This is a genomic window from Burkholderia pseudomultivorans (assembly GCF_902499075.1).
Lineage (GTDB): Bacteria > Pseudomonadota > Gammaproteobacteria > Burkholderiales > Burkholderiaceae > Burkholderia > Burkholderia pseudomultivorans.
On record NZ_CABVPP010000060.1, the window covers coordinates 1 to 42,176 of the forward strand.

Annotated in this window: 42 protein-coding genes and 2 pseudogenes; 18 read left to right on the forward strand and 26 right to left on the reverse strand. The window is 68.0% G+C overall.

The features are described from left to right. The 5 genes and pseudogenes from BST28156_RS28370 to BST28156_RS28390 form a co-directional block, all read left to right on the forward strand. Positions 1–216, forward strand: a pseudogene (locus tag BST28156_RS28370) (glutamine--fructose-6-phosphate transaminase (isomerizing)); the annotation flags it as partial. 245 nt (positions 217–461) lie between these two features. Then, positions 462–782, forward strand: coding sequence for a helix-turn-helix domain-containing protein (locus BST28156_RS28375; RefSeq protein WP_060246572.1), 321 nt, complete (start codon positions 462–464; stop codon positions 780–782). 59 nt (positions 783–841) lie between these two features. Beyond that, entirely contained in the window at positions 842–1,306 is a 465-nt protein-coding gene (locus tag BST28156_RS28380) for a hypothetical protein (RefSeq protein WP_174903977.1), read from the forward strand. Further along, positions 1,306–1,524, forward strand: coding sequence for a DUF6566 family protein (locus BST28156_RS28385; RefSeq protein WP_060246568.1), 219 nt, complete (start codon positions 1,306–1,308; stop codon positions 1,522–1,524). The genes BST28156_RS28380 and BST28156_RS28385 overlap by 1 nt, the downstream gene beginning before the upstream one ends. A 157-nt stretch (positions 1,525–1,681) precedes the next feature. Further along, on the forward strand, positions 1,682–1,882 hold the full coding sequence (locus BST28156_RS28390; RefSeq protein WP_060246565.1) for a heavy-metal-associated domain-containing protein: 201 nt from the start codon (positions 1,682–1,684) through the stop codon (positions 1,880–1,882). Positions 1,883–1,967: 85 nt separating this feature from the next. On the opposite strand, the gene BST28156_RS28395 is transcribed toward BST28156_RS28390, so the two are convergent. After that, positions 1,968–3,458 carry an aldehyde dehydrogenase gene (locus BST28156_RS28395; RefSeq protein WP_174903978.1) on the reverse strand — a complete coding sequence of 497 codons (1,491 nt, stop codon included), beginning with the start codon at positions 3,456–3,458 and terminating at the stop codon, positions 1,968–1,970. An 84-nt stretch (positions 3,459–3,542) separates the two neighbouring features. Continuing rightward, complete coding sequence (locus BST28156_RS28400; protein WP_060246930.1) at positions 3,543–4,094, reverse strand: cupin domain-containing protein; 552 nt, start codon at positions 4,092–4,094, stop codon at positions 3,543–3,545. A gap of 455 nt (positions 4,095–4,549) precedes the next feature. On the opposite strand from BST28156_RS28400, the gene BST28156_RS28405 reads away from it, so the two are divergent. The 11 genes from BST28156_RS28405 to BST28156_RS28455 all read left to right on the forward strand — a co-directional run bounded on the left by BST28156_RS28405 (position 4,550) and on the right by BST28156_RS28455 (position 17,409). Next, the gene (locus BST28156_RS28405) at positions 4,550–4,729 is read left to right on the forward strand and encodes a hypothetical protein (protein ID WP_080292952.1); all 180 of its coding nucleotides are present in this window, start codon (positions 4,550–4,552) and stop codon (positions 4,727–4,729) included. Between the two features lie 282 nt (positions 4,730–5,011). Next, a complete protein-coding gene (locus BST28156_RS28410; RefSeq protein WP_174903979.1) occupies positions 5,012–5,797 on the forward strand; it encodes a gamma-glutamyl-gamma-aminobutyrate hydrolase family protein in 786 nt (261 codons plus the stop codon). 28 nt (positions 5,798–5,825) lie between these two features. Next, positions 5,826–7,163 carry a glutamine synthetase family protein gene (locus BST28156_RS28415; RefSeq protein ID WP_040128408.1) on the forward strand — a complete coding sequence of 446 codons (1,338 nt, stop codon included), beginning with the start codon at positions 5,826–5,828 and terminating at the stop codon, positions 7,161–7,163. Positions 7,164–7,192: 29 nt separating this feature from the next. Continuing rightward, entirely contained in the window at positions 7,193–8,623 is a 1,431-nt protein-coding gene (locus BST28156_RS28420; RefSeq protein WP_040128409.1) for an aspartate aminotransferase family protein, read from the forward strand. 61 nt (positions 8,624–8,684) lie between these two features. Then, positions 8,685–9,800, forward strand: a complete 1,116-nt coding sequence (locus tag BST28156_RS28425; protein WP_059481503.1) for a polyamine ABC transporter substrate-binding protein — start codon at positions 8,685–8,687, stop codon at positions 9,798–9,800. 189 nt (positions 9,801–9,989) lie between these two features. Further along, positions 9,990–11,144 carry an ABC transporter ATP-binding protein gene (locus BST28156_RS28430; RefSeq protein ID WP_174903980.1) on the forward strand — a complete coding sequence of 385 codons (1,155 nt, stop codon included), beginning with the start codon at positions 9,990–9,992 and terminating at the stop codon, positions 11,142–11,144. A 10-nt stretch (positions 11,145–11,154) separates the two neighbouring features. Next, the gene (locus BST28156_RS28435) at positions 11,155–12,147 is read left to right on the forward strand and encodes an ABC transporter permease subunit (protein ID WP_040128413.1); all 993 of its coding nucleotides are present in this window, start codon (positions 11,155–11,157) and stop codon (positions 12,145–12,147) included. Beyond that, the gene (locus BST28156_RS28440) at positions 12,144–12,989 is read left to right on the forward strand and encodes an ABC transporter permease subunit (protein WP_040128415.1); all 846 of its coding nucleotides are present in this window, start codon (positions 12,144–12,146) and stop codon (positions 12,987–12,989) included. The genes BST28156_RS28435 and BST28156_RS28440 overlap by 4 nt, the downstream gene beginning before the upstream one ends. A gap of 102 nt (positions 12,990–13,091) precedes the next feature. After that, complete coding sequence (locus BST28156_RS28445; RefSeq protein ID WP_174903981.1) at positions 13,092–14,669, forward strand: DUF3138 family protein; 1,578 nt, start codon at positions 13,092–13,094, stop codon at positions 14,667–14,669. A 111-nt stretch (positions 14,670–14,780) separates the two neighbouring features. Next, positions 14,781–16,085, forward strand: coding sequence for an NAD(P)/FAD-dependent oxidoreductase (locus tag BST28156_RS28450; protein ID WP_174903982.1), 1,305 nt, complete (start codon positions 14,781–14,783; stop codon positions 16,083–16,085). A 22-nt stretch (positions 16,086–16,107) separates the two neighbouring features. After that, entirely contained in the window at positions 16,108–17,409 is a 1,302-nt protein-coding gene (locus BST28156_RS28455; protein ID WP_174903983.1) for an NAD(P)/FAD-dependent oxidoreductase, read from the forward strand. 123 nt (positions 17,410–17,532) lie between these two features. On the opposite strand, the gene BST28156_RS28460 is transcribed toward BST28156_RS28455, so the two are convergent. From BST28156_RS28460 to BST28156_RS28510, 11 genes are all read right to left on the reverse strand, one after another. After that, complete coding sequence (locus BST28156_RS28460) at positions 17,533–18,198, reverse strand: DUF799 domain-containing protein (protein ID WP_009693641.1); 666 nt, start codon at positions 18,196–18,198, stop codon at positions 17,533–17,535. Between the two features lie 10 nt (positions 18,199–18,208). Continuing rightward, positions 18,209–18,652 (reverse strand): DUF4810 domain-containing protein, encoded by a 444-nt coding sequence (locus BST28156_RS28465; RefSeq protein ID WP_174903984.1) that lies wholly within the window; start codon positions 18,650–18,652, stop codon positions 18,209–18,211. A 69-nt stretch (positions 18,653–18,721) separates the two neighbouring features. Next, on the reverse strand, positions 18,722–19,399 hold the full coding sequence (locus BST28156_RS28470) for a CsgG/HfaB family protein (RefSeq protein ID WP_059481687.1): 678 nt from the start codon (positions 19,397–19,399) through the stop codon (positions 18,722–18,724). Next, positions 19,396–19,674 (reverse strand): hypothetical protein, encoded by a 279-nt coding sequence (locus BST28156_RS28475; protein WP_174903985.1) that lies wholly within the window; start codon positions 19,672–19,674, stop codon positions 19,396–19,398. Before BST28156_RS28475 ends, BST28156_RS28470 begins: the two co-directional genes overlap by 4 nt. Before the next feature lie 242 nt (positions 19,675–19,916). After that, positions 19,917–21,272 carry a glutathione-disulfide reductase gene (gene gor, locus BST28156_RS28480; protein ID WP_174903986.1) on the reverse strand — a complete coding sequence of 452 codons (1,356 nt, stop codon included), beginning with the start codon at positions 21,270–21,272 and terminating at the stop codon, positions 19,917–19,919. A gap of 234 nt (positions 21,273–21,506) precedes the next feature. Then, positions 21,507–21,734 carry a hypothetical protein gene (locus BST28156_RS28485; RefSeq protein WP_060244085.1) on the reverse strand — a complete coding sequence of 76 codons (228 nt, stop codon included), beginning with the start codon at positions 21,732–21,734 and terminating at the stop codon, positions 21,507–21,509. A 303-nt stretch (positions 21,735–22,037) separates the two neighbouring features. Continuing rightward, positions 22,038–23,180, reverse strand: a complete 1,143-nt coding sequence (locus BST28156_RS28490) for a porin (protein ID WP_174903987.1) — start codon at positions 23,178–23,180, stop codon at positions 22,038–22,040. Positions 23,181–23,451: 271 nt separating this feature from the next. Continuing rightward, positions 23,452–24,573, reverse strand: a complete 1,122-nt coding sequence (locus tag BST28156_RS28495) for a porin (RefSeq protein ID WP_174903988.1) — start codon at positions 24,571–24,573, stop codon at positions 23,452–23,454. 317 nt (positions 24,574–24,890) lie between these two features. Continuing rightward, positions 24,891–25,592 carry a YoaK family protein gene (locus BST28156_RS28500; RefSeq protein ID WP_060244091.1) on the reverse strand — a complete coding sequence of 234 codons (702 nt, stop codon included), beginning with the start codon at positions 25,590–25,592 and terminating at the stop codon, positions 24,891–24,893. A 243-nt stretch (positions 25,593–25,835) separates the two neighbouring features. Continuing rightward, positions 25,836–26,363, reverse strand: coding sequence for a chromate transporter (locus BST28156_RS28505; RefSeq protein WP_060244094.1), 528 nt, complete (start codon positions 26,361–26,363; stop codon positions 25,836–25,838). Beyond that, the gene (locus tag BST28156_RS28510; RefSeq protein WP_060244096.1) at positions 26,360–26,947 is read right to left on the reverse strand and encodes a chromate transporter; all 588 of its coding nucleotides are present in this window, start codon (positions 26,945–26,947) and stop codon (positions 26,360–26,362) included. Before BST28156_RS28510 ends, BST28156_RS28505 begins: the two co-directional genes overlap by 4 nt. A gap of 95 nt (positions 26,948–27,042) precedes the next feature. On the opposite strand from BST28156_RS28510, the gene BST28156_RS28515 reads away from it, so the two are divergent. After that, positions 27,043–27,927, forward strand: a complete 885-nt coding sequence (locus BST28156_RS28515) for a transcriptional regulator GcvA (RefSeq protein ID WP_060244098.1) — start codon at positions 27,043–27,045, stop codon at positions 27,925–27,927. A 67-nt stretch (positions 27,928–27,994) separates the two neighbouring features. Here the strand turns inward: BST28156_RS28515 and BST28156_RS28520 are convergent, their stop codons facing one another. The 13 genes from BST28156_RS28520 to flgB form a co-directional block, all read right to left on the reverse strand. Further along, positions 27,995–29,302: a solute carrier family 23 protein gene (locus BST28156_RS28520; RefSeq protein WP_060244100.1), complete on the reverse strand. Its 1,308-nt coding sequence runs from the start codon at positions 29,300–29,302 to the stop codon at positions 27,995–27,997. Positions 29,303–29,620: 318 nt separating this feature from the next. After that, complete coding sequence (gene flgL, locus BST28156_RS28525) at positions 29,621–30,856, reverse strand: flagellar hook-associated protein FlgL (RefSeq protein ID WP_060244102.1); 1,236 nt, start codon at positions 30,854–30,856, stop codon at positions 29,621–29,623. 17 nt (positions 30,857–30,873) lie between these two features. After that, entirely contained in the window at positions 30,874–32,853 is a 1,980-nt protein-coding gene (gene flgK, locus BST28156_RS28530; RefSeq protein ID WP_174903989.1) for a flagellar hook-associated protein FlgK, read from the reverse strand. 170 nt (positions 32,854–33,023) lie between these two features. Beyond that, positions 33,024–33,779 carry a flagellar brake protein gene (locus BST28156_RS28535; RefSeq protein ID WP_174903990.1) on the reverse strand — a complete coding sequence of 252 codons (756 nt, stop codon included), beginning with the start codon at positions 33,777–33,779 and terminating at the stop codon, positions 33,024–33,026. Positions 33,780–33,994: 215 nt separating this feature from the next. Next, positions 33,995–34,987 carry a flagellar assembly peptidoglycan hydrolase FlgJ gene (gene flgJ, locus BST28156_RS28540; protein ID WP_060244109.1) on the reverse strand — a complete coding sequence of 331 codons (993 nt, stop codon included), beginning with the start codon at positions 34,985–34,987 and terminating at the stop codon, positions 33,995–33,997. Beyond that, on the reverse strand, positions 34,988–36,160 hold the full coding sequence (locus BST28156_RS28545) for a flagellar basal body P-ring protein FlgI (RefSeq protein WP_254596435.1): 1,173 nt from the start codon (positions 36,158–36,160) through the stop codon (positions 34,988–34,990). Positions 36,161–36,165: 5 nt separating this feature from the next. Continuing rightward, positions 36,166–36,855, reverse strand: coding sequence for a flagellar basal body L-ring protein FlgH (gene flgH / locus BST28156_RS28550; protein ID WP_060244111.1), 690 nt, complete (start codon positions 36,853–36,855; stop codon positions 36,166–36,168). Positions 36,856–36,875: 20 nt separating this feature from the next. Next, positions 36,876–37,664, reverse strand: a complete 789-nt coding sequence (flgG, locus tag BST28156_RS28555; RefSeq protein WP_174903991.1) for a flagellar basal-body rod protein FlgG — start codon at positions 37,662–37,664, stop codon at positions 36,876–36,878. A gap of 36 nt (positions 37,665–37,700) precedes the next feature. Then, on the reverse strand, positions 37,701–38,459 hold the full coding sequence (gene flgF / locus BST28156_RS28560) for a flagellar basal-body rod protein FlgF (RefSeq protein ID WP_009687711.1): 759 nt from the start codon (positions 38,457–38,459) through the stop codon (positions 37,701–37,703). A 20-nt stretch (positions 38,460–38,479) separates the two neighbouring features. Next, a complete protein-coding gene (flgE, locus tag BST28156_RS28565; protein WP_060244113.1) occupies positions 38,480–39,721 on the reverse strand; it encodes a flagellar hook protein FlgE in 1,242 nt (413 codons plus the stop codon). 27 nt (positions 39,722–39,748) lie between these two features. Next, complete coding sequence (gene flgD, locus BST28156_RS28570; protein WP_060244115.1) at positions 39,749–40,501, reverse strand: flagellar hook assembly protein FlgD; 753 nt, start codon at positions 40,499–40,501, stop codon at positions 39,749–39,751. A 76-nt stretch (positions 40,502–40,577) separates the two neighbouring features. Then, positions 40,578–41,003 (reverse strand): flagellar basal body rod protein FlgC, encoded by a 426-nt coding sequence (flgC, locus tag BST28156_RS28575; RefSeq protein ID WP_009687707.1) that lies wholly within the window; start codon positions 41,001–41,003, stop codon positions 40,578–40,580. A gap of 38 nt (positions 41,004–41,041) precedes the next feature. Beyond that, positions 41,042–41,530: a flagellar basal body rod protein FlgB gene (flgB, locus tag BST28156_RS28580; protein WP_174903992.1), complete on the reverse strand. Its 489-nt coding sequence runs from the start codon at positions 41,528–41,530 to the stop codon at positions 41,042–41,044. Between the two features lie 205 nt (positions 41,531–41,735). On the opposite strand from flgB, the pseudogene BST28156_RS28585 reads away from it, so the two are divergent. Continuing rightward, positions 41,736–42,176, forward strand: a pseudogene (locus BST28156_RS28585) (flagellar basal body P-ring formation chaperone FlgA); the annotation flags it as partial.

Consider the following 42,176-nt stretch of genomic DNA (forward strand, 5'->3'; position numbering starts at 1 on the left):
GCGCGCGGCGGCGAACTGTACGTGTTCGCCGACGCGGACACGCAGATCGTCAACGACGACGGCCTGCACGTGATCCGGATGCCCGAGCATTACGGACAGTTGTCGCCGATCCTGCACGTGGTGCCGCTGCAGCTGCTCGCGTATCACACGGCATGCGCGCGCGGCACCGATGTCGACAAGCCGCGCAACCTCGCGAAGTCGGTGACGGTGGAATAAGGCAACACCGGGTCGGGAGGGCCCTGCAGGGTCGTCGCGTCGGCGCGCGGCCGGCTGCTTGTGGCCGTTTGGCCAGGTCGAAATATATACCACGTAGTGGTACATAATTCTGTGCTAACTCGACCGGCCCGACATCGACGAACGCGAACTGCGCGCCTTCGGAAAGCTTGCGGTCGATCTCGGGCATCGCACCAACGACGACCTCGCAACGCTGATCGCACTAAACGAGCTTGTGGAGATTTGCAATGGCCAAGAGTCGGTTCAAGAGCGACGCAACGGAGGCGATCCACAGCGCCGCGTGCGGTCTTTATCGCGCCAATCTGATCGACAAGAAGACGATGCGCGAATACGACACGCTCTGCATCGAAGCCGCCCCGCAGTTCGCCCCGGAAGCAATTGCCCGCATCCGCAAGTCGGTCAACGTGAGCCAGAGCGTGTTTGCGCTCTACCTGAACACGACGACGTCGACGATCCGTCAATGGGAACAGGGCGACAAGCGGCCGAGCGGCATCGCTGCGCGCATGCTGCAGATCGTCGAGAAGCACGGGCTTGAGGTGTTCTCCTGAGTACGCCTTTACACCTCGCAGGCCGCCTTGCGCGCCGAAAAGAATCTGACGGAGAGACAATGCTGAGACTGTTTGGATGCGGAGTACTGGCGCTGACGTTCGCGTCGACGGGCTGGGCGGCCGAGCACTACGTCGAGGTCTGGAACCCGCCCGAGGCGCGGCTGCCTGCTGCTCGTACGCCTGCCCATACGCCGTCCGCACACACCGGCGCCGACGCGCATGCCGCCAAGGGCGCGGAGAAGCACGCAAGCGCGCAGCCGAAAGCGATCATGAAGCCGCCGCACAAGCGCCGTGTCGCGCAAGCGCTGAAAGCCGAGCCCCATCGGCCGCCCGCCGCGGCTGAACCGCCGGCCGCGCCGCGCCCCGTCGCGCAGCCCACGCCGGGCCGCCTCACGGTGATGCAGCCGGCTGCGCCCGATGCGCCGCACGCGCACGACTTTTCCGACATCCCGCGGCAATACACGCCGGACGGCAACGTGCTGCGTGTCGGCACGCGCAACCGCCCCGCCGAGGTGACGCGATAATGGAAGCACAGACCTATCACGGCTACCAGATCTGGGGCCACGCGATCCTGCAGCAGGACGAGATCCTGCAGCCCGAGCGCTACGCGGCGAGCGGCACGATCACGCAGAACAACAAGCTGGTCGAGGCGTCGGGCGTGCTCGACGTGTTCGACACCGAGGACGAAGCGCGCGAAGCGGGGCTCGAATGGGCCCGCGCATGGATCGACAACCATCGCTGACTCCGGCCCGCCCCTCTACGACGGGCCCGCGCATCCTTCCCCTTTCCGGCGCGCCGCCGCGCGATACCGCGCCCTCACCGCCTCCAGCCGCTTGACCTTCCCACGATGGCAAGCTTCATGCTTCACCGGTCGTCAACCCACCACTCAGGAGAACACGATGGAATTCGAAGTCCAGGACATGACCTGCGGCGGCTGCGCGAATGCGATCACGCGTGCCGTGACGGCCGCGGATCCGGCCGCGAAGCTCGACATCGACGTCGCGGCGAAGATCGTCAAGGTCGAATCGGCACAGGGCGCCGAGCGCGTGCAGGCGATCATCGAAGCCGCGGGCTTCCATCCCGCGCTGCGCGCGGCATGACGCACGCGGCGGCCGTGCGCGTCCCGACGCGCCGGCCCCGTACCACCACGGGCGCAGTGCCGGCCGGCGCTGCGCCCGATTTCCGTCAGCGCAACCGCACGAGCGTCGACTTCAGCTCCGTGTACTTCTCGAGCGCATGCAGCGACTTGTCGCGGCCGTTGCCCGACTGCTTGTAGCCGCCGAACGGGAAGTTCATGTCGCCGCCCTCGTCGTAGCAGTTCACCCACACCGTGCCCGCCCGCAGCCGGCGCGACACCTCGTGCGCGGTCGTCAGGTTCGACGTCCACACGGCCGCGGCCAGCCCGTAGTCGGTGTCGTTCGCGATCCGCACGGCCTCGTCGATATCGTCGAACACGATCAGCGACAGCACCGGCCCGAAAATCTCCTCGCGCGCGATCTTCGCGTCGGGCTTCACCTCGAACACCGTCGGCTCGACGTAGAAGCCGCCCGTGTCTTCCTTCACGCGCGCGCCGCCGGTGACCAGCGTGCCCTCCTTGCGGCCCGCGTCGATATAGCCGAGCACACGTTCGAGCTGGATGCCGTCGACGATCGCGCCCATCGACACCGACGGATCGAGCGGATTGCCGGGCACGTATGCGCGCGCGGCCGCGACCAGCTTCTCGACGAACGCGTCCTTGATGTCGCGATGCACGAGCAGCCGCGAGCCGGCCGTGCACATCTCGCCCATGTTGTAGAAAATCGCGCCGGCCGCGGCCTGCGCGGCGCGGTCGAGGTCCGGGCAGTCGGGCAGCACGATGTTCGGCGACTTGCCGCCGAGTTCGAGCCACGCGCGCTTCAGGTTCGACTGCGCCGCGTACTGCATGATCAGCTTGCCGACCGCGGTCGAGCCCGTGAACGCGATGCAGTCGACGTCGTGATGCAGCGCGAGCAGCTTGCCCGGCTCGCCCGCGCCCGGCACCACGTTGAACACGCCGGCCGGGATGCCGGCCTCGAACGCGAGCTGCGCGACGCGGATCGCGGTCAGCGGCGACTTCTCCGACGGCTTCAGCACGACGCTGTTGCCGGCCGCGAGCGCCGGGCCGAACTTCCACGCGGCCATCAGCAGCGGGAAATTCCACGGCACCACGGCCGCGACGACGCCGACCGGCTCGCGCGTGACGAGCCCGACCAGGTGATGATCGGCCGGCGCGACTTCGCCGCCGACCTTGTCGATCGCTTCCGCGAACCATTCGACGCAGTACGCGGCGCCCGGCACGTCGACCGTCGTCGTGTCGCCGATCGGCTTGCCCGCGTCGAGCGTCTCGAGCAGCGACAGCTCGTCGAGATGCTCGCGCATCAGCGCGGCCCAGCGCAGCAGCACGGCCTTGCGTGCGCGCGGATTCAGGCCGGCCCAGACGCCCGCGTCGAACGCGCGGCGCGCGGCCGCGACGGCCGCGTTCACGTCGGCCTCGCCGCAGTCGGCCACCTTCGTCAGCACGCGGCCGTCGATCGGGCTCACGCAGTCGAACGTCCGGCCGCCGTGCGCGTCGCGCAACGCGCCGTCGATGAATGCACGCCCTTCGATCGCGAGCGACGCCGCCTTGTCCTGCCAGTCAGCCAAAGTCAACTTGTTCATTCAGGATGCCTCAATGTGATGGCATTCGCGGTTCGACGTGCGGCGCACGCAATGCGCGGCCGCCGCGAATGCGGTGACGCGCGGTCAGAAGGTCGCCGGCGAATTGGCCGAGACGACCTCGCAGATCTGTTCCGCGCTGGGATTGCGAAAACGGTGCGGCAAACGGCTTTCGAAGTAGTAGCCGTCCCCGGGGTCGAGCAGCCATGTCGCGCCGTCGACGGTCAGCTCCAGGCGGCCCGACACGACGACGCCGCCCTCGTGCCCCGCATGCGCCAGCATCTCCGGCCCCGTATCGGCCAGCGGCTGGTAGACCTCGCGCATGATGCACATGTTGCGGTCCTTCACGCCCGCGCCGACGAGGTGAAACGCGAGCGCGTCGTTGCCGAGGTTCGGCATCTCGTCGCGGCGGGACACGACCGTGCGCGATTCGACGAGCTCGAACGTGAAGAACTCCGCAAGACTCATCGGAATGCATTCGAGCAGTTTCTTCAGCGAGCCGACCGACGGGCTCACGCGGCCCTGCTCGATCAGCGAGATCGTGCCGTTGGTCACGCCGGCCCGCTTCGCGAGTTCGCGCTGCGATAGCGCATGCTTGTTGCGCACGAAACGCAGGCGCTCGGCGACTTCGGTGGACATCGATTCGGTTTCGGACACGATAGGCGCGATGAAAAAGTGAAACGACGCGGTGGACTGCCGTTGAATATTCTAATCACTTTATGCCGCGTATTAACGGGGAAAACCCTGAAAGGCGTTCGAAATAATGAACACCGTGTCGAGTATTCCTTTTATGAATCTTTTATTCGCACTGCTCGGGAAAGCCCTGATGCAGGACCGTTAAAAAACATTTGACGCCGTTTTTGGCTCGTATATGCTGGCTCTCAGGTCAGCGTCACCGGCACGTCATGTGCAGCAAAATGCGATATTGCAACGCAAAAATTGATGCCCGTCGATGTAAGCGATGCTGAACCGGCGCCTCGATTATTTTAAACGCCCCGCGCGTTGGAACGATCAGGTGTTCAATACTTTCAACGAACCAGTCGAGTGTAATCGTGAGAGTCCGTGGCCCTCTGGTGAGGTGGGATCGAGGCGATGTGCGAAGTCTGCGCAGCGCGGTCCCGCCTTCCGACGGCAGTTGCGGCTGGCATAGTCCTCGCCTGCATCTGTCGATCTACACCATCCTGTCTCGTCGTTCGGTCCGGCGTCACAACGCCGTTTCCGCACGCGCATTCGTCGCCGTTCATACCGACGAAGTCGCGTCGCTGCTGCCGTAGCGCCTCTTTTCTCTTCACGTCGTTCGTTTCGCCTGCATCCCGTTAGCCGCGTCGATTGCGCGGTGACGGCACGCGTTCGCGCATGCGTTGCAGCGTCGCGCGTCGCAACGAAACGAACGACGGCTTGATCGTCGCGCGCAGCGCGGATCGCCACACCATCCCGTTGCGCTCATTCATCAGCGGCCTTGCGGCTTTCGCGAGGCTGCGGGGCCGTGTCGCGCCTGCGTTTCGGCAACTGCCGCGATTCGCACACGACGGCCCTTCGGATAACTGATGGACGTCATGGAAAGGAAACCCCTCGTCGGCATCACCGCCGACCACACGCAAATCGGCGCACACGCGTCGCATACGGTCGGCGACAAATACGTCGCCGCGATCGTCGACGGCGCCCACGCGCTGGCGATGGTGCTGCCCGCGCTCGGCGCTCGCCAGTCGACGGACGACGTGCTCGATGCGGTCGACGGCCTGCTGTTTACCGGCAGCTACTCGAACGTCGAGCCGCACCTGTACGGCGGCGAGCCGAGCGCACCCGGCACGAAGCACGACCCGGCGCGCGACGCGACGACGCTGCCGCTGCTGCGCGCGGCAATCGCCGCGGGCGTGCCGGTGCTGGCGGTCTGCCGCGGCTTCCAGGAGCTGAACGTCGTGTGCGGCGGCACGCTGCATCAGCGCGTGCATGAAGTGCCCGGCCTCGCCGATCACCGCGAGGACGACGACGCGCCGATGGACACGCAATACGGCCCCGCGCACGTCGTGCGCCTGACGCCGGGCGGCATGCTGCACGCGCTCGCCGGCGGCCGCGACGAAGTGCACGTGAACTCGCTGCACAAGCAGGGCATCGCGCAACTCGGCTCCGGCCTCGCGATCGAGGCCGTCGCGCCGGACGGCCTGATCGAGGCCGTGAGCGTCGTCGACGCACCGGCCTTCGCGCTCGCCGTGCAATGGCATCCGGAATGGCGGCATGCGCAGGACCCGCTGTCGAGCGCGATCTTCCGCGCCTTCGGCGACGCCTGCCGTGCGCGCCGCGCAGCCCGCACGCGCGCCACGGCCGCCGCCGCGCTCGCCTGAGCGCGCCGCCCCACCAACGAGAACAAACATGCAAGACATCGAAGAATTCCTGAAGCAGCACCGGATCACCGAGATCGAAGCGATCATTCCCGACATGGCCGGCATCGCGCGCGGCAAGATCACGCCGCGCAACAAGTTCACGTCCGGCGAGTCGATGCGGCTGCCGCAGGCCGTGATGGTGCAGACCGTCACCGGCGAGTATCCGGAAGACGGTTCGCTGACCGGCGTCACCGATCCCGACATGGTGTGCGTGCCCGACGTGTCGACGATCCGCCTGATTCCGTGGGCGGTCGACCCGACCGCGCAGGTGATCCACGACTGCGTGCACTTCGACGGTTCGCCGGTCGAGATCTCGCCGCGCTACGTGCTGCGCCGCGTGCTCGACCTGTACAAGGCCAAGGGCTGGAAGCCGGTGGTCGCACCGGAACTCGAGTTCTACCTGGTCGACATGAACAAGGACCCGGACCTGCCGCTGCGCCCGCCGGTCGGCCGCACGGGCCGCCCCGAAACGGGTCGGCAGTCGTACTCGATCGAGGCCGTCAACGAGTTCGATCCGCTGTTCGAGGACATCTACGAATACTGCGAGACGCAGGATCTCGACATCGACACGCTGATCCACGAAGTCGGCGCCGCGCAGATGGAGATCAACTTCATGCACGGCGACGCGCTGTCGCTGGCCGACCAGGTGTTCCTGTTCAAGCGCACGGTGCGCGAGGCCGCGCTGCGCCACAACATGTACGCGACCTTCATGGCCAAGCCGATGGAAGGCGAGCCGGGCTCGGCGATGCACGTGCACCAGAGCATCGTCGATGAGGAGACGGGACAGAACCTGTTCACGTCGCAGGAAACCGGCGGCGCGACGTCGATGTTCTACAACTATCTCGCGGGGCTGCAGAAGTACACGCCGGCGCTGATGCCGATCTTCGCGCCGTACATCAACTCGTACCGCCGGCTGTCGCGCTTCATGGCCGCGCCGATCAACGTGCAGTGGGGCTACGACAACCGCACGGTCGGCTTCCGGATCCCGCACTCGGGGCCGTCCGCGCGCCGTATCGAGAACCGCATCCCGGGCGTCGACTGCAACCCGTACCTCGCGCTCGCCGCGACGCTCGCGGCCGGCTATCTCGGCATGACGCAGCGCCTCGAGCCGACCGAGCCGCTCGTCAGCGACGGCTACTCGCTGCCGTACCAGCTGCCGCGCAACCTCGAGGAAGGGCTCACGCTGATGGCCGCCTGCGAGCCGCTCGGCGAAATCCTCGGCCACAAGTTCCTGAAGGCGTATTTCGCGCTGAAGGAAACCGAATACGAAGCGTTCTTCCGCGTGATCAGCTCGTGGGAACGCCGCCATCTGCTGCTGCACGTGTAAGCGCGCAGCGACCGCCATACGGAGGAAACATGACGTACCGCAACGAATCTGCCTGGATCCAGCCCGCCGCGCCCGCGGCCCGCGCCACGCAAGCCGCGCGCTCGACCGCCGAATACCGCGCGCTCGACGCCGCGCACCACATCCACCCGTTCTCGGACATGGGCGCGCTGAACCGCGCGGGCAGCCGCGTGATCGTGAAGGCCGACGGCGTCTACCTGTGGGACTCGGAAGGCAACAAGATCATCGACGGGATGGCCGGCCTCTGGTGCGTGAACGTCGGCTACGGCCGCAAGGAACTCGCCGACGCCGCGTACCGCCAGCTGCAGGAGCTGCCGTTCTACAACACGTTCTTCAAGACCACGCACCCGCCGGTGATCGAGCTGTCCGCGATGCTCGCGGAAGTCACGCCGGCCGGCTTCAACCATTTCTTCTACTGCAACAGCGGCTCGGAAGGCAACGACACGGTGCTGCGCGTCGTGCACCAGTACTGGCGCGTGCAGGGCAAGCCGCAGAAGAAATACGTGATCTCGCGCCGCAACGGCTATCACGGCTCGACGATCGCCGGCGGCACGCTCGGCGGGATGGGCTACATGCACGAGCAGATGCCGTCGAAGGTCGAGAACATCGTGCATATCGACCAGCCGTATTTCTTCGGCGAGGCGCAGCCGGGCGAGACGCCCGAGGCGTTCGGCCTCGCGCGTGCGCAGCAGCTCGAGGCGAAGATTCTCGAACTCGGCGCGGAGAACGTCGCGGCGTTCATCGGCGAGCCGTTCCAGGGCGCGGGCGGCGTGATCTTCCCGCCGTCGACGTACTGGCCGGAGATCGAGCGGATCTGCCGCAAGTACGACATCCTGCTGGTCGCCGACGAAGTGATCGGCGGGTTCGGGCGCACCGGCGAATGGTTCGCGCACCAGCACTTCGGCTTCGAGCCGGACCTGATCACGATGGCCAAGGGCCTGACGTCGGGCTATATCCCGATGGGCGCGGTCGGCATCCACGAACGCATCGCGCGGCCGATCATCGACAACGGCGAATTCAACCACGGCCTCACGTACTCGGGGCATCCGGTGGCGGCCGCGGTCGCGGTCGCGAACCTGAAGCTGCTGCGCGACGGCGGCATCGTCGAGCAGGTGAAGACCGACACGGGCCCGTACTTCCAGGCGCTGATGCGCGAAACCTTCGCGCGTCATCCGATCGTCGGCGAGGTGCACGGTCACGGCCTCGTCGCGAGCCTGCAGCTCGCCGAGGCGCCGGCCGAGCGTCGCCGCTTCGCGAACGGCGGCGACGTCGGCACGATCTGCCGCGACTTCTGCTTCAACGGCAACCTGATCATGCGCGCGACCGGCGACCGGATGCTGCTGTCGCCGCCGCTCGTGATCTCGCGCCAGGAAATCGATGAACTCGTGTCGAAGGCGAAGAAAGCCGTCGATGCGACCGCCCAGCAACTGGGTCTTTCGTAACGGCTTTGCCTACAGGCGTGCGGCGGGCGCCGCACGCCGCCATAACCAGGGGAACTCCACCATGCGTGCTCGCTATCTTCGCCAAGCCTGTTCCGCCGCCGCGCTCGCCGCGGTGGCCGCGTTCACGTCAGTCGCCAGCCCGACGGCGCACGCCGACGAGCTGAACGTCTACAACTGGTCCGACTACATCGCGCCGGACACGATTCCGAACTTCCAGAAGCAGACCGGGATCCACGTCAAGTACGACAACTACGACAGCGACGACACGCTCCAGGCGAAGCTGCTGGCCGGCAGCTCGGGCTACGACATCGTCGTGCCGACGTCGAACTACATGGCCAAGCAGATCCAGGCCGGCGTGTACCAGAAGCTCGACAAGTCGAAGCTGCCGAACCTCGCGAACCTCGATCCGCTGCTGATGAAGATGATTGCCGATGCGGATCCGGGCAACCAGTACGGCGTCCCCTGGGCCTACGGCACCGACGGTATCGGCTACAACGTGCAGGCCGTGAAGAAGGTGCTCGGCGACAAGGCGCCGGTCGACAGCTGGGCGCTGGTGTTCGACCCGGCCAACATGGAAAAGCTGAAGAGCTGCGGCGTGTCGATCCTCGACCAGGCCGTCGACGTGTTCGCGGCCACGCTGCAATACATGGGCAAGAACCCGAACAGCACGAATCCGGCCGACTACCAGGCTGCCTTCGAAGTCCTGAAGAAAGTCCGCCCGTACATCACGCAGTTCAACTCGTCCGGCTACATCAACGACCTCGCGAACAACGACGTGTGCGTCGTGCTCGGGTGGTCGGGCGACGTCGGCATCGCGCATCGTCGCGCGTCCGAAGCGAAGCGCTCGTACGACATCAAGTTCGCGAACCCGAAGGAAGGCGGGCTGCTGTGGTTCGACGTGATGGTGATCCCGAAGGATGCGCCGCACCCCGAGAACGCGCTGAAGTGGATCAACTACGTGTCCGATCCGAAGGTCAATGCGGCGATCACCAACACGGTGTTCTACCCGACCGCGAACAAGGCCGCGCACCAGTTCGTCACGCCGGCCGTCGCGCAGGACCCGACCGTCTATCCGCCCGAGGACGTGCTGAAGAAGATGGTGCTGATGAAGCCGATGCCGGCCGACATCCTGCGTCTGCAGAACCGTCTGTGGGCGCAGCTGAAGACCGGCCACTGATCGCGATGCATTCCGGCGGCGCAGGCCCGGCGGTACGCCTGCCCGCCTGAGATTCGCGGACGACCGTCCGCCCGCGCGCGCCGCGCGCAACTGTTCCATCCGGCATGCGCCGTATCCCGCGAGTCGCGCTGCGCGCCTCGCGCGGGGACGCTCACGCCTGCAATCCGTGAAGAACGAATGGTGACTCCCATGCAATCGATACCCTCTTCCGCTGCTGCACGCCAGGCCCAACCGGCTGCCGTGGCCCGTTCGAAGAACGACACCTTCGTGCGCATCGAAAACGTCGTGAAGAAATTCGGCGACAGCACGGCCGTCGACAACGTGAACCTGACGATCGCGAAGAACGAGCTGTTCGCGCTGCTCGGCAGCTCGGGCTGCGGCAAGTCGACGCTGCTGCGCATGCTCGCCGGGCTGGAGACGGCGACCTCCGGCAAGATCTACGTCGACGGCGAGGACCTCGCGTCGCTGCCGCCGTACCGCCGCCCGGTGAACATGATGTTCCAGTCGTACGCGCTGTTCCCGCACATGACGGTCGAGTCGAACGTCGCGTTCGGCCTGAAGCAGGAAGGCACGCCGAAGAACGAGATCAAGGAGCGCGTGGCCGACGCGCTCGCACTCGTGCAGATGAGCAAGTACGCGCAGCGCAAGCCGCACCAGCTGTCCGGCGGCCAGCAGCAGCGCGTCGCGCTCGCGCGCTCGCTGGTCAAGCGCCCGAAGCTGCTGCTGCTCGACGAGCCGATGTCCGCGCTCGACAAGAAGATCCGCCAGAAGACCCAGCTCGAACTCGTCAACATCATCGAGAAGGTCGACGTCACCTGCGTGATGGTCACGCACGACCAGGAAGAGGCGATGACGATGGCCAGCCGCCTCGCGGTGATGAGCGAGGGCAAGATCGTGCAGATCGGCGCGCCGGGCGAAGTGTACGAATTCCCGAACAGCCGCTTCTCGGCCGAGTTCATCGGCTCGACCAACCTGTTCGAGGGGCGCGTGGTCGAGGACGAGCCCGACCACATCTTCGTCGAGAGCGACGACCTCGAGGCGCGCATGCACGTGAGCCACGGCATCACCGGCCCGCTCGGCATGCCGGTCGGCATCTCGGTGCGCCCGGAGCGCGTGCACGTGTCGCGCGAGAAGCCGGCCTCGCCGCACAACTGGGCGCGCGGCGTCGTCACCGACATCGCCTACATGGGCGCGTACTCGCTCTACCACGTGCGGCTGCCGAGCGGCAAGACGGTCGTGTCGAACCTGTCGAGCTCGCACCTGCTGCACGACGGCGCGCCCGCATGGAACGACGACGTGTTCGTGTCGTGGTCGCCGTCCAGCGGCGTCGTGCTGACGCAGTGAGGGCCACGCGATGAGAACTTCCGCTTCCCCCTCGTCCGCGCCGGTGTCGTCCGGCGCCGCCGCCGCGAGCGCGGCCTCGACTGCCGCGCGCGGCAATCGCTTCCCGCTGCTGTCGCGCTTGCTGCCGTCGGGCCGCAGCGTGGTGATCGGCGTGCCGTTCCTGTGGCTCGCGATCTTCTTCGCGCTGCCGTTCGTGCTGGTGCTGAAGATCAGCTTCGCCGACCAGGTGATGGGCATCCCGCCGTACACGTCGCTCGTCGAGATCAAGGACGGCGTCGTGCACTTCGCGCTGCAGCTGTCGCACTACGCGTTCCTGCTGCAGGACGACCTGTACGTCGCGACCTACCTCAGCTCGCTGAAGATGGCCGCCGTGTCGACGGTGCTGTGCCTGCTGATCGGCTATCCGATGGCGTACTACATCGCGCGCTCGGAGCCGGGCACGCGCAACGTGCTGATGATGGCCGTGATGCTGCCGTTCTGGACCTCGTTCCTGATCCGCGTGTACGCCTGGATCGGCATCCTGAAGGACGACGGCCTGCTGAACCATGCGCTGATCGCGCTGGGCATCATCCACACGCCGCTGCGGCTCTATCACAGCGATGCGGGCGTCTACATCGGGATGGTCTATTCGTACCTGCCGTTCATGGTGATGCCGCTGTACGCGCACCTCGTGAAGATGGACCTCACGCTGCTGGAGGCCGCGTACGACCTCGGCGCGAAGCCGTGGGTCGCGTTCACGCGCATCACGCTGCCGCTGTCGAAGAACGGGATCATCGCGGGCAGCCTGCTGGTGTTCATTCCGGCGGTCGGCGAGTACGTGATTCCGGAGCTGCTGGGCGGCGCGGACACGCTGATGATCGGGCGCGTGATGTGGGATGAATTCTTCAACAACATGGACTGGCCGATGGCGTCGGCCGTGACGGTCGCGATGGTGGTGCTGCTGCTGGTGCCGATGGCGCTGTTCCAGTACTACCAGGTCAAGGAACTGGAGGACGCGAAATGATCAAGCCGAGCAAACCGCTGTCGACGGGCGTTCTCGCCTTCGGGTTCCTGTTCCTGTACATCCCGATCATCAGCCTGGTCGTGTACTCGTTCAACGAGTCGAAGCTGGTGACGGTGTGGTCGGGCTTCTCGCTGAAGTGGTACGCGGCGCTGTGGCAGGACGACGAGCTGCTGAGCGCCGCGTGGCTGTCGCTGAAGATCGGCCTGCTGACGGCGACCGCCTCGGTCGTGATCGGCACGTGGGCGGGCTTCGTGCTGGCGCGCTTCGGGCGCTTCAAGGGCTTCACGCTGTACACGGGGATGATCAACGCGCCGCTGGTGATTCCGGAGGTGATCCAGGGGATCTCGCTGCTGCTGCTGTTCGTCGCGCTGGAGCAGATGTTCGGCTGGCCGAAGGGGCGCGGGATGGTGACGATCTGGATCGGCCACGTGATGCTGTGCGTGTCGTACGTGGCGATCATCGTGCAGTCGCGCGTGAAGGAGATGAACAAGTCGCTGGAGGAGGCGGCGCTGGACCTGGGCGCGACGCCGCTGAAGGTGTTCTTCGTGGTGACGCTGCCGCTGATCTCGCAGGCGCTGCTGTCGGGGTGGCTGCTGTCGTTCACGCTGTCGATCGACGACCTGGTGCTGTCGGCGTTCCTGTCGGGGCCGGGTTCGACGACGCTGCCGCTGGTGGTGTTCTCGCGCGTGCGGCTGGGGCTGAACCCGGAGATGAACGCGCTGGCGACGCTGTTCATCACGGCGGTGACGATCGGCGTGATCGTCGTGAACCAGATGATGATCGCGCGCGAGCGGCGTCGCATGGCGGACATGAAGGCGGCATTCGCGGTGGCCGCCGCCTGACCTTCCGCTTCCCTTTGCTCCGATAACAAACCCTGCGCGCCGCTTCGCGCGGCGCGCGATTCGACCACGCATTGACAAGGCGCACGACAAGGAGAATCCGCAATGAAGAAGAAACTGATCTGCCTGCTGGTGGCCGGCGCGTTGCCGGGCATCGCGCTGGCCGACTCGACATCCGCCGAGATCAAGGCGCTGCAGGCGCAGGTCGCCGCGCTGCAGAAGCAGATGAAGGCCATGCAAGCACAGCTCGCCGCGCGGCCGGCCGGCGCGCCGGTCGCGCAAGCCGGCGCGAAGGCCGGCGCCGCACCGGTCGCGGTCGCGGCCGATCCGGGCTCGCCCGACTACGGCAAGGCGCCCGCCGTGCTGAGCAACGACGACGTCAGCGAAATGAAGCAGCAGATCGCCAACCAGCAGCTGAAGGTCGATTCGCTGACGGATGCGGCCAACACGGGCCCGCTCGCCGGGCTGTCGGTGACGGGCTACCTCGACCCGACCTACATCTACAACCGCGCGGCCGGCACCTCGTCGTTCCTGTTCGCGAACCACGAGAACGCGTACAACTACTTCAACAGCACGTTCGGCGACCTCTACCTCGACATCAAGAAGACCTTCGGCGTCGGCCCGATGGCGCCGTCGGCCGAGATCACGCTGATGCCGAACCGCGGCAACGGCATCACGCTGCTGCAGAACTCGCGCGGCTCGATCACCGACAACCTGCTGAACACGGCGGTCATCAACGTGCCGATCACCGCCGAGACGACGCTCGTCGCCGGCTTGATCCCGAGCTTCGGCGGCTACGAGGTGCAGCAGTCGAACCAGATGCTCACGCTCACGCACAACCTGCTGTACGACTTCTCCGATCCGGGCAGCTACGTCGGCGCGGGCGCGAACTACACGAAGGGCAACTGGGCGTGGAAGTTCTTCGTCGGCAACGAGCAGTACCGCACCTACGGCTCGGTCACGCAGACGGGCACCAACGCGCTCGGCGATCCGATCACGACCAGCAACAAGGTGCCGACCTTCACCGGCCGCGTGGACTACACGTGGTCGAGCGCGCTCGACATCGGCGGGTCGTTCAACATCGGCCGGCAGACGCTGCCGAGTGCGATCGACCCGGCCACCGGCAACGTATCGTACGGCGTCGGCGGCGCCGCGCCGAACGCCTACGGCACGTTCTTCTTCGCGGAAGCCGATGCGACCTACACGCTCGCCGACGTGCAGTACAACGCCGAACTCGACTACGGCCAGCAGCAGCATGCGGCCTACAACGGCGGGCTCGCGCAGTGGTACGGCCTGTCGCTGCTCGCGCACCGCAAGTTCAACGCGCCGGTGGTCGGCCGCATGGGCGTGACGCTGCGCTACGATGCGCTCGTGAACCGCAAGAACGGCGGCGGCGGCGGCGGCATCGCGCTGAACGGCAACGGGATGGATCCGTACAACGGCTTCGGCGTCGATGCGGACTGCCTCGCGACGTCGAAGGCGAACGGCGGCCTGGGCTTCGACTGCAAGGGCGCGATCCGTCAGGACGTCGCGCTCGACCTGCTGTTCTATCCGACCCAGCAGATCACCGTGAAGGTCGAATACCGCCACGACTGGGCGAACAACAAGGTGTTCCTGCGCAACGACGGTTCGTACGGCAAGTCCAACGACCTGCTCGCGACGCAGTTCATCTATTCGTTCTGATGCGGTCCGCGCGGGACGCCGTGCCGCGCGCACGGCGTCCCGCGCCGTTTCTACCGGCCCGGCGGCGATGCGTCGCGCATCGCCGCCGGCCGCAACGAGGGAGTCGGTTTCATGACGCAGTCTTTCACCCGCCGTGCCGATGCGCTCGCGCGCGACTCGTACTACGAAGCGACGGCCGTGCGGCCGGCCGCGGACGATCCGGTGCTCGACGACACGCTCGACGTCGACGTCTGCGTGATCGGCGCCGGCTTCGCGGGCCTGTCGACGGCGCTCGACTGCCGCGCGCGCGGGTTGTCGGTCGCCGTGATCGACGCGCATCGTCCCGGCTGGGGCGCGTCGGGACGCAACGGCGGCCAGGCGATCACCGGCTTCGCGAAGGACGAGGAGATCGAGCGCCAGCTCGGCGCGTCCGGCGCACGCGCCGCGTGGTCGCTGTCGCTCGACGGCGTCGCGCTGATCGCCGAGCGCATCGCGCGCTACGGGATCGACTGCGACTTCACGCGCGGCTACCTGACGGTCGCGACGAAGACGCGCCGCATCGACGACCTGCATGCGTGGATGGACGCCGCGACCACGCGCTGGGGCCATCCGTCGCTGTCGTGGCTCGAAACCGGCGAGATTCGTGCGCGCATCGCGTCGACGCGCTATCTCGCGGGCGTCTACGATCCGCTGTCGGGCCACCTGCATCCGCTCAAGTACTGTCTCGGGCTCGCCGACGCCGCGCGCCGCGAAGGCATCGCGCTGTATGCGCACACGCCCGCGCTCGACGTCGTGCGCGGCGCGCGGCCGGTCGTGCGCACGCCGACCGGCGAAGTGCGCTGCCGCTTCGTCGTGTCGTGCTGCAACGCCGGCCCGGGCGGCATCCTGCCCGCGTCGACCGCCGCGCGCATCGCGCCGATCGCGTCGTACATCATCGCGACCGAGCCGCTCGGCGAGGCGCGCGCCGACGCGCTGATCGCGCAGCGCGAGGCCGTGTGCGACAACAACTTCTTCCTCGACTACTTCCGGCTGTCGGCCGACCACCGGATGCTGTTCGGCGGCCGCGCGAACTCAGCGGGCGCGTCGCCCGACACGCTCGCCGACACGATCCGCCGGCGCATGGTCGGCGTGTTCCCGCAGCTCGGCGACGTGCGCGTCGAGCACGCGTGGGGCGGCTTCGTCGACGTCACGCGCAACCGTGCGCCGGACTTCGGCGCGCTCGATCCGAACTTCTTCTATGTCCAGGGCTTCAGCGGACACGGCGTCGCGTTGACCGGCATCGCCGGGCGCACGATTGCCGGCGCGATCGCGGGCGATACGCGCGCGTTCGACCTGTTCGCGCAGCTGCGCCACCGCCGCTTCCCCGGCGGCGACGCGTGGCGGCAACCCGCGCTCGAACTCGGGATGCTGTACCACCGCGTGCGCGAGCTGTTCTGAGTCCTCTTTCGCGATCCTTATCATGCAGACATTCGCCAACCAGCCGCACGTCGCGTCGTACTACGCGGCGACCGCCAACGATACGACCCGCCATGCGCCGCTCGCCGGCGCGGCCGACGCCGACGTGTGCGTGATCGGCGCGGGCCTCACCGGCCTGTCCGCCGCGCTCAATCTCGCCGAGCGCGGCCATTCGGTGACCGTGCTCGAAGCGTCGCGGGTCGGATGGGCGGCGAGCGGCCGCAACGGCGGCCAGCTGATCGGCGGCTTCGCGTGCGACATCGACACGTTCGCGCAGTTCATGCCGGAAAGCGACGTGAAGCGCATCTGGAACATGGGGCTGGAAACGCTGTCGCTCGTGAAGTCGCGCATCGCGAAGCACGACATCGACTGCGCGCTGGTGCCCGGCTACCTGACCGCCGCGAACACCGAGCGCGACGCCGATGCGCTCAGGCGCTGGCGCGACGACGCCGCGAAACGCTTCGGCTACGAGCGCTTTCATTTCGTCGACGCGGACGATCTCGGCGACTACGTGCAGTCGTCGCGCTATCGCGGCGGCCTGTACGACCCGGACAGCGGCCACCTGCATCCGCTGAACTACACGCTCGGCCTCGCGCGCGCAGCGACCGACGCCGGCGTGCGCATCCACGAGGACAGCTGCGTGACGCGCGTGCGCGACGTCTCGGGCGGCCATCTGGTCGAGACGGCGCAGGGCCAGGTGCGCGCCCGCTTCGTCGTGCTTGCGTGCAATACCTACGTCGGCACGCTATCGCCCGCGCTGTCGAAGAAGATCATGCCGGTCGGCACCTACGTGATCGCCACCGAGCCGCTGGGCGAAGCGCGCGCCGCCGCGCTGATGCCCGCGCGCGCGGCGATCTGCGACAGCCGTTTCGTGCTCGACTATTTCCGGCCCGCGCCCGACACGCGCGTCGTGTGGGGCGGCAAGGTCAGCTATTCGACGCGCGCGCCGCGCAATCTCGCCGAAGCGATGCGCGCCGACATGCTGAAGACGTTCCCGCAGCTCGCGGACGTGAAGATCGACTATGCGTGGGGCGGCTTCGTCGACATCACGATGAACCGCGCGCCGCACTTCGGGCGCATCGCGCCGACGCTGTATTTCGCGCAGGGGTTTTCGGGGCACGGCGTGAATACGACCGCGCTGGCGGGCAAGCTGATCGCCGAAGCGATCGACGGACAGGCGAGCCGCTTCGACCTGTTCGGCAAGGTCCGGCACCGCGACTTCCCCGGCGGCGCGACGCTGCGCACGCCGGCGCTGGTGCTCGCGATGAGCTGGTATCGGCTGCTCGACGCGTTCGGCGTGCACTGAACGAAACGCCCCCACGCACGCCGCGTCGATGCAAAAACGGCCGCGCATCTGCGCGGCCGTCGAGCCGGATCGCCGAATCGCGGCGCGACGGGCCGGCGTGACCGCCAGCCCCGCCGGCACCCGTCAGTCGGTGCCGTACTTCGGCGAATGCGGGCCGTACAGCAGGCCGTTCGGCGGCCCTGCCGTCAGCAGCCGGCTGCTCGTGAACGCGGCGACGTCATGGCTCTGGTCCATCAGCGTATTCGCGATCTGCTTGACCGCGGCCGTCACCAGCATGCCGATCAGGCTGCCGCCGCCGTTGTTGCCGCTTTCGTCGCTGGCCGCGCTGGCGCTGCCCTGCCACAGCACGTCGCCGGTGCGCAGGTCGACGAGCTTCGCCGAGGCCGACACGACGGTCGCGCTCGCGAGAATCCGGTACACGGTCCCGTACTGCGACACCTTCGAGTACAGCGCGGCATCCGCGCCGAAGATCTCGCGCAGCTTGGCGGCCGGCGTTTCCTGGATCTCGGCCGCGTTCGTCAGGCCGTTCTGCTTGAAGGTTTCGTCCATCACCGCGACCGGAACGACGTAATAGCCGGACTCGGCGAGCGGCAGCGTCATCTGCGACAGCATCCCGTAGGTCGCGCCGACGTCGGAGGTCTCGTTGACGGGCGGCAGCACGAGGATCGAGCGCGGCTGGCTCTTCTTGAACGCCGTGTAGTCGGGTCGCTTGACCGGCTGCGCGCACGCGCTCAACAGCACGGCGATCGACAGCACGGACATCAGCTTGAATGAAAGAGTCTTGAACATGGCGGGCGCGTCACTGTTTGGCGGGGTTCGAATCGGCCGTCTTCTGGCCGGCGATCGTCTGGCCGGCGGCGCTCCGGGCGGCCGCCTTCGGATCGGCCGCCCGGGGCGCGCCGTCTTTCTTCTTCAGCAGGAAATCCATGTAGGTCGAGGATTCCGGAAACAGCTGCTTCTCGGCCTGGAACTCCTGCGCGGCCTGCTGCTCGTTGCCGACGCTCGCGTACAGCATCCCGAGATGCGCATGGAACCCCGGCGGCGGCGTATGGCCCTTGCCGCGAATGTCCTGCAGCGCCTTTTCGAGCGCGTCGATCTGCTCCTGCGGCGACTTCTGCCCCTTGAAGTATTCGTACACCTGCGGCTGGTAGCCGCTCCACTGGTAAAGCGGCGGTGTCGAGCTCGCGCAGCCGGCGAGCAGCAGTGCGGCGGCCGTCGCCGGCAGCCAGTTAGCCCGTTTCATGGTCTGTTCTCTTTGTTGATGTCGTGGTGAATCGTTCGCGTGCGGCGCCGGCCCCGGCGCCCGCAGCGCTTATTGCGCGGTCTTCAGCGCCCCGGCGTCGACCTGCTCGGCAAGATGGTTCACGGCCTCCTGGATCGCGAGGTCGAGCACCTTGCCGTTCAGCGTCGAGTCGTAGCCGGCCGTGCCGCCGAAGCCGATCACCTCGCGGTTCGACAGGCTGAACTCGCCGGCGCCCTGGCTCGACGCGACGACTTCCGACGTCGTCGTGTCGACGATGTTCAGGTTGACCTTCGCATACGCGACCTGCGTCTTGCCGCGACCGAGGATGCCGAACAGCTGGTGATCGCCGACGTCCTTGCGGCCGAACTCGGTCACGTCGCCCGTCACCACGTAGTTCGCGCCCTTCACGGCCTGCGCCTTCTTCATGAAGCCGGCTTCCTGCTTGATCTCGTCGAGGTTCTCGCGATCGAGCACGTTGAAGCGCCGGCTCTGCTGCAGGCGCGTGACGAGGATCGTCTTCGCCTGGCCGCCGAGGCGGTCGATGCCGTCCGAGAAGATGCCGCGCATATAGCTCGACCGGTTGTCGAACTTGCCGACCGCGATCGCGACGGGCTTGCCCGCATACGGTTTCTGCGCGCTGCTGACGGCCGGCACGTCGAGCGTGCGCGACGATTCGGTCGCGCAGCCGGACAGCGCCGCGACGACGGCCGCCGCGACGACCACGGTGCGTCGTGTCTGAAGGTTCATTGCTGGGTCTCCTTGCCTGGAAAAATTGCCCGGAACGGGCGCGCCGGCGCTGGCGCCAGCCGGCGATCGAAACTGCGGGGGCGGCGCGCACGCGTACATCGACGCGTCGCGCGTGCGACCGGACGGGTCGCCGGGCCGGCGACGGCGGAACAGGAAAGGAAGCCGCGCGCAACGGACGGGTTGCGGCGAAAAGCGGAAAAGCGCCGACGCGATCGAGATTCGCGCGCGCTGGTCACCTGGTTGTTCTGATTGCTGCGCTGTTGATCGCGCATCATGCGGCCCCGTATATCGTTTGGCGCGATGATAGCAAACGCTTTTATCGAGACGGGGAATCCTAATAATAATTAACGGTTTTCAAGGCATCGACGGCGCCGCATATCGTTTTGCGCAAATATTTCGCCGAGCCTTGCCGGCAGCGGCGCAGCGGGGAATGCGCGCGAATTCCCGTTTTTGATCGATTGCCGCGCCGAAAATGCGCTACGGCCGGCGCCCCTGCACGCCGGCTCGTGCGCTCTCGCTATTCCGCCACCTTCTGGCGCATCGTCACGAATTCCTCGGCCGCGGTCGGATGAATGCCGATCGTGTCGTCGAACTGCGCCTTCGTCGCACCCGCGCGCATCGCGATCGCGATGCCCTGGATGATCTCGCCCGCGTCGCGGCCGACCATGTGCGCGCCCACCACGCGCTGGCTGTCGCGCGCGACCACCAGCTTCATCAGCGTGCGCTCGTCGCGACCCGACAGCGTGTGGCGCAGCGCCCTGAACGACGTGCGGTAGATGTCGACGTCGCCGTGCAGTGCGCGGGCGGCCGCCTCGGTCAGGCCGACCGTCGCGACTTCGGGCTGGCTGAACACGGCCGACGGCACCGCGGTGTGGTCGGCCGCGACGCGCCGCCCGCCGAACAGCGTCGTCGCGAGCAGCCCGGCGTCGCGCGTCGCCACCGGCGTGAGCTGCGGGCGCGACGTCACGTCGCCGATCGCGTGGATCGAGTCGACCGACGTCGCCGAATACGCATCGACCGCGATCGCGCCGCGCGCGTCGAGCGCGACGCCCGCCTGTTCGAGCCCGAGCCCTTCGACGTTCGGCACGCGCCCGGTCGCGTAGAGCACCGCGTCGTACGGCCCGTGTCGCGCATCGCCGACGCGCACGCTCAGCGAGCCGTCGTCCGCGCGCGCGATCGCGTCGACCGTCGCGCCCGCATGGATCGCGACGCCCTGTTTCGTCATTTCATCGGACAGGAACTGCCGCACGTCGTCGTCGAAGCCGCGCAGGATCTTCTCGCCGCGATAGAACAGGTCGACCCGGCTGCCGAAGCCGTTGAAGATGCCGGCGAACTCGACCGCGATGTAGCCGCCGCCGACCACCGCGATGCGCGCCGGCAGCGCGGCGAGCGACAGCGCCTCGCGCGACGTGATCGCGTGTTCGATGCCCGGCCGCGGCGGCAGCGACGGGCGCGAGCCGGTCGCGATCGCGATGTGGCGCGCGCGGAACCGGCGCTCGCCGACAGCGACCGTGTGCGCATCGACGAGCGTCGCGCGCCCCTCGTGCATGTCGACGCCGGATTGCCGCAGCAGGCCGATGTAGATGTCGCTCAGGCGATTGATCTCGCGATCCTTCGCGGCGATCAGCGCGGGCCAGTCGAGCGTGCCGGCGCCGAAGCGCCAGCCGAAGCCCTTCGCATCGTCGACGTCGTGCGGATAGTGCGACGCATAGACGAGCAGTTTCTTCGGGATGCAGCCGCGCAGCACGCAGGTGCCGCCGATCTGCTCCTGTTCCGCAATGCCGACGCGTGCGCCGTACGAAGCCGACATCCGGGCCAGCCGCACGCCGCCCGAGCCGGCCCCGATCACGAACAGGTCGTAGTCGAAATCCATCGCATGCCCTCATCGCAGTTCGGATGACGGCACGATAGCAAGATTCGCGATTTCGTGCGGCGCGTCGCGCGCGCCATAAAAAACGGCGAGAGACGTCGCCTCTCGCCGGTCAATCCGACTGCCGGGTGTGTCATGCGTCACCGATCGACCGCATGCCCGACCCGCCGGTTGCGCGGCACCGCTCCGCCCGGCCGCGCGAACGGCGCGCACGGGCCGGACCGGCCGCCATGCTCGTCAGGCCTGCGACGTGTCGCCGCCGTCCGTCGCCTGCGTGTCGTCCGCTGCCTGCTCGGGCTGTTCTTCCTTCTTCTCGACCAGCCCTTCGAGCGCCTCGGCGCCCTTGAAGCCGGCGACGGCCGCGGCCGCCTTGGTCAGCAGGCCTGCATCCGGATCGACCTTCTCCGCCGCCTCGACGGCCGCCACTGCGCCAGCGATTTCACCCACGGTGTTCAGGATACCCATCGTCAACCCCTCTCAAGAAAATCGTGAGCCGATCGTCCCACGAAAAAAACCGGCGGACCGCGTTTGTCATCACCGGATACACAAGTTACGCACCAGGCCGGCGGCGCACGATGCGCCGTGCGCACACCGGAACGACGCACGCGCGTGCGCTGCGGCACACGGCGGGCGATGCACGCAGCGTAGCGGAAAGCACGCACGCGCATTGTCAAAGTATGTTCTGGAATGCCGACGGATCGCTTACGGATTGCGCAATGCGATGAAGCAAACGCCGAATAACGCGCGCCGGCCCGGCGGGCGCGCCGTTCAGAACTGGTGCCGGATACCGGCCATCACGCCGAGCTGCGTCATGCCGGGCGCGGGCGTCGTCCCGCCGCCGCCCTGGCTGACCGTGTACTGCGCGTGCGCGCTGTTCCACAGATACGCGGCCTGCAGGTAGACGGCCGTGCGCTTGGACAGCAGGTAGGTGCCGCGCAGCACGCCGATCGTGCCGCGCGCGTCGTGCACGCGATTGACGATCCGGTATGCGCCGCCGTCGACGACCAGGAACGGCGCGGCGCGCCACGACGCGGTCAGGTAGAACTGGTCGTAGCCGACGTTCGGCGTCTGCGCGGACACGAGCCGCGCGCGGCGGCCGAGCCAGCCGCCGCCGAAGCGCCATGCGCCGAATTCGCCATAACCGTTCAGCTGCATCCGCACGTCCTTGTCGCCCGGCTGCGTGAACGCGACCGGCGCGGCGCCGTCGTAGAAGTTCGCGGCCGCGCCCGCGCCGCCGCGCTGCTCGTCGTACGCGGCCGCCACGCCGAAGCCGCGCGCGTCGTAGCGCAGCATCGCCGACCATTCGCGGCAGGTCTGCGCACTGCCCGCCACCGGGCCGGCGCAGGTGCCCTGCCCGGGCGAATTGCCGGTGCCGGCCGCGTCGCGCCCGAACGACCAGGTCGCGCCGACGGTCAGCCCGCCGAACGCGCCCTTGTACACGATCGTGTTGTCGCTGCGTGCGCTCGGCAGGTACTGGTCGAACGACGCGAGGCCGCCGTAGATGTCGGGCCCGAGCAGGTCGGCATCGGTCATCGCCCAATAGGTCATCGTGTACTGGCGGCCGAAGCTCAGGCTGCCATACGGGCCGTCCACGCCGACCCACGCCTGCCGGCCGAACAGCCGGCCGCCCTGGTTCGCGGCGCCGTTGCGCAGGTTGAAGCCGTTCTCGAGCACGAAATTCGCGCGCCAACCGCCGCCGAGCGCTTCGCTGCCGCGCAGCCCCCAGCGCGACGGCAGCTCGCCGGTGATGCCCGGCATGCGCACCACGCTGTTGCCGGCCGCATCGGCGTGCGAAACGAATTCGACGCCCGTATCGACGACGCCGTACAGCGTCACGCTGCCCTGCGCGCATGCCGGCGCACACGCGAGTGCGGCCAGCGCGGCGGATCCCGCTCCAACCCATGCTTTCATGGTGTTTCGTCTCCGGTCGTTTTAATTTGCAGTCCGGATCTATCGGGTGCGTTGCAGGCGGGCGTTGCCGCGTGCGACGCGCGATCCGGATGCCTGGCGCATTATCCGGAGACGAAACCCTGCTGAATATTGCCGATTCGGCGCAAAGTCATGACCGTGCGGCATGACCCGGCGGCCTGCGCTTCAACGCCGCGACGCCGGGGCGCGCTTCAAAAGCAGAAAGGCGCCGTGCGGCGCCTTTCTGCATGCGATCGAACGAGACGGCCGTCGATCAGAAGATGTTGCGCAGGCCGATCGCGATGCCGGTCTGGTTGCTGCGGCCCGGCAGCTCGACGTTGGCTGCGCCGTTGGTCTTGTTGAAGTCGATGGTGCCGTAGACTTCGGTGCGCTTGCTCAGCGCGTACTCGGCGATGCCGACGATCGCGTAGCGGTTGCCGCTCGCGAGCGTGCCGTTCGCGGTCATCGCGTTGCGCATGTGGTCGTAGTAGAACGCGCCCGTCAGCGTCAGCGGCGTGCTGACCTGCCAGCTCACGCCCGCGAACGGACCGTCGTCGATCCGGCCGGTGCCCTTCGCGACCGGAATCGACTGCTGCGCGAGCAGGCTGTCGACGAAGCCCGTGTCATCCTTCGAGCGCAGGTAGCCCGCGTAGACCTTCGCCTTGCTGAACGCGTAGACGACGTTCGCGTGGTAGATCGTCTGCTTGCGCGCCGAGTTGTCGCTGTTCTGCTGCGCGCCGGCCGCGATGCTCAGCGGGCCCATCACGTACGACAGCGATACGCCCCACGCATTGCCCTTGCCGAGCGAACCCGGGATCTGGCCCGAGAAGCCGCCCGCGCCGGTCGATTCGTAGTTGGTGCCGGTCGAGTACATCGCCTTCGCGGTCAGGCCCGCGAACTTGCCCGTGTACTTGATCTGGTTGTCCGCATACAGGCCGCCGCCGAGCGCAACCGGCAGCCACGCGTTCTCGAGGTAGTTGCCGACGGTCAGCGGATCGTAGGTGTCCGACAGCAGGTCGAACAGCGGCGTCTTCTGGCGGCCGAGCGTGACCGTGCCGTACGGGCTCTGCAAGCCGACGTAGGCTGCACGGTTGAACAGGCGGCCGCTGTCGGCGAACGCGCCGTTCTGCAGGTTCACGCCGCTTTCCAGGTTGAACAATGCCTTCAGGCCGCCGCCGAGGTCTTCGGTGCCGTAGATGCCGAAGCGGCTGTTGGTGATCGCACCGTTGGTCATCGACACGAGGCCGTCGTTGTTCGCGTTCGCGTTGGTCAGGTAGCGCACGCTGACGTCGGCGACGCCCCACAGCGTGACCGAGCTTTGTGCCGCTACATGCTGGCTGGCGAATGCCAGCAACGCGCCCCCTGCGAGTGCTGCGAGTCGGATGGTCTGCTTCATGAGCTTTCCTTTTTTTAGGTGTCTCCATTCATGACCGGCCGCGTGCGCAGCCGGGTGGCGATCGCGCGCGTTCTTGGCGCGCACGATGTGGGCTGAATCATATGACGAGTGCAATCGTTGAAAGAAATTGAAACGCACAGTAACGCGCGAACTGTCGCCCGCGCACAACGTTATGCGCGGCAACGCAGGCTCGGCGGCTGTCGGGCAGGATCCGGGCGCATCCGGCCGGGACGTTTACGCGGCGTCAGGTCTGTAAGGACGGATCGCGCCGCGCAACCATGGGCGGGGAGGAAGAGGCGCCGGCGTGACGGGCCCGGTCACGCGGCCGACGGCGGCACATCGTCGCTCGCGTGCCGGCGCCGCGCGCGCCGCACGATTTCCGCGAACGCGCCCGCGAGCAGCAGCACCGCCCCCCACAGCGCGACTTCCGCGACGAGCCGCGTGACGAAGCCGCCGATCACCGCGCCCGCGAGAAAGCAGAAGCTGATCGTCGCGAGCAGCGCCGAGTCGTGCAGCGCGCCCGCGTCGTAGCGCGGGATCAGCCCGACGAACAGCTTCTGCGCGGCGCGGCGCAGGTTGCCGGTCGTCATCACCGACGTGTACGACAGCTCCTCGAGATGCGTGAACGACAGTGTCTGCAGCGTCGCGACAAACGAGATGCCGGGGATCAGCCAAGCGCTCGACGCGCCGACCGCGCCGCTCGCGGCGATGGCGAGAAACGCGATCTCGACGATCAGGCTCGCGAACGCCGTGTGCCGCATCCAGCCGCGCTGCGCGGCGAGCGCGAGCAGATGCGCGACGAACACCGCGAGCACGAAACCGAGCAGCGGCGGCACGTGATGCAGTGCGGCAGCCCATTCGCCGGCCGATACATTGATGCCGAGCAGCGCAACGTTGCCCGTCATCGTGTTCGCGAACACGTGGCCGTGGCCGACGTAGGTGTATGCATCGAGATAGCCGCCGGACAGCGTCAGCAGCGCGGCGACGGTGAGATTGCGGCTGGCGCCGTCGAGATCCATCGATCCTCCCGTGGGGTGCGCCGCCGGCGGCGCGCGGCGGGCGGTGCGGAATTCGGTTGCGGGCGTCGCGTCCCGCCGCTCGCCGCCGCGACGCGCGCGGTTCGTCGCGCGGCATGGGCAGCGGCAATCGCCGGCATGGCGGGCGGGCCGGGTCAGGCCGAGTATAGCGGCGCGCCGGGCGTGGGCCGGTTCCGCGCGGCCGCGACCGCAGGCGACGCGTCGAGTCGGCCGAGCGGCAGAGGCTTACTGCCCGATGCCGCTGAGGCCGATCAGCGCGCCGGCCGCGAGCAGCCACAGCGGATGGATGCGCGTGCGATACGCAAGCACCGCGCATGCGGCCGTGATGCCCCACTGGATCGCGGTGTGGTTCGACGCGTCGGCGATCAGCACCGCGCTCGCCGCGACGAGCCCGGCCGTGACCGGCATCATCCCCTGCTGCACGTAGCGGCGCCACGGCCGGTCGCGAAAGCGCTCCCACGCGTGCAGCGCGAGCACGGTGACGATCGACGACGGCCCGAACTTCGCGAGCGACGCGACGAGCAGTCCGGCCCAGCCGGCGACGTGCCAGCCGACCAGCGACACGATCATCATGTTCGGCCCGGGTGCCGCCTGTGCGAGCGCGAACAGCGCGGTGAACTCGTGCGCGCTCATCCAGTGATGCACGTCGACAACCTGCCGCTGCATCTCCGGCAGGATCGTGTTGCCGCCGCCGAACGCCAGCAGCGACAGCTGGCTGAAGATCGTCGCGATCGCGACCAGCGTGTCGTTCATTGCCGGCCTCCCGGTTGCGCGTCGCGACGCCGCGCCGCGAGCCAGACGCTGAGCGGCGTCAGCACGAGCATCGTGGTCAGCAGCGGGATGCGCAGCACCGCGATCGCGACGAACGCGAGCACCGCGATGCCGGCCGCCGCACGCGCATGCCGCAGCGGCTTCGCGACCTTCACGGCCATCGCGGCGAGCAGCCCCGCGGCGGCGGCCGCGAGCCCCGCAAACAGATGCTGCACGCGCGGATCGTTTTGCGTTTTCGCATACAGCACGCCGAGCGCGACGACGACGAGCGTCGGCCCCGCGATCAGCCCGAGGATGCCGGCGAACGCGCCGGGAATGCCGCGAAAGCGCATCCCGACGGCCACCGACAGGTTGATCACGTTGCCGCCCGGCAGGAACTGGCACAGGCCGAGCAGATCGGTGAATTCGTCGGCGCTCAGCCACTTGCGCTCGTCGACGATGGTGCGCCGCGCGAACGGCAGCGCGCCGCCGAACGACATCAGCCCGAGCGACAGAAAACCGGTGAACAGCTCGGCGAGACCGATCCGGCGCGGCGACGCGGCGGACGGCGGAGAAGCAGATTGCATGGGGATCCTCATGAACGGTCAGCCGAGCTTACCGCCGTTCCGGATGCCGGCAAAACGATTTTATCGGCGCGCCCTTGTGATCTAGAATCACAAGCATGGCTCGCGATCTCCCGCCCTTTTCCGCGCTTCGGGCCTTTGAAGCCGCGGCACGACATGAAAGCTTCAGCGCCGCTGGCGACGAGCTGCATGTGACCCACGGTGCCATCAGCCGGCAGATCGCCGGCTTCGAGGCATGGCTCGGCAAGCCGGTGTTCCACCGCTACGGCAAGCGCGTGAAGCTCACCGACGAGGGCCGCCGCTATCTGGACACTGTGCGCGCCGCGTTCGACAGCATCGCGCTCGCGACCGAGCAGCTGCGCCATACCGGCACCGCGCGCGTGCTGCGCATCAACGCGCTGCCGACCTTCGCGATGAAATGGCTGCTGCCGCGCCTGTCGCGATTCCAGCGCGACGTGCCGAACGTGGAGCTGAAGCTGTCGACGTCGAATGCGCCGCTCGACACGCTCGACGGCTTCGACGTCGCGATCCGCCGCGGCCCCGGCCACTGGCCGAACTGCGCGAGCGGCCACTTCCTCGACGAAAGCGTGATTCCGGTCTGCAGCCCCGCGCTGCTCCGGCGCGCGCCGATCGCGCGCGCCGACGATCTCGCACGGCACGTGCTGCTGCATTCGGATACGCGCCCGGAAGGCTGGCGCGACTGGTTCGCGGCGGCCGGCGTCGCGATGAAGGTGCGCAAGCGGCAGTCGTTCGACCACTTCTATCTTGCGCTGCAGGCGGCCGTCGACGGACTCGGCGTCGCGCTCGGCCCGCTGCCGCTGATCGACGACGAACTGGCGAGCGGCCGGCTCGTGATGCCGCTCGACGGCCCGCGCATCGCGACGCGCAGCTACTGGTGGATTACGCCGCGCGCGCCGGCGGACGATCCGCTGGTCGCGCAGTTCTGCGCGTGGCTGCAAACGCAGTCGAACCTCGGCGCGTAGCGCGACGCGGTTCGACGAGACCGGCGAGACGGACGACGCGGGCGGACGGACGCCGCCCGCCGGATGCTCAGACCACCGGGCCCGGTTCCTTTTCCTTGCGCAGGATCGCGTACAGGATGATCGCGCCGAACGTCGCGGTGCCGATCCCGCCGAGCCCGAAGCCGCCGATCTTCAGCGAGAAGTCGCCGGCGCCGAGCACCAGCGTGACGGCCGCGACGATCAGGTTGCGGTTGTCGGAGAAGTCGACCTTGTTGACGACCCAGATCCGCGCGCCGGTCACCGCGATCAGCCCGAACACGACGATCGACACGCCGCCGAGCACCGGGCCCGGAATCGTCTGGATCACCGCGCCGAACTTCGGCGAGAAGCCGAGCACGATCGCGATCAGCGCGGCCACCGCGAACACCAGCGTCGAGTATATCCGCGTGACGGCCATCACGCCGATGTTCTCCGAATAGGTGGTGACGCCGGTGCCGCCGACGCTGCCCGACACGATCGTCGCGAGCCCGTCGCCGATGAACGCGCGGCCGACGTAGCGGTCGAGGTTGGTGCCCGTCATCGCGCTGACGGCCTTGATGTGGCCGAGGTTCTCGGCGACGAGGATCACCGCGACCGGCGCGAGCATCAGCATCGCGTGCGGATCGAACACCGGCGCGGTGAAGGCCGGCATCCCGAACCACGCGGCATGCGCGACGATCGAGAAGTCGACCGGCTTGCCGAGCCCCATCCCGTTGGTCGCGATCGCGTAGAGCGCGTACGCGATCGCGAGCCCGACCAGGATCAGCAGGCGCTGCACCATGCCGCGCGCGAACACCGCGACGCCGCCGACGCACAGCACCGTGACGAGCGCCATCACCGAGTCGAAGGTCGACGCGGACACGCCCTTGACCGCGATCGGCGCGAGGTTCAGCCCGATCACCGCGACCACCGCGCCGGTGACGACGGGCGGCATCAGCGCCTCGATCCAGCGCGTGCCGATCGCCGACACCAGCGCGCCGAGCGCGACGTACACGACGCCGCACGCGACGATCCCGCCGAGCGCGACCGGGATGTTCGGGTTCGGCCCGCTGCCGCCGTAGCCCGTCACCGCGATCACCAGGCCGATGAACGCGAAGCTCGAACCGAGGTAGCTCGGCACGCGGCCGCCGACCAGCACGAAGAACAGCAGCGTGCCGATGCCCGACATGAAGATGCACAGATTCGGGTCGAAGCCCATCAGCAGCGGCGCGAGCACCGTCGAGCCGAACATCGCGACGACGTGCTGCACGCCCATCGCGACCATCTGCGGCCACGGCAGGCGCTCGTCGGGGCCGACCACGCGCGCGGCCGCGCCGGTCGATTGCACCCGCCAGCGCGGGAAGTAGGAATCGGACATGGGAAAAAGGGCTCCTGTCGGTCGCCGGCTGCGAACGGTGCGCCGGTCTGGAATCTGGCGCGAGTTTACGGAGCGGAAATGGGGCTGGCAAGCACGGCGCGGGCTGCAAGCGATCGAAACATCGGCGCTGCAATTTCGAATTCGTCTGATTCACAGCGCACGCCGCGCCGCCTACAGTACGAGAACCGCAGCGCGCCAGGGCGCGGCGGCGTTGTCCAGTTGCTCCCTCCACCGTCCGGGCGTTGCGCCCGGGCGGTTTTTTTTGCGCCGCGCCGTCGATGTAAGCGTGCGCTCACATCGACGGCGGCACACGCTGCATCACGGGTTGATGTACTGGAACAACGACAGGTTCTGCAGCTGCGCGTAAGCCTTCTGTGCGCCGCTCAGCGCGTTCTGCATCTGCAGGAACTGGCTGATCGTCGTCACCATGTCGGTGCTCGTCACGTCCGCGAGGTTGCTCGTGACCTGCAGCGTGTTGGTCTGGTTCACGGCCTGCATCGCCTGGATTTCCTGCTCGCGGCCGCCGACCGACGCCTGCACGGTGAGGATGTTCGTCATCGTGTTGTCGAGCTTGGTCGTGCCGGTCGTCATCGTGTTCGCGAGCGCGGTGGCCGCGGCCGTATCGTTGCCGACCGGCACCTTCAGCGCGGCGATCATCGTGTCGAGCGTCGCGAACACGTCGGTGCCGGCCTGCGGCGCGGGCGTGACCGAGAACGTGTCGCCCGACGCCGGCGTGCCCGACACCGGCACCGTCAGCCCGTTGCCGAGCGCGATCGCCGTGCCCGCCTCGTACGGCTGCGGGTCCGTCGTGGTCGCCGGCGTGACGGTGTTGTCGGTCACCGTGTAGGTCGGCGCGTCCGACGTGCCTGCGAACGTGATCGTGAACTGGTGCGCGTTGGTCGCCGCCGACGGGTCCGTGATCGACACCGCGCCGATCGTGCCCGTGCCCGAGTTGCGCGCGCCGGCGGCCGGCACCGGCTGGCTGCCGAGCATCGGCACCGACATGAACACGCTCGCGCCGTCGTCGCCCTGCGCGATCGTGCGCGTATCGGCAATCTGTACCTGGCGCGCGCCGCGGTCGCCGCTGTAGATCGCGCCGCCGCCCGTACTGTTCGAGAACGGCGCCGTGGTCGACTGGTAGCCGGCGAACAGGTAGTTGCCCGCGCCGTCGGTCGTGTTCGCGAGCGTCATCAGCTGGTCGCGATAGCCCTGCAGCTGCGTCGCGATCGCCGAGCGGTCGCTGTCGGACAGCGAGCCGTCGCCGGCCTGCATCACGCTCGAGTGGATCGTGTTCAGCAGGTTGTTGACGGTCGTCAGCGTCTGGTCCTCCTTCTGCAGCGACGACAGCGCGACGTTCTGGTTCGTCGCGTACTGCGACAGCGTCGCCGAGGTCATCGACAACTGCACGGCCTGCGCCGCGCCGAGCGGGTTGTCGGCCGGCGTCGACAGGCTCACGCCGCTCGAGATCTGCTGGTAGAGCTGCGCGAGCTGCGCCTGCTGGTCGCTCATCTGCGCGACGTTGAGCTGGTAGAACTGGGCAGTGGAAATCCGCATCGCTTCGATCCCCGGAATCAGTTGAACAGGCCGAGCACGGTCTGGAACAGCGTCGCCGCCGTCTGGATCACCTTCGCGTTCGCCTGGTAGAGCTGCTGGTACTGCATCAGGTTGGCCGCTTCCTCGTTCTGGTTCACGCCCGACACCGACTGCTGCGACGCGGTGATCTGGCCGACCAGCGCGGTCTGCGCGGCGCTCGACGACTTCAGTTGGCTCGCCGCGTTGCCGATATTGTTCACGTAGCTCGCGTAGGCACCCGTCAGCGTGACCGTGCCGTTGCCGAACGACTTCGCGCTGACGAGCTTCGACAGCGCGAGCGCGTTGGTGCCGTCGTTGGTGCCGCCCGCGTACGGGCCGATCTTGAACTGGTCGCCGTCGGCCGGCGCGCCCGACAGCGATACCGTCACGCCGTTGATCGCGCCCGACGCGGTGCCCGACATCGTCAGCGTCGCGCCGACCGACGGGTCGTACGGCACCGGCGTCGACGGGTCGGCGATCGTCACCTGCTGCGGCGGCGTGCCGGCGATCGTCACGGTCGTGCCGGCCGGGAAGCCCGACAGCGACTTCGACGCCGCGTCGTAGGTCAGCGTGGTCGACGGCGCCTGGTAGCCGGCGCTCACCGCGCCCTGCGTGATCGTCGCGGTGCCGGTGTTGGTCGACACGGCCGACGACACGACCGGCGACGCGGCCGCGATCGCCGAGCCGTTCGACGTCGCGAGGCCGAAACCGTCGAGCGCGCCGCGCGTGGGCAGCACCGTGAACTGGTCGCCGGCGCTCATCGCGCCCGACGAGAACGAGAAGTCGAGCCCGCCGATCGATGCCGGCATCGACTTCGAGGTGCCGACCACCGAGCCGCTCGCGCGATCGGTCAGCGTGTACTGGGTGCCGTCGTACGACAGCGTGTAGTCGCTCGCGGTCGGCTGCGACGCGTCGGTAAACGACACCGACAGCGCCGCGTCGCCCTTGTTCTGCTGGTTCGCGTAGACGGCCGGCGTGCCGACCGCGAACAGGTTGCCGCCGACGTTGCCCGACAGGTCGATGCCGAGCGCGTTCTGCGCGTTGACCTGCGCGGCGAAGCTCGTCGCGATCGCGCCGAGCTGCGCCTGCGCGGGGTCGAGCGTCTGGCTGCGGAACGCGAGCAGGCCGCCGAGCGTGCCGCCCGACAGCGACGCGTCCGACAGGTACTGGTTCTGGCCCGGCGGGTTCGCGCCGGCGATCCCCTGCGACACGACGGTCAGCTCGCTCGGATCGGACGGCGACGTGACGGCCGCGAGCTGGTAGCTCTTGTCGGCGACGACGAGCGGCTGGCCGCCCGCGAGGAACACGCTGTAGCCGTCGCTGTTGCGCACCACCTGCACGCCCGCGAGGCCCGACAGGTTCGACACCGCGAGGTCGCGCTGGTCCATCAGCTGGTTCGGCGGCTGGCCCTGGCTGCTCGCCGCGGAGATCTGCTGGTTCAGCTGCGCGATCTGCGCGGTGTACGCGTTGATCTGCGACACGGTGCTCGTCAGCTGCGTGTTCACGCTCTGGCGCAGCGCGTCGTACTGCTGGCCGGCCGCCGTGATCTGGTCGGCGAGCGTCTGCGCGTTGCTCATCGCGGTCTGCCGCACCGACGGGTCGGACGCGTTGTTCGCGACGTTCTGCAGCCCGGTGAAATAGTTCGTGATCGCGGTCGAGATCCCGGCCGTCGGGCTGCCGACGTAGTTGTTCAGCTGCGCGACAAGCGAATACCAGGTCGACAGCGCGCCGCCCTGCGTCTGCGCGGTGTTCAGCTGGTCGCTCAGGTACTGGCTGTACTGCCGCTGCACGGTGACGGTGTTCACGCCTTGCGGCATGTAGCCGCTGCTCGTGTACTGGCCGCTCGCCTCGGCATAGACGGGCCGCTCGACCGAATAGCCCGGCGTCGCGGCATTGCTGATGTTCTGGCCGGTCGTCGTGAGGCCCCAGAGTGCGGCATTCAGGCCGCTGACGCCGAGGTTCATGAGTGAGTTGGACATGCGCGATCCTGATGAGCCGGCCGCGCTGCGGCCGCCGGGTTGCGTGACTCCCGGTATAACGGCCGCGGATCGGAAAAATTGAGGGAAAAATGCGCGTACGACGCATCGACGTACGTCGTGCGTCGAAACGGCGGGCGGCGAGCGCGCGCGACGGCGCGCCGACGGTGGCGTCAGGCCCGCGCGAGCGAGCGGCGCTTCATCTCGAGCTGCGTGATCAGCCGCTGCAGCGTATTCTCCGCGCTGCCCGGCAGCGACAGGAAGCGAAAGCCGAGCTGGTAGCGCCGCGAGCCGTTCGGCATCTGCGTCGAGCGCTGCGACACGAGCTGCAGGTCGAGCGACAGCTTGCCGTGGCCGTTCAGCTCGAGCTCGGCGCCGGGCAGCTGCGTGCCGACCTCCAGCGTCTCGACGCGCTCGTCGGCCGTGCGCAGCCCGACGCCGCCGAGCGACAGGTTGTGCACCTCGAACACGAAGCTTTCGCCGCTCGGCAGCGTGCCGCGGCACAGATACGGATCGACGACCGGCGCGTCGACGCGGAAATATTCGCGGCGCTGGATGCAGACCAGCACGTCGGGAAAATCGGCGGCGAACGCAGGCAGCCCCTCGTAGCGCGTCTCGCGCGGCGTGCCCGTCGCGAATTCGACGCGCACGCCTTCCGGTGCGGCCGAGAACGTGCAATGCGACGCGCCGAGGATGCCGGCGTTCTGCTCGGCCAGCGCGCCCCAGTCGAACGTGAACGTCCGTGCGCCGACGTCGACCTCGAGCAGCCGCGTGACGAGCTGGCCGCCCGGATACTGGACGGTCAGGAAATCGCCGCGGTTCACGAGGTTGCGCAATTGCACGCCGATCTCCAGCGGATTGCGGCGGGCAAAGTCGGGGCCGGAATGGCCTGCATCCAGGCTCGGATCCGTCGACGTTTCGATATTCATGGCTAGCCGGTCTTTCTTGTCGTGGGCGCACGGAAAACCGGTGCGCGGTAAAACCGGGCCAGAAAACGGGCCCGGTCGCAGGTCTCTCACACTTAGCGGCAGTGCTGACCGAAAGTTTAGAACGATTTGCCGATTTTTTTTGCGCAAACGTTGAAACCGCGCGCGGCGGGCAGCCGGGCGCGGTCCGAAAGGTCGGGCGGCAGGCGGGCGGCCCGTCAGCCGATCTGCTGCATGATCGAGATCAGCTTCTTCGCGTAGTTCGGGTCGGTCGCATAGCCTGCCTTCTGCAGCCCGTGCGCGAAACCTTCGACGCTGCGGCTCGCGCTCAGGACGCCAGCATAGCGCGGATTGTTCTTCAGCAGGTTCGCGTAATCGGTCATCGCGTGCTCGTACGAATCGTACGCGCGGAACTTCGCGACGACGCGGCGCGGCGTGCCGTTCACGTATTCGGTGGTCAGCGCCGACACCGTCCGGCCGGTCCAGCCCTTGGTCGCCTTGATGCCGAACACGTTGTGGCTGGTCGAGCCGTCGGCCGCGCGGATCTCGCGCTTGCCCCAGCCCGATTCGAGCGCGGCCTGGCCGACGATGAAGCGCGCCGGGATGCCGGTCGCCGCGCTGGCCGCCTGCGCGGGCGCGGCCAGCCGGTCGACGAACGCGTCGGCGTCCGGCGAGCCGCTCGCGCCCTTCAGCGGCGGCGTCAGCGCGCTGCCGGCCGTATAGCCGCGCGCGCCAGCCAGGCCGCCGTTGTTCGACGCCGCGTTCGCATACGCCTTCGCCATCGCGTTCATCGCGGCGAGGCTGCCCTCGCTGCCGGACTCGCCGAAACCGGCGGCGCCCAGCCCGGCCGCGCCGAGATCGGCCGCCGTGCCGCCGCCCGCGCCCTGCCCCGCATTGCGCATCAACTGCTTCATCAGCGCGTCGGCGACGCCGATCCCGCGCGACGACATCTGCTGCGCGAGCTGCTGGTCGAGCATCGACGTGTACATCTTCGACGTGTGCGAGTCGAACAGCCCGCCGTCGGGCGTCGCGTCGCGCATGCTCTTCAGCATCATCTGCGTGAACATCGCGTCGAACTGGCCCGCGACGAGCTTCGCGCCGCCCTGCGGCGACTGCTTCACCTGCGCGCGCAGCGCGTCGAAGCCCTGTACGTCGAGCGCGAAGCGCTGCGTGAGGTCGCCCGCGCCCGGAAGATTCGCCGAATTCGCCATTTAGATGATCTCCAGGTCCGCGCGCAGCGCGCCGGCCGCCTTCATCGCCTGCAGGATCGACATCAGGTCGGCCGGCGTCGCGCCGAGCGTGTTGAGCGCCTTCACGACGTCGGCGAGGTTCGCGCCGGCCGTCACCATCTTCAGCGCGCCGTTGTCCTGCTTCAGCTGGATCTGCGACTGCTGCGCGACCACCGTCTGCCCGTTCGAGAACGGCCCCGGCTGCGACACGACCGGCTGCGTGTTGACGACGACCGACAGGTTGCCGTGCGCGACCGCGCAGCTTTGCAGCGTGACCATCTGGTTCATCACGATCGAGCCGGTGCGCGCGTTCAGGATCACCTTCGCGGCGGCCTTGTCCGGGCTCACGTCGAGGTTCTGCAGGCGCGCCATGAACGCGACCTGCTGCGCCGGGTCGGCCGGCGCGGCGAGCTGGATCGTGCGGCCGTCGAGCGCCGTCGCGACGCCCGGGCCGAAGTTCGAATTGACCGCCGACACGATGCGCTGCGCGGTGCCGTAGTCCATGTCGTTCAGCTGCAGCTGCAGCATCCCGTTCATCTGCGCGAGCGCGTTCGGCACCGAGCGCTCGACGATCGCGCCGCCGACGATGCGCCCGGCCGCGAGCTGGTTCACCTGCACGCGGCTGCCGTTCGCGCTGGCGCCGGCGCCGCCGACCGCCATGTTGCCCTGCGCGAGCGCATACACCTGCCCGTCCGCGCCCTTCAGCGGCGTGAGCAGCAGCGTGCCGCCGCGCAGGCTCTTCGCGTTGCCGAGCGACGACACCGTCACGTCGAGCGCCTCGCCCGGCCGCGCGAACGGCGGCAGCGTCGCGGTCACCATCACGGCCGCGACGTTCTTCAGCTGCATGTTGTTCAGCTGCGACGCGCCGCCGTTGGCCGAGCCGTTGTTGATCGAGATGCCGAGGTTCGCGAGCATGTTCGCGAGCGTCTGCGTCGTAAACGGCGTCTGCATCGTCTGGTCGCCGGTGCCGTCGAGGCCGACGACGAGGCCATAGCCGATCAGCGGGTTGTCGCGCACGCCCTGGATCTGCGCGAGGTCCTTCAGGCGCTCGGCGCGCGCGGGGCCCGCGCCGAGCCCGCACGCGGCGGCGACCAGCAGCAGCGCGACGGCGGCATGCGCGCGAAACGACAGGCGACGAAGTACGGTCTTGTGCATCGGCGTCACCACGGCGCGATATTGAGGAAGAAGCGCTGCAGCCAGCCCATTGTCTCGGCTTCGTTGATGTAGCCCTTCGCCGAGTATTCGATCTTCGCGTCGGCGACCTGCGTCGAATAGACGGAGTTCGCGCCGGAAATCGTGTTCGGGTTGACGACGCCCGAGAAGCGCACGAATTCGTTGCCCTGGTTGATCAGCATCTGCTTTTCGCCGCTGACCACCAGGTTGCCGTTCGGCAGCACGTTGGTGACGGTCACCGTGATCGTGCCGTTGAAGGTGTTCGCCGCGCTCGCGCCGCCGGTCGCGGCGAACTTGTTGTCGCCCGACGCCGACAGGTTCGCCTTGCTGAACAGCCCGCCGAGGAAGCCGGCGGTCGGCACGTTGAAGTCGGTGTTGCCCTGCCGGTTGGTGTTCGCGCCCGACGACTTGGTCGCGTTGATGTTTTCCGCGATCACGATCGTCAGGATGTCGCCGATGTTGCGCGGCCGCTGATCCTCGAACAGCGGCCGGCCCGCGTAGCCGGGATTGAAGATCGAGCCGGGCGCCTGCATCGACACCGGCATCGGCGGCTGCGCCGTCATCGGCTGCTGGATGATCGGCTCGTGCGGAATCTGCGCGCAGCCGGCGAACGCCGCCACCGCGACCGCGCAGGCGGCGCGGACGGTGGCGGGCGGGAGGAGGCGAACCTGCTTCATGGCAACGACGGGATGTCCGGTTAACTCTTCATCTGCGTGACGGTCTGCAGCATCTGGTCGGACGTCGTCACGGCCTTGCTGTTGATCTCGTACGCGCGCTGCGTCTGGATCATGTTGACCAGCTCCTGCACCACGTTCACGTTCGACGCCTCGACATAGCCCTGGTTGAGCGTACCCGCGCCGTTCAGGCCCGGCTGCGACACGTTCGGCGCACCCGACGAGGTGGTTTCCGCGAACAGGTTCTCGCCCTTCGCCTCGAGGCCGGCCGGGTTGATGAAGGTCGCGACCTGCAGCGAGCCGATCTGCACCGCGTTGCTCGAGCCCGGCTGCGTGACCGACACGACGCCGTCCTTGCCGATCGTCAGCGACGTCGCGTTCTGCGGCACCGTGATCGCCGGCAGGATCTGGTAGCCGCTCGACGTGACGAGCTGGCCCTGCGCGTTGGTCTGGAACGAGCCGTCGCGCGTGTACGCGTTGGTGCCGTCCGGCATCAGCACCTGGAAGAAGCCCGCGCCGTTGATCGCGACGTCCTTCGAGTTGCCGGTCTGCGTGAGGCTGCCCTGCGTATACAGGCGCTCGGTCGCGACCTGCTGCACGCCGGTGCCGAGCTGCAGGCCCGACGGCAGCTCGGTCTGCTGCGTCGAGTTCGCGCCGGGCTGGCGGATGGTCTGGTACAGCAGGTCCTCGAACACCGCGCGCGAGCCCTTGAAGCCGTTGGTGCTGACGTTCGCGAGGTTGTTCGAGATCACGTCCATCTGCGCCTGCTGCGCATTCATGCCGGTGGCGGCGATATAGAGCGAACGATTCACTTGTTAGGTTCTCCTGCTAGGGCTGGCGCGAGTCGCTCAGCTGAAGTTGAGCAGCTGGTTCGCCGACTGCTCGTTCTGGTCGGCCGTCTGGATCAGCTTCGACTGAAGCTGGAACGCGCGCGCGTTGTCGATCATCGCGACCATCGCGGTCACCGGGTTCACGTTGCTGCCTTCGAGCGAGTTCGGCGTGACGACGACGTTCGGGTCGGCATCGGCCGGATTGCCGTCGGCGGTGCGGAACAGCCCGTCGTTGCCGCGCGTGAGCGTGGCCGGATCGGGATTGACGAGCTTCATCTGGTCGACGATCGCGACCGCCGTCGGCGGGTCGCCTGGCATCAGCGCGGACACCGTGCCGTCCTTGCCGATCGTCACTTCCGCGTTCGGCGGCACCGAGATCGGGCCGCCGTTGCCGACCACCGGCAGGTTGCTCGCGTTGACGAGCTGGCCGTTCTGGTCGACGTGCAGGTTGCCGGCGCGCGTATACGCCTCGCTGCCGTCGGCCAGCTGCACGGACAGCCAGCCCGCGCCCTGCACCGCGACGTCGAGCGGATTGCCGGTGCGCGTGATCGGTCCCGGCGCAAAGTCCGCGCCCGGCGTCGACGCGAGCACGTAGGTGCGCGTCGTCGTCGGGTCGACCGTGCTGCCGTCGCCGAAATTCATCGGCACCGCGCGATAGGTCGCGAGCTGCGCGCGAAAGCCCGTCGTCGACGCGTTCGCGAGGTTGTTCGCGACGATCGCCTGCTGGTCGAGCGACTGCGACGCGCCCGTCATCGCCGTGTAGATCAGTCGGTCCATGGCTGCCCGTTATCCGCGCGTCACAGGTTGATGAGCGTCTGGTCGACGGTCTGCTGCGTCTTGATCGTCTGCGCGTTCGCCTGGTAGTTGCGCTGCGCGGTGATCAGGTTCACGAGCTGCGAGGTCAGGTCGACGTTCGAGTTCTCGAGCGCGCTGCCCTGCAGCGTGCCGTGGTTCGTGCTGCCCGGCGCGGAGATCTGCGGCACGCCCGACGCGGCCGTCTCGACGTACTGGTTGCCGCCGATGTTGACGAGCCCGTTCGGGTTGTTGAAGTTCGCGAGCGCGATCTGGCCGAGCGTCGCCGTCTGGCCGTTCGAGTAGTTGCCGGTGACCTTGCCGTCGTTGCCGATCGTGAAGGTGGTCAGCGTGCCGCTCGCGAAACCGTCCTGCGCGAGGTTGTTCACGCCGTCCTTGCCGCCGTACTGCGTGGTGCCGGTCAGGTCGAGCGTCAACGGCTGCGGCGTGCCGGAGCCGTCGCTGTTGTCGATCGTGAACTTGAACTGGCCGAGCGACGTGGTCGCAGTGCCGTCGGACGCGACGGTGCTCTGGATCGCGCCGGTCGAATCGAAGGTGACCGTGCCGAGATCGGTCGTGCTGCCGCCCTGCACGCCCGCGTACGCTTCCCACTGGCCGCTGGTGGCGGACTTCACGAAATACATGTTGACCGGCTGCGAGCCGCCGAGCGAGTCGTACACCTGGATCGACGTCGAGTAGTTGTACGTCGTGTTGTCGCTCGGGTCGAACGGCGCCTTGGCCGGCACCGAGTCCTGCGAGTTCAGGTTGAACTGGCCGGTGATCTTGGTGGTCGCGGTCGGCGCGATGTTGGTCGTCGGCGCCTGCAGCGGCACGGTCTGCGCGGTGTTGATCACGCCGTTCTTGTCGGCCGCGTAGCCCATCAGGTTCAGGCCCTGCGCGTTGACGATGTAGCCGTTCTTGTCGCGCTGGAACGTGCCGTCGCGCGTGTACGTCATCACGCCGTTGTTCGACATCTGGAAGAAGCCGTTGCCGTTGATCGCGACGTCGAGCGACGAGCTGGTCGAATTGATCGCGCCCTGCCCGAACTGCTGCTGCACCGACGCGAGCGTCGTGCCGATCCCGATCTGCGTGTTGACGGACGTCGCGATCGAGTTCGCGTACATGTCCGAGAACTGCGCGGTGCTCGACTTGAAGCCGACCGTGTTCGCGTTCGCGATGTTGTTGCCGATCACGTCGAGCGCGTTCGATGCGCCGGCGAGGCCGCTCAGACCCTGTTCATAACCCATTTCGGTCTCCGTTTCGAGGAAGCTGGATCAGTTGGTGGTGGTGTCGCCGGACGAGGACGAAGACGACGACGCGGTGTTCGGGAAGATCGACGCGACCTGCGTGAGCCCCACGGTCGAGCCGTTCGACAGCACGAGCCCCGGCGTGCCGTCCGACTGCTTGATCACGCTTTGCACCTGCGCGGCCGCGAGCACGGTCGGCGCATAGGTCTTGCCGTCGCTGCCGGTGTACTGCGCGCTGATCGTGTACTGGCCGTCCGGCAGCGCGTTGCCGGCCGCATCGGTCGGCGTCCAGTTGAACGGCACGGTGCCGGCCGACTGCTGGCCCGCGTTGATCGTGTTGACGACGGCGCCCGCGCTGTTCTTCACGGTGATCGTCAGGTTCGACACGCTGCTCGTCAGCGACACGCCGAACGGCGACGCCGCGCCGCTCTTCACCGCGACGGTGTTGCCCGGCGCCAGCACGTTCGAGCCGATCAGCAGCGCGGCCTGCGTCTGCTGGCCGGCCGCGAGCTGCGTCGACAGCGAGGTCAGCGACGTGTTGAGCTGCGCGATGCCGCTCACCGTGTTGATCTGCGCGAGCTGCGAGGTCATCTGCGAGCTGTCGACCGGACTGGTCGGATCCTGGTTCTGCAGCTGCGTGACGAGCAGCGTCAGGAACGTCGTCTGCAGGTCGCTCGCCGACGTGCCGGTCGTCGACACGTTGTTGGTGTTCATCGTGTCGGTCGGCAGGGTCGACACGTTCGTGCCGCTGCTGCCGATCGTCGTGCTGGAGGAGGTCATGCTGTCTGGCCTTGTATCGGATCTGTCGTAACTGCCGGGTCTGTCGGCGCTGGCTGCCGGTCTGCGTGCACGCGGCTCACGAGCCGATCGTCAGCGTCTTCAGCATCAGCTGCTTCGCGGTGTTCAGCGTCTCGACGTTGGCCTGGTACGAGCGCGACGCCGAGATCATGTTCACCATTTCCTGCACCGGGTCGACGTTCGGCATCTGCACGTAGCCGTTCGCGTCGGCGGCCGGGTTCGCCGGGTCGTAGGTCGACTTCATCGGCGACGGATCGTCGACCACCTTCGTCACGCGCACGCCGCCGACGCCCTGGCCGGACGCGGTGCGCGCGCCGCCGATCGGGTCGGTCGCGAACACGACCTGCTTGGCCTTGTACGGCTTGCCGTCGGGGCCGGTCGCGCTGTCGGCGTTCGCGAGGTTCGACGCGGTGACGTTCAGGCGCTGCGACTGCGCGGACAGCGCCGAGCCGGCGACGCCGAAGATGTTCATCAACGAGGGCATGGAGGCTCCTTGTGCTCGGGTTCGGAAGCGGCGCGCGCTTACGAGTTCGTCGTGATCGCGGCGATCATCGCCTTGATCTGCTGGGTCATCACGGTCATCCCGGTCTCGTAGTGCAGCGCGTTGTTCGCGAACTGCACGCGCTCGACGTCGAGATCGACCGTGTTGCCGTCGAGCGACGGCTGCAGCGGCATCCGGTACTGCGCGCGACCGTAGTCGTCCGCCGGGCCGCCGGTCGGGATCAGCTTCGCGGTGCCGGTCATGTGGCCCGCCGCGGTCGACACCATCGTCATGCCGCTCGTCACGCCGGCCGGCTGCGTCATCGGCAGTTGCGCGGCGTTGCTCGGCGCAAGGGCGCCGTTCGCCTGCTTCAGCGAACGCGCGAGCGTCGACGCGAAATCGACGTCGCGGGCCTGATAGCCGGGCGTGTCGGCGTTCGCGATGTTCGACGACAGCAGTTCCTGCCGATACGCGCGCACGTCGAGCGCCTGTCGGCCGAACGCGAATTCGGCATCGAGTTTGTCCAGCATGTGTGCGTCCCTCCGGATGAAGCGCTGCACGCCGCCCGCGCCGCGCGGCGGCCCGGGAGGCTTTTTTCCATGACAGCGATGGTAGGCGTCGCGCGCAACCGGCAATCGGGCGAATAACGCGGCAAAGCCCCCCTCTATTCATCGTTTGCGCGACGGCCCCGCTCCCTAGAATGCAATTCGGGATCAACGGATCGAGGACACGGCGATGACAGGCTGCGCACGGGGCGGCAGAAACGGACGGCGGACGCACGTCCGGCGTGCGTTCGCGCTCGCGGCGGCGCTGTGGATCGCGGTGCCGGCGGCGCATGCGGACGACGGGATGATCGTGATTCCCGGGCGCGGCGAGACGGCCGAGCACGCGCTCGCGACTGCGGCCGCGGCAAGCGGCGGCCTGGCGGGCGGCAATGCGGGCCGGGGGAGTGCGGCGGCCGCGATGAATGCCGCGCCGGCGGGCGCCGCGATGCAGCCGATGAACGCGGTGTCGATTCCGCAGGACCGCGCGGCAAATCCGCCCGCGACCTATCGCGCCGCGACGCGGAGCGGACAACCGGCCACCGATCCGGGCGGCATCGTGACGGTCGTCGCCGGCGCGGCCGATGCCGCGTCGAACGCCGCGCGGGCGCCGCAGCCGCCGGCGATCGCGGCG

Excerpts from the sequence above, each read along its gene's own strand:
- BST28156_RS28470 (WP_059481687.1), bottom strand. The coding sequence starts at position 19,399 with ATGAACCTTCAGACACGACGCACCGTGGTCGTCGCGGCGGCCGTCGTC.
- BST28156_RS28505 (WP_060244094.1), bottom strand. The coding sequence starts at position 26,363 with ATGAACGACACGCTGGTCGCGATCGCGACGATCTTCAGCCAGCTGTCG.
- BST28156_RS28490 (WP_174903987.1), bottom strand. The coding sequence starts at position 23,180 with ATGAAAGCATGGGTTGGAGCGGGATCCGCCGCGCTGGCCGCACTCGCG.
- BST28156_RS28465 (WP_174903984.1), bottom strand. The coding sequence starts at position 18,652 with ATGAAACGGGCTAACTGGCTGCCGGCGACGGCCGCCGCACTGCTGCTC.
- BST28156_RS28460 (WP_009693641.1), bottom strand. The coding sequence starts at position 18,198 with ATGTTCAAGACTCTTTCATTCAAGCTGATGTCCGTGCTGTCGATCGCC.
- BST28156_RS28390 (WP_060246565.1), top strand. The coding sequence starts at position 1,682 with ATGGAATTCGAAGTCCAGGACATGACCTGCGGCGGCTGCGCGAATGCG.
- BST28156_RS28520 (WP_060244100.1), bottom strand. The coding sequence starts at position 29,302 with ATGTCCGATTCCTACTTCCCGCGCTGGCGGGTGCAATCGACCGGCGCG.
- BST28156_RS28535 (WP_174903990.1), bottom strand. The coding sequence starts at position 33,779 with ATGAATATCGAAACGTCGACGGATCCGAGCCTGGATGCAGGCCATTCC.
- BST28156_RS28545 (WP_254596435.1), bottom strand. The coding sequence starts at position 36,160 with ATGCACAAGACCGTACTTCGTCGCCTGTCGTTTCGCGCGCATGCCGCC.
- flgH (WP_060244111.1), bottom strand. The coding sequence starts at position 36,855 with ATGAAGCAGGTTCGCCTCCTCCCGCCCGCCACCGTCCGCGCCGCCTGC.
- BST28156_RS28410 (WP_174903979.1), top strand. The coding sequence starts at position 5,012 with ATGGAAAGGAAACCCCTCGTCGGCATCACCGCCGACCACACGCAAATC.
- flgC (WP_009687707.1), bottom strand. The coding sequence starts at position 41,003 with ATGCCCTCGTTGATGAACATCTTCGGCGTCGCCGGCTCGGCGCTGTCC.
- BST28156_RS28395 (WP_174903978.1), bottom strand. The coding sequence starts at position 3,458 with ATGAACAAGTTGACTTTGGCTGACTGGCAGGACAAGGCGGCGTCGCTC.
- BST28156_RS28385 (WP_060246568.1), top strand. The coding sequence starts at position 1,306 with ATGGAAGCACAGACCTATCACGGCTACCAGATCTGGGGCCACGCGATC.
- BST28156_RS28415 (WP_040128408.1), top strand. The coding sequence starts at position 5,826 with ATGCAAGACATCGAAGAATTCCTGAAGCAGCACCGGATCACCGAGATC.
- BST28156_RS28445 (WP_174903981.1), top strand. The coding sequence starts at position 13,092 with ATGAAGAAGAAACTGATCTGCCTGCTGGTGGCCGGCGCGTTGCCGGGC.
- BST28156_RS28485 (WP_060244085.1), bottom strand. The coding sequence starts at position 21,734 with ATGGGTATCCTGAACACCGTGGGTGAAATCGCTGGCGCAGTGGCGGCC.
- BST28156_RS28515 (WP_060244098.1), top strand. The coding sequence starts at position 27,043 with ATGGCTCGCGATCTCCCGCCCTTTTCCGCGCTTCGGGCCTTTGAAGCC.
- flgE (WP_060244113.1), bottom strand. The coding sequence starts at position 39,721 with ATGGGTTATGAACAGGGTCTGAGCGGCCTCGCCGGCGCATCGAACGCG.
- BST28156_RS28420 (WP_040128409.1), top strand. The coding sequence starts at position 7,193 with ATGACGTACCGCAACGAATCTGCCTGGATCCAGCCCGCCGCGCCCGCG.
- BST28156_RS28475 (WP_174903985.1), bottom strand. The coding sequence starts at position 19,674 with ATGATGCGCGATCAACAGCGCAGCAATCAGAACAACCAGGTGACCAGC.
- flgL (WP_060244102.1), bottom strand. The coding sequence starts at position 30,856 with ATGCGGATTTCCACTGCCCAGTTCTACCAGCTCAACGTCGCGCAGATG.
- flgK (WP_174903989.1), bottom strand. The coding sequence starts at position 32,853 with ATGTCCAACTCACTCATGAACCTCGGCGTCAGCGGCCTGAATGCCGCA.
- BST28156_RS28375 (WP_060246572.1), top strand. The coding sequence starts at position 462 with ATGGCCAAGAGTCGGTTCAAGAGCGACGCAACGGAGGCGATCCACAGC.
- flgJ (WP_060244109.1), bottom strand. The coding sequence starts at position 34,987 with ATGGCGAATTCGGCGAATCTTCCGGGCGCGGGCGACCTCACGCAGCGC.
- BST28156_RS28400 (WP_060246930.1), bottom strand. The coding sequence starts at position 4,094 with ATGTCCACCGAAGTCGCCGAGCGCCTGCGTTTCGTGCGCAACAAGCAT.
- BST28156_RS28450 (WP_174903982.1), top strand. The coding sequence starts at position 14,781 with ATGACGCAGTCTTTCACCCGCCGTGCCGATGCGCTCGCGCGCGACTCG.
- BST28156_RS28500 (WP_060244091.1), bottom strand. The coding sequence starts at position 25,592 with ATGGATCTCGACGGCGCCAGCCGCAATCTCACCGTCGCCGCGCTGCTG.
- flgF (WP_009687711.1), bottom strand. The coding sequence starts at position 38,459 with ATGGACCGACTGATCTACACGGCGATGACGGGCGCGTCGCAGTCGCTC.
- flgB (WP_174903992.1), bottom strand. The coding sequence starts at position 41,530 with ATGCTGGACAAACTCGATGCCGAATTCGCGTTCGGCCGACAGGCGCTC.
- BST28156_RS28380 (WP_174903977.1), top strand. The coding sequence starts at position 842 with ATGCTGAGACTGTTTGGATGCGGAGTACTGGCGCTGACGTTCGCGTCG.
- BST28156_RS28455 (WP_174903983.1), top strand. The coding sequence starts at position 16,108 with ATGCAGACATTCGCCAACCAGCCGCACGTCGCGTCGTACTACGCGGCG.
- BST28156_RS28425 (WP_059481503.1), top strand. The coding sequence starts at position 8,685 with ATGCGTGCTCGCTATCTTCGCCAAGCCTGTTCCGCCGCCGCGCTCGCC.
- BST28156_RS28495 (WP_174903988.1), bottom strand. The coding sequence starts at position 24,573 with ATGAAGCAGACCATCCGACTCGCAGCACTCGCAGGGGGCGCGTTGCTG.
- BST28156_RS28440 (WP_040128415.1), top strand. The coding sequence starts at position 12,144 with ATGATCAAGCCGAGCAAACCGCTGTCGACGGGCGTTCTCGCCTTCGGG.
- flgD (WP_060244115.1), bottom strand. The coding sequence starts at position 40,501 with ATGACCTCCTCCAGCACGACGATCGGCAGCAGCGGCACGAACGTGTCG.
- BST28156_RS28435 (WP_040128413.1), top strand. The coding sequence starts at position 11,155 with ATGAGAACTTCCGCTTCCCCCTCGTCCGCGCCGGTGTCGTCCGGCGCC.
- gor (WP_174903986.1), bottom strand. The coding sequence starts at position 21,272 with ATGGATTTCGACTACGACCTGTTCGTGATCGGGGCCGGCTCGGGCGGC.
- BST28156_RS28430 (WP_174903980.1), top strand. The coding sequence starts at position 9,990 with ATGCAATCGATACCCTCTTCCGCTGCTGCACGCCAGGCCCAACCGGCT.
- BST28156_RS28510 (WP_060244096.1), bottom strand. The coding sequence starts at position 26,947 with ATGCAATCTGCTTCTCCGCCGTCCGCCGCGTCGCCGCGCCGGATCGGT.